At 44.2% G+C, this 57671-nt stretch carries 49 protein-coding genes (2 of these 49 running past the window's edge); 36 read left to right on the top strand and 13 right to left on the bottom strand.

Features of this window, described 5'->3' with window-relative positions; all coding sequences use genetic code 11:
- Window positions 1-303 carry the 5' end (the start) of a pirin family protein gene (locus G7Y45_RS09610; RefSeq protein WP_165017581.1) on the bottom strand. It extends 402 nt beyond the left edge of the window, so 303 of the gene's 705 nt are visible here — the first part of the coding sequence; it begins with the start codon at window positions 301-303; its stop codon lies off the left edge, out of view.
- A gap of 250 nt (window positions 304-553) precedes the next feature.
- Here G7Y45_RS09610 and G7Y45_RS09615 point away from each other — a divergent pair, with 250 nt between their 5' ends.
- Together G7Y45_RS09615 and G7Y45_RS09620 are read left to right on the top strand one after the other, a co-directional pair.
- Window positions 554-2365, top strand: coding sequence for a helix-turn-helix domain-containing protein (locus G7Y45_RS09615; RefSeq protein ID WP_165017584.1), 1812 nt, complete (start codon window positions 554-556; stop codon window positions 2363-2365).
- A gap of 240 nt (window positions 2366-2605) precedes the next feature.
- On the top strand, window positions 2606-3148 hold the full coding sequence (locus tag G7Y45_RS09620) for a protease inhibitor I42 family protein (RefSeq protein ID WP_165017587.1): 543 nt from the start codon (window positions 2606-2608) through the stop codon (window positions 3146-3148).
- Window positions 3149-3315: 167 nt separating this feature from the next.
- Here G7Y45_RS09620 and G7Y45_RS09625 read toward each other — a convergent pair whose 3' ends face one another.
- A complete protein-coding gene (locus G7Y45_RS09625) occupies window positions 3316-4326 on the bottom strand; it encodes a 2-hydroxyacid dehydrogenase (RefSeq protein WP_005776126.1) in 1011 nt (336 codons plus the stop codon).
- 222 nt (window positions 4327-4548) lie between these two features.
- Here G7Y45_RS09625 and G7Y45_RS09630 point away from each other — a divergent pair, with 222 nt between their 5' ends.
- Both G7Y45_RS09630 and G7Y45_RS09635 read left to right on the top strand, forming a co-directional pair.
- Window positions 4549-6054 (top strand): OmpP1/FadL family transporter, encoded by a 1506-nt coding sequence (locus G7Y45_RS09630; RefSeq protein ID WP_022011298.1) that lies wholly within the window; start codon window positions 4549-4551, stop codon window positions 6052-6054.
- 125 nt (window positions 6055-6179) lie between these two features.
- Window positions 6180-7331 (top strand): 6-bladed beta-propeller, encoded by a 1152-nt coding sequence (locus G7Y45_RS09635; RefSeq protein WP_165017595.1) that lies wholly within the window; start codon window positions 6180-6182, stop codon window positions 7329-7331.
- 87 nt (window positions 7332-7418) lie between these two features.
- Here the strand turns inward: G7Y45_RS09635 and G7Y45_RS09640 are convergent, their stop codons facing one another.
- Entirely contained in the window at window positions 7419-8708 is a 1290-nt protein-coding gene (locus G7Y45_RS09640) for a DcaP family trimeric outer membrane transporter (protein ID WP_165017598.1), read from the bottom strand.
- A gap of 163 nt (window positions 8709-8871) precedes the next feature.
- Here G7Y45_RS09640 and G7Y45_RS09645 point away from each other — a divergent pair, with 163 nt between their 5' ends.
- The 4 genes from G7Y45_RS09645 to queF all read left to right on the top strand — a co-directional run bounded on the left by G7Y45_RS09645 (window position 8872) and on the right by queF (window position 11506).
- Entirely contained in the window at window positions 8872-9375 is a 504-nt protein-coding gene (locus tag G7Y45_RS09645) for an RNA polymerase sigma factor (RefSeq protein WP_005809512.1), read from the top strand.
- Window positions 9376-9655: 280 nt separating this feature from the next.
- A complete protein-coding gene (locus tag G7Y45_RS09650; RefSeq protein ID WP_005776226.1) occupies window positions 9656-10336 on the top strand; it encodes a queuosine precursor transporter in 681 nt (226 codons plus the stop codon).
- A gap of 40 nt (window positions 10337-10376) precedes the next feature.
- Window positions 10377-11036 carry a 7-cyano-7-deazaguanine synthase QueC gene (gene queC, locus G7Y45_RS09655; RefSeq protein ID WP_005809507.1) on the top strand — a complete coding sequence of 220 codons (660 nt, stop codon included), beginning with the start codon at window positions 10377-10379 and terminating at the stop codon, window positions 11034-11036.
- Window positions 11037-11050: 14 nt separating this feature from the next.
- On the top strand, window positions 11051-11506 hold the full coding sequence (gene queF, locus G7Y45_RS09660) for a preQ(1) synthase (protein ID WP_005776228.1): 456 nt from the start codon (window positions 11051-11053) through the stop codon (window positions 11504-11506).
- A 9-nt stretch (window positions 11507-11515) separates the two neighbouring features.
- Here queF and rlmH read toward each other — a convergent pair whose 3' ends face one another.
- Window positions 11516-11989: a 23S rRNA (pseudouridine(1915)-N(3))-methyltransferase RlmH gene (gene rlmH / locus G7Y45_RS09665; RefSeq protein WP_005776229.1), complete on the bottom strand. Its 474-nt coding sequence runs from the start codon at window positions 11987-11989 to the stop codon at window positions 11516-11518.
- 96 nt (window positions 11990-12085) lie between these two features.
- On the opposite strand from rlmH, the gene G7Y45_RS09670 reads away from it, so the two are divergent.
- The 7 genes from G7Y45_RS09670 to G7Y45_RS09700 all read left to right on the top strand — a co-directional run bounded on the left by G7Y45_RS09670 (window position 12086) and on the right by G7Y45_RS09700 (window position 17488).
- Complete coding sequence (locus tag G7Y45_RS09670; protein ID WP_022011300.1) at window positions 12086-12478, top strand: DUF4783 domain-containing protein; 393 nt, start codon at window positions 12086-12088, stop codon at window positions 12476-12478.
- The gene (gene nadC, locus G7Y45_RS09675) at window positions 12471-13310 is read left to right on the top strand and encodes a carboxylating nicotinate-nucleotide diphosphorylase (protein WP_005809499.1); all 840 of its coding nucleotides are present in this window, start codon (window positions 12471-12473) and stop codon (window positions 13308-13310) included. Before G7Y45_RS09670 ends, nadC begins: the two co-directional genes overlap by 8 nt.
- Before the next feature lie 194 nt (window positions 13311-13504).
- A complete protein-coding gene (locus G7Y45_RS09680; RefSeq protein ID WP_005809497.1) occupies window positions 13505-14056 on the top strand; it encodes an RNA polymerase sigma factor in 552 nt (183 codons plus the stop codon).
- Window positions 14040-15080 (top strand): outer membrane beta-barrel protein, encoded by a 1041-nt coding sequence (locus G7Y45_RS09685; protein WP_165017600.1) that lies wholly within the window; start codon window positions 14040-14042, stop codon window positions 15078-15080. The genes G7Y45_RS09680 and G7Y45_RS09685 overlap by 17 nt, the downstream gene beginning before the upstream one ends.
- A gap of 36 nt (window positions 15081-15116) precedes the next feature.
- Entirely contained in the window at window positions 15117-15629 is a 513-nt protein-coding gene (locus G7Y45_RS09690; protein ID WP_005819122.1) for a DUF4943 family protein, read from the top strand.
- A 151-nt stretch (window positions 15630-15780) separates the two neighbouring features.
- Entirely contained in the window at window positions 15781-16485 is a 705-nt protein-coding gene (locus G7Y45_RS09695; protein WP_005776237.1) for a DUF4858 domain-containing protein, read from the top strand.
- A 58-nt stretch (window positions 16486-16543) separates the two neighbouring features.
- A complete protein-coding gene (locus G7Y45_RS09700; RefSeq protein ID WP_032530194.1) occupies window positions 16544-17488 on the top strand; it encodes a nitronate monooxygenase family protein in 945 nt (314 codons plus the stop codon).
- A 98-nt stretch (window positions 17489-17586) separates the two neighbouring features.
- On the opposite strand, the gene ald is transcribed toward G7Y45_RS09700, so the two are convergent.
- Window positions 17587-18696, bottom strand: coding sequence for an alanine dehydrogenase (gene ald / locus G7Y45_RS09705; protein WP_165017603.1), 1110 nt, complete (start codon window positions 18694-18696; stop codon window positions 17587-17589).
- Window positions 18697-19448: 752 nt separating this feature from the next.
- On the opposite strand from ald, the gene G7Y45_RS09710 reads away from it, so the two are divergent.
- The 10 genes from G7Y45_RS09710 to G7Y45_RS09755 all read left to right on the top strand — a co-directional run bounded on the left by G7Y45_RS09710 (window position 19449) and on the right by G7Y45_RS09755 (window position 35798).
- Window positions 19449-21101, top strand: coding sequence for a M23 family metallopeptidase (locus G7Y45_RS09710; protein WP_165017606.1), 1653 nt, complete (start codon window positions 19449-19451; stop codon window positions 21099-21101).
- A 70-nt stretch (window positions 21102-21171) separates the two neighbouring features.
- A complete protein-coding gene (locus G7Y45_RS09715; protein WP_032530190.1) occupies window positions 21172-22809 on the top strand; it encodes a C69 family dipeptidase in 1638 nt (545 codons plus the stop codon).
- A gap of 106 nt (window positions 22810-22915) precedes the next feature.
- Entirely contained in the window at window positions 22916-24661 is a 1746-nt protein-coding gene (locus G7Y45_RS09720; protein ID WP_022012117.1) for a phospho-sugar mutase, read from the top strand.
- A gap of 760 nt (window positions 24662-25421) precedes the next feature.
- Window positions 25422-26000: an RNA polymerase sigma-70 factor gene (locus tag G7Y45_RS09725; protein ID WP_022012354.1), complete on the top strand. Its 579-nt coding sequence runs from the start codon at window positions 25422-25424 to the stop codon at window positions 25998-26000.
- A gap of 52 nt (window positions 26001-26052) precedes the next feature.
- Window positions 26053-26988: a FecR family protein gene (locus tag G7Y45_RS09730; RefSeq protein ID WP_137569048.1), complete on the top strand. Its 936-nt coding sequence runs from the start codon at window positions 26053-26055 to the stop codon at window positions 26986-26988.
- Between the two features lie 148 nt (window positions 26989-27136).
- On the top strand, window positions 27137-30529 hold the full coding sequence (locus G7Y45_RS09735) for a TonB-dependent receptor (RefSeq protein ID WP_165017609.1): 3393 nt from the start codon (window positions 27137-27139) through the stop codon (window positions 30527-30529).
- Between the two features lie 15 nt (window positions 30530-30544).
- The gene (locus tag G7Y45_RS09740; protein ID WP_165017612.1) at window positions 30545-32242 is read left to right on the top strand and encodes a RagB/SusD family nutrient uptake outer membrane protein; all 1698 of its coding nucleotides are present in this window, start codon (window positions 30545-30547) and stop codon (window positions 32240-32242) included.
- A 38-nt stretch (window positions 32243-32280) separates the two neighbouring features.
- A complete protein-coding gene (locus G7Y45_RS09745) occupies window positions 32281-32739 on the top strand; it encodes a hypothetical protein (protein WP_022012350.1) in 459 nt (152 codons plus the stop codon).
- 118 nt (window positions 32740-32857) lie between these two features.
- The gene (locus G7Y45_RS09750) at window positions 32858-34360 is read left to right on the top strand and encodes a putative Ig domain-containing protein (RefSeq protein ID WP_022012349.1); all 1503 of its coding nucleotides are present in this window, start codon (window positions 32858-32860) and stop codon (window positions 34358-34360) included.
- A gap of 541 nt (window positions 34361-34901) precedes the next feature.
- Window positions 34902-35798 (top strand): histidine decarboxylase, pyruvoyl type, encoded by an 897-nt coding sequence (locus G7Y45_RS09755; RefSeq protein ID WP_032543266.1) that lies wholly within the window; start codon window positions 34902-34904, stop codon window positions 35796-35798.
- A 127-nt stretch (window positions 35799-35925) separates the two neighbouring features.
- Here the strand turns inward: G7Y45_RS09755 and nudC are convergent, their stop codons facing one another.
- The 6 genes from nudC to cdd form a co-directional block, all read right to left on the bottom strand.
- Window positions 35926-36705 carry an NAD(+) diphosphatase gene (gene nudC, locus G7Y45_RS09760; protein ID WP_122330306.1) on the bottom strand — a complete coding sequence of 260 codons (780 nt, stop codon included), beginning with the start codon at window positions 36703-36705 and terminating at the stop codon, window positions 35926-35928.
- 31 nt (window positions 36706-36736) lie between these two features.
- Window positions 36737-38326 carry an ABC-F family ATP-binding cassette domain-containing protein gene (locus G7Y45_RS09765; RefSeq protein WP_032543264.1) on the bottom strand — a complete coding sequence of 530 codons (1590 nt, stop codon included), beginning with the start codon at window positions 38324-38326 and terminating at the stop codon, window positions 36737-36739.
- A gap of 273 nt (window positions 38327-38599) precedes the next feature.
- A complete protein-coding gene (locus tag G7Y45_RS09770) occupies window positions 38600-39976 on the bottom strand; it encodes an FAD-dependent oxidoreductase (RefSeq protein ID WP_005776257.1) in 1377 nt (458 codons plus the stop codon).
- A gap of 58 nt (window positions 39977-40034) precedes the next feature.
- Window positions 40035-40637, bottom strand: a complete 603-nt coding sequence (locus G7Y45_RS09775) for a DUF417 family protein (RefSeq protein WP_005809464.1) — start codon at window positions 40635-40637, stop codon at window positions 40035-40037.
- A gap of 87 nt (window positions 40638-40724) precedes the next feature.
- Window positions 40725-41564: an AraC family transcriptional regulator gene (locus tag G7Y45_RS09780; protein WP_005776259.1), complete on the bottom strand. Its 840-nt coding sequence runs from the start codon at window positions 41562-41564 to the stop codon at window positions 40725-40727.
- A 2-nt stretch (window positions 41565-41566) separates the two neighbouring features.
- Complete coding sequence (gene cdd, locus G7Y45_RS09785) at window positions 41567-42049, bottom strand: cytidine deaminase (protein ID WP_032536883.1); 483 nt, start codon at window positions 42047-42049, stop codon at window positions 41567-41569.
- Window positions 42050-42166: 117 nt separating this feature from the next.
- Between cdd and G7Y45_RS09790 the strand changes: the two genes are divergently transcribed.
- The 10 genes from G7Y45_RS09790 (at window position 42167) to G7Y45_RS09835 (ending at window position 55154) form a co-directional block, all read left to right on the top strand.
- Window positions 42167-43066 (top strand): glucosaminidase domain-containing protein, encoded by a 900-nt coding sequence (locus tag G7Y45_RS09790; RefSeq protein WP_005776261.1) that lies wholly within the window; start codon window positions 42167-42169, stop codon window positions 43064-43066.
- Window positions 43067-43364: 298 nt separating this feature from the next.
- A complete protein-coding gene (locus G7Y45_RS09795; protein WP_005776262.1) occupies window positions 43365-44612 on the top strand; it encodes an efflux RND transporter periplasmic adaptor subunit in 1248 nt (415 codons plus the stop codon).
- 120 nt (window positions 44613-44732) lie between these two features.
- On the top strand, window positions 44733-45998 hold the full coding sequence (locus G7Y45_RS09800) for an ABC transporter permease (RefSeq protein ID WP_005819143.1): 1266 nt from the start codon (window positions 44733-44735) through the stop codon (window positions 45996-45998).
- Between the two features lie 21 nt (window positions 45999-46019).
- Window positions 46020-47288 carry an ABC transporter permease gene (locus tag G7Y45_RS09805; protein ID WP_005776265.1) on the top strand — a complete coding sequence of 423 codons (1269 nt, stop codon included), beginning with the start codon at window positions 46020-46022 and terminating at the stop codon, window positions 47286-47288.
- A gap of 21 nt (window positions 47289-47309) precedes the next feature.
- Window positions 47310-48614 carry an ABC transporter permease gene (locus G7Y45_RS09810; RefSeq protein WP_022012343.1) on the top strand — a complete coding sequence of 435 codons (1305 nt, stop codon included), beginning with the start codon at window positions 47310-47312 and terminating at the stop codon, window positions 48612-48614.
- Between the two features lie 6 nt (window positions 48615-48620).
- Complete coding sequence (locus G7Y45_RS09815) at window positions 48621-49928, top strand: ABC transporter permease (protein WP_122142449.1); 1308 nt, start codon at window positions 48621-48623, stop codon at window positions 49926-49928.
- Window positions 49929-49946: 18 nt separating this feature from the next.
- Complete coding sequence (locus tag G7Y45_RS09820) at window positions 49947-51254, top strand: ABC transporter permease (RefSeq protein ID WP_165017615.1); 1308 nt, start codon at window positions 49947-49949, stop codon at window positions 51252-51254.
- Window positions 51255-51257: 3 nt separating this feature from the next.
- Complete coding sequence (locus G7Y45_RS09825) at window positions 51258-52547, top strand: ABC transporter permease (protein ID WP_005776269.1); 1290 nt, start codon at window positions 51258-51260, stop codon at window positions 52545-52547.
- Between the two features lie 22 nt (window positions 52548-52569).
- Complete coding sequence (locus G7Y45_RS09830) at window positions 52570-53877, top strand: ABC transporter permease (RefSeq protein ID WP_005809443.1); 1308 nt, start codon at window positions 52570-52572, stop codon at window positions 53875-53877.
- 5 nt (window positions 53878-53882) lie between these two features.
- Window positions 53883-55154: an ABC transporter permease gene (locus G7Y45_RS09835; protein WP_032543262.1), complete on the top strand. Its 1272-nt coding sequence runs from the start codon at window positions 53883-53885 to the stop codon at window positions 55152-55154.
- 167 nt (window positions 55155-55321) lie between these two features.
- On the opposite strand, the gene G7Y45_RS09840 is transcribed toward G7Y45_RS09835, so the two are convergent.
- Window positions 55322-56233, bottom strand: coding sequence for an AraC family transcriptional regulator (locus G7Y45_RS09840; RefSeq protein WP_032529881.1), 912 nt, complete (start codon window positions 56231-56233; stop codon window positions 55322-55324).
- On the bottom strand, window positions 56230-57129 hold the full coding sequence (locus tag G7Y45_RS09845; RefSeq protein ID WP_005809437.1) for an AraC family transcriptional regulator: 900 nt from the start codon (window positions 57127-57129) through the stop codon (window positions 56230-56232). Before G7Y45_RS09845 ends, G7Y45_RS09840 begins: the two co-directional genes overlap by 4 nt.
- A gap of 180 nt (window positions 57130-57309) precedes the next feature.
- Here G7Y45_RS09845 and G7Y45_RS09850 point away from each other — a divergent pair, with 180 nt between their 5' ends.
- Window positions 57310-57671 carry the beginning of a carboxymuconolactone decarboxylase family protein gene (locus G7Y45_RS09850; protein ID WP_005819154.1) on the top strand. 904 nt of this gene lie beyond the right edge of the window, so the window shows 362 of its 1266 coding nt (coding positions 1-362); it begins with the start codon at window positions 57310-57312; the stop codon falls past the right edge of the window.

Consider the following 57671-nt stretch of genomic DNA (forward strand, 5'->3'; position numbering starts at 1 on the left):
ATAGATGCCTGTTCCGGCACTCATCACCTGAATATCGCCAACAGTGATGGTACGGCTGTTCTTCTTACTGTCTCCGTGTGCCAGAAATCCCTTCAGGGGGATGGAGACGATTTCCATGTTCTTATGTGGGTGGGTCTGAAAACCTTCTCCCGGTGCGACACGATCGTCATTCAGCACCCGTAAAGCGCCGAAGTGGATGCGTTCGGGATTATAATATTCATCAAAGCTGAAACTGTGGTGGCTGTCAAGCCAGTCATATAAAGATCGTCCGCGGGTATCCGAGCGGTGAACTACCTTTTTCATAATGTATCCTTTCTTTTAAAATGTATTCTATAAGCCAAACAATTGGGAAGTATAAATGGTTTGAAGCGTTCACTTTTTTATTAGGAACAAGGGGAAGGAGGCGGTTCCAGAAGAGAAACAATCAGGCTCTTGAAATCCGGTAAACAGAAGAGATTTGAATGCGTTCGGTAAATATGAGCCGGAGAAAATTTTGTTGAAAATATTATTATCTTATTTTTGTGCTTCCAAAATCCGCCAATAGTAAGAAGATATGAGAAAGTTATTGTGTGTTATTCTGTTAGTACTGCTTCATTGTTTTATATCTCCGGTGTCTGTTTGCGCCGGAACGTTTTCTTTACCAGACAGTTTGATTACAGATGACAACGTATATAAGTATACATTCTCCGACTTTGAAAAAGCGCAGCAGATCATGGAGCAGTTGAGGAAACAGAAGTCGCTTCCTCCGTTCCGCTTGGATGTGGTGGAAGGCGATTTGTATTTCAATGTAGGGCAATACTACTGGGCGTTGAAATTCTATAAGCGTGCTTTGGAAAGTGACTCGGTGCTCAATAGTGATAAAAACTATATGGAACAGGTGCACCGTATGATTTCGTGTTATGACTGTTTGCACAATGAGAATAAAAAGGCACAGTATGTGGATTTGCTTTTGAAGAGGGCTGAACTGTGTGATGATAAAGCGATGCAGTCCGTTGCTCTGTTTAATATGGGGAAGATGCTCTATTATCAGGGTAATAAGGATAAGGGATATGAATTCATGGAGCAGGCGGTAGCGATGATGGAAAAAACAGACTACCCATATAAGTACGATAACCTGCGCTATAATTACAATACTTTGCTGATATTTCAGGAGTCGGACAGGCGTAGTGAAGAGGCCCTGAAAACACTGGCTGCATTAGAAAGGATCGTGACGGAAGAGACCGGCAGTGAGATACCGATGGAGGGATTGAGCGGAAAGGAGAAAAAGGCGATGTATGCCCATTATGCTGTGGTTCTTTTCCGGTTGGGGCGGTCGGAAGAGGCTGACCGCTATTACCGACTATTTTTGTCAGTAAGTAAGGAATACGATCGCGATGACTACCTGATTATGCCTTATCTGTTCGATCGGAAGATGTATGATCAGGTGATCCTCATGAACTCCGCCCGTGAAAAGGTATATGTCACGCGGAAAGATACGGTAAATTATTACATGGTCACCATTAAGAAGTCCCTCGGACGTGCCTATCAAGATAAAGGTGATTACCGGACTGCTGCAAGATATTTTGAGCAGCTGGCTGTGTTGCGTGATAGCATTAAGGCCAGAGAGCAGAAAAGTGCTGCATTGGAACTGGCAGCGGTTTATGAAACGAATGAAAAGGATATGTTCATTCAGCAGCAAGCCGCTGATATGCGGATGCGAAATGCCCTACTGATATTTGTGGTCTGTATTGTTTTTCTGTTAGGGATACTTTTATGGAGAACTTTCCGGCACAACCGTACCATACGCTGTAAGAATAAGGCGATGGTAGGAACCATTGAGGATTTGCTGATATACAAAGAAGAACTCTACCGGAAAAAAGAGGAGAACCATCTATTGAAAGAACAGTTACAGAAAGAGCGGGAAGTACGGACGTATATAGATGGAAATGCATTGCAGGCAGAAGAGCCCGGAAAGTTGGATGTTCCTGTCGATCCGGAGCCCGAGACGGAAGATAACAATGCGGTACACGATAAAATGCTGTTCGACAAACTGGAGCGTGAAATCATTAACCGGCAGTTATATCTTCAGCCGGACTTTTCGAGAGAGGAGTTAATCAAGACAATCTACATTCCCAAGAATAAGTTTGCGCCGCTTTTTAAGCAATATGCCGGAATGAGTTTTTCAAAATACATTAATAATCTTCGTTTGGAGTATGCTGCCAAGATGCTGAAAGATTACCCCGATTATACAGTAGACACGATAGCCCAGGAGTGTGGAATGTCTACCCAATCTTTTTATCGTCTCTTTTCCGGTAAATTTGGGGTGACTCCTACCGATTTTCAGGTAGGAGTACAACGTGTTAGTAATAAGGAAATTACTGAGTGAAAGTGAAAAAATGAGAGACTAAGAGTGAAAAAATGAGAGAATAACCCACTTCAAGTATTTTGATCTGTAAATCTTTCCCTTTACCTTTGAACCACATCAACGAATCTGGTTTAGGTGATGTACTGTACCCAAAATCTGCTGGGAGTTTTCTCCCGGCAGATTATTCTCAGCAAGGCCGGTCACTGCATCAGGCTATTAGAAAATTTCACAGAGTTAATCTTTTAAAAAACACGTATTGTTATGATTAGGAAAGCATTCAAAGTAGGTGATACAATCACCATCAAACGTACCTCACATGCAGGTACTGGTTATCGTTACGCTTTAGTACGCCTGACTGGTGGAGTTGCCCTTGTGGAGGAATTGTCAGAAGATGCCGATACCTTGGGTGGAATGTCTGTACAGTCTTTTACCTTCCAGTTTTTGCAGCCGGGACAGGTAGAGATTCAGTTTGCCTATTATCGTGATGTCACGGGAGTCCTTTACGAAGACGTATTCCCTTATACGGTGGTTACTTCCGAGAAAGCGAATATAATAATAGGAGGCTGGGGAGAATTTGAACCGTTGACGGATCAGGACAAAGAATTGTTCCAGACCTGCATGACTTTGAAAGGGGTGGATTACACTCCACTTCTGGTTGCCAAACAACTGGTAAGCGGCTATAACTACCGCTTCATCTGTATGACTAAAACAGTAACCCGCGAGCCCAAGTATGGTTTTGCTAAAGTAACTATTTATGCTCCGCTGAAGGGAGAACCTTTGTTAGAGAGCATTGTGGAATACTGATGAAAAAAGGGTGAACCGAAGGCACATAAATAGAGAATGCTAAATAGTAATCCCGGACATTATGTATTTCATCCGGGTCCCCCCCTTGGATTAAGCCTGCCGTTTCTTGAGAAAGAAGTGGCAGGCATTATTGTTTGTTACACATCACTTTTTCGTGTTGCTCTTTTCTAAGCATTGCCCAGTTTCACTTCATTCACTAAAGGTTTCCGGTTCTTGAAGTCCCGTATGTTCTCCAAAGTCGTTGCTGCAATATTAGCCAGAGCTTCGCGGGTAAAGAATGCTTGATGAGAAGTTACGATCACGTTATTGAATGACAGCAAACGTGCCAGCACATCGTCGTCGATGATACGGTCCGATTTATCTTCGTAGAAGTATTCGCTTTCTTCTTCATAAACATCCAGTCCGGCCGAACCGATCTTTTTATTTTTTAATCCTTCGATCAGCGCATTGGTATGAATCAGCTGTCCCCGTCCGGTATTGATGATCATTACTCCGTCTTTCATCTTGCTGATCGAGTAGTCATTGATCAGATACTTTGTCTGTTCAGTGAGCGGGCAGTGCAATGATATGATATCCGAGCTGTGGTATAATTCATCGAGTGTCGTATATACTATCTGGTTCTCCCGTGCAAAGTTATAATCCGGATATAGGTCATAGGCCAATATGTTCATGCCGAATCCTTTGAGGATGTGTATCAGTATTTTTGCAATCTTTCCAGTACCGATGATACCTGCTGTTTTTCCGTGCATATCGAAACCTAACAGTCCATGCAGAGAGAAGTTCCCATCCCGTGTACGCCACGAAGCTCTCGGAATCTTCCGGTTGAGTGAAAGCATCAGGGCAACCGTATATTCGGCTACGGCATACGGTGAATAGGCCGGGACGCGGACAACGGTTACTCCGTTTTCGGCAGCGGCTTTTAAGTCTACATTATTATATCCGGCACAGCGAAGAGCGAGTAATTTTACCCCGTTGGCGGCCATTGTTTTTATTACTTCAGCATCAGCTGTGTCGTTCACGAAAATGCAGACAGCATCCACTCCTTGGGTCAGCAGCACGTTGTGCCGGTTCAAGTGACCTTTGAAAAATCGGAGTTCGAATCCGAATTCTTTGTTTTTTTCATTGAAAGAAGCTTCATCGTAGGGTTTGGTACCAAAAAATGCGATTGTATATGCCATAGTTTTCTTATTTTATATTCTATAATATAAAAACGTTTAGCAATGGAGTAATGTTTGGCTTTCTGAGTGTCTTTTCTTATGATGTTTTCTTATTCGTTTCAATCGAAACAGTTTGTGTTTTCAATTAATTTGTTAGTGAAAACGTAATTAGATGCACAAAAATATTCGTCATGTGCAATATTATTGTACCTTTGCGCCCGAAATAACTTAAAAAAGATTTAGATGAGAAAATTATTCTTGATTAGCATCGGGTTGCTAATCGTTTCAACTTCAACTTTTGCGGGAGGTCTCCTGACAAATACCAATCAGCACGTATTGTTTTTGAGAATGTTGGCTCGTGATGCTTCTACACAAATTGACGCAGTATATTCCAATCCGGCAGGTGTCGCCTTCATGGAAGATGGTTTTCATCTGTCTCTCAACGGACAGAGTGCTTTCCAGACAAGAACCATCACTTCTACTTTCGCTCCGTTTGCAGGCTTTGGCGGAAACGCTACAAAAGTATATAAAGGTGAAGCTTCGGCTCCGTTCATCCCCAGTGTATTTGCAGTATATAAGAAGGATAAGTGGGCATTCTCCGGGAATTTTGCAGTAACCGGTGGTGGTGGTAAGGCTACCTTTAATGAGGGATTGGGTTCATTCGAGTCATTGGTATCTGTAGTGCCCGGAATGATGGTAGCTGCCGGTAAAGAAATGGTAGACGGAGGCATTCTGCCGATTAATATCTTTGAAGGTACCAATAAATACTCGGTTGACAGCTATATGCGTGGTAAGCAGATGATTTTTGGTCTTCAACTGGGAGCATCTTATAAAATCACCGATTACTTGTCTGCATTTGCCGGTGTACGTATGAATTACGTAAGCAATGGATATGAAGGACATATTCGTAACATTGAAGCTAATATCGGTGGAGGGGAAATGGTAAATGTAAACAAATATTTCAGTGATTATGCCAAGCAAGCCAGAACAGCTGCAGATGCTTATCTGGCAGCGAATGATATGGTTAATTATGCAAAATATGATGCTATCGCAAAGAAAGCGACCGGTGTTGCAGAATTGACGGCTGATAAAGAGTTGGACTGCGACCAGACAGGTTGGGGGGTAACTCCTATTTTGGGCTTGGACTTTAAGATGAATAAGTGGAACATTGGTGTAAAATATGAGTTCAACACCAAACTGAATGTAGAGAACAAGACTCGTATAGATAATACAGGGCTGTTTGCGAATGGAGTAAATACTCCGCACGATATTCCGGCTTTGTTGACAGTAGGTGTTTCTTATGAAATTCTTCCGGTACTTCGTGCTTCAGTTGGTTATCATCATTTCTTTGATACCAGTGCACGTATGGCCGATGCTAAAGATCCTGTGACCGGCCAGACTATGGGTAAACAGCATTTCATCAAACAAGGTACTAACGAATATTTGGGTGGTATCGAATGGGATGTTTGTAAATGGGCCCAGGTAAGTGCCGGTATGCAACGTACCAAATATGGTGTGGGTGATAATTACCAAAGCGATATGAGCTTTGCAGTTAGTTCTTATTCATACGGTTTTGGTGCCGGATTCGACATTGCGAAGAACCTGAAACTGAACGTTGCTTATTTCTGGACTGATTACGATAAATATACCAAAGAGACTCCTAATTATGGAGGTACAGGAATCTCCGGAAAGGATGTCTTTACTCGTACCAATAAAGTATTCGGTATCGGTCTCGACTATAAGTTCTGATACAAGGCTTCTACTAATCTTTATTAATATAACTCTCAAGAAGGATCGGATTACTCAAATAATCCGGTCCTTTTTCATTTAACCTCCTATATTAAGATTATCTTTGTGTTCTAATCCTGCAAGATATGAGAGACACATTTTTTCTTTTCTTTGCTGCGTTGAGCTTTGTATGCGTTTCTTGCAGCCGGACTAATCCCGTGAAAGAGCCCGATATTCTGAAAGTGGAGCTGAAAGAAACTCCTGTTTCCGTTTCCGAACTGTTTTCTAAAGTTGAAGTGATTCCGTTGGAAACCTCGGACAGTTGCCTGCTGGCCACAATTTTGAGAGTGCTTGTTTTCGGAGATACTACTTATATATTGACTCAGGATTATCCTACTTTCAGGCATATCACGTTGATGGCTTTTGATAAAAAAGGGAACTATCTCCGTTCTATCGGGAGAGTAGGGCAAGGTCCCGGTGAATATTCACAGATTTATGATGCAGTCATTAATGACCAACGAAAACTGGTGTATATGCTGTCTCCTTTCGGTTCGATGTATACCTATCGGCTGGACGGTTCGTTTATAGATAAAAAGATACTGCCGGAGAAGATAAACTTCCAGAAGATAAGATTGACTCCGGGCGGTGACCTGTTGACGTGGTCGGCACTGAACAAAGATGACGGGGCTTGCGTCATGCGGTTGAAGGCCGATTCGGCGAAGTTGATCAATGAGTTCTGGTCTGATCACTTCTGTCTGAACTGGGCTTGTTGGGATGTATTTTATTCTTATCAGGGTAAAGCCTACTTTTCTCCTACGTTTTATGAAGAAGTTTACGAAATCACACGGGATAGCCTTCGTGTAGCTTATCGCTGGGATATGGGAGAACAGAATATAAATATAGAGCAGTATCATTTTAATTCAGGGCCGGATACACGTAAGGAAGAGGAAGAACGGCTGAGGGAATACCGTAAAACGGGTAAGATAGCCTTTAATTTCACCAAGCAATATCAGACGGATAAATACTACTATGCGCAATTATTCAGTATGTCATCCTATCCCCAAAGGAAACTTACAAATCTTCTTTATCGCAAAAAGGATGGAGTTGTTTTTTATTTTGAGAAGACACGGGAGGGAATCCGGATCAGCCCGGAGGTGGTGACTGAGGACTTTATGCTTTGCATCGTTCCGACCGAGGAGTTGGAAAATTATAAGAGTATACTTCCCGAGGGAGAATATCGGGCATTAAGTAAAAGAGTGGAAGATGATAATCCCTGTGTGGTGAAATTTTATTTTTAGCCCCATCTCCGTAGGGTAATAACAGAGACGGGGCTGGGTTCGTCCTTGGACTTTTTTACGTTAGAGTTCAGAGAGATTTATAAAAAGTTAGAACGAATATTGTACCAATGCGTTCATGCGGTTGGCATGACGGGTATTGCTACTGAAGTCCGTACGCCATCCTCTCAGATATTCGGCGCCTACCTGTAAGTTGCTGGTTACGTTCCAGAACAGGTTAGCCACCAGATATTGGCCCTTCCGGTACATATCGGGTACATCGCTTGGATACGTGTGTTCCGAGTAGAGGCGTGACAAACTGTAAGTGCCCGATACAAATACATCTTTGCTGATGTTGTATTGCAATCCGGCGAACCATCCCAACATGGGGAGCGTCTGCATGCGCCCTTCTTTTTCCGGGTTAGGAACAATATCCACATTCAGGTTGCTCAAGTCGTTCAGATATTGTCCGATACCCCTTCCGTAATTCACCTGTCCGTATACTTGCCATTTCGGAGTTACGTTGAAGGAAGTCGAAGCTTGAAGTCCGTATCCGGCTTTTGAGTGCGCCTTATTGTCTACGGAACTTGAATAAGTCATGCTGCGAACGATGGCAGCTAACTTCAGGTGGCTGTTGGCATTCCAGTTATACTGTGCTGAGGCAGTGAAGTCGGGCATACGCTGGGTGTTGATGGTGAGATACTGATTCGTGGTACCGTCTACCGATGGCATTTCGACACCGACGCCGAATTTCCAGTTCTTCAGCTTGTCACACATATAGCTCAATTGAGTAGTTCGATAGAAAGCCGAGCCGTTAGGGCCTGCAAAGTCGATGGTAGGAGGCAGGGCGGCAAGGTCCATAAAGTTACCATAGTTGTATCCCAGAGTAAAGCCGAGGAAGGTAGCATAAGCATTCTGCAACTCGAAAGTCTTTCCGTCTCCACGGAAGTTTGCAGCAGTATAAACCACGAAGTCACCCAGACGTTTGGTATGTCCCACCAGTTTCAGGAAAAGAGTCGAAGTGCTGATATCCATCTGGAACTGATTGCGTGCACGGTCGGCAGATCCTTTATTAGGAATCAGCGCCGGATAGAAGTCTACATCTTTCACAATTCCCCCGAAGTCATATTCGGCGGTTGCCCGTACATATCCGCCGATACCCAGTGCGAACTTTCCTTGCCGGTCGGTCAGTACGAAGCGTGGAGCCTTCGGTTCCTGGAAACGCGGAAGACGCGTCTCGTTCATGATCCGGATAATCTCGTCTCCGGCTTTGTCGGTCGATACAAACATCACGGAGTTCGGTTCTTCATCTTCGATGATTACTTTTTTCTGGGCATGTGCCGCTACAGGCAAGAGTCCCAATCCGAGTAGCATAGCTACAGATCTAAAAAATGTTTTCATTATAAGTTAAGTTTTAGGTGAATTGCCCTATTGAACAACTTAAATGGGAAATGGTTGAAGGGCCGAGGGAAAAATCGCCAAATTATGCGGAAGAATTGCTATAGGACAGACCGTTTAAAATGCGAATCTTTGCATATTCGATAATCAGAAAGAAAGAAGAGCAATGGAAAAGATGAATATTACCCATAAGATAGTGGCTATGCAGCCCGAACTGGAACATTTTGCCTATAAACTGACTGCTGACCGGGAGTCGGCCAATGATCTGGTACAGGATTGTCTGTTGAAGGCATTGGACAACAAAGAGAAATTTGTGCATACCCAGAATTTCAAGGGATGGATGTATACCATCATGCGCAATATCTTTATCAATAATTACCGTAAGTCGTTACGTGAAGTGGATATGACCGATTCCACCTATAATCTCTATGCGCAAACCATGACGGAAGGTGAGGACGGCAACCGCTTTGAAACAATTTACGATCTGAAGGAACTCTATAAGGTGATTAATGCCGTTCCCGAAGAGTTGAAGAAGCCTTTCCTGATGTTTGTTGCCGGATTCAAGTATCGTGAGATAGCTGAGAAGATGGATTTGCCGGTAGGGACTATCAAGAGCCGTCTGTTCCTGATCCGCAAAAGATTACAGCAGGATTTGAAAGACTTCTCGTAAGAGCGCTTATTAAGATCGATGCCGGATTTTCCGGAAGTATGAATGGGCTTTTGCAACTCTGTGACAAGAGTAAAAAGAATAGTGTGTTAAGTGTTTGTTATGTTGTACCCGGACGGGGCATTACATTATATGTTATCGCGATAACAATATATGTAATGCCCCGTTACATATATTGTTATTTTGTCGATTAAAAAAGAATTGCTACCTTTGCTGCCCGTAAACGTATGATGCCGTGAATAGCGGTCGTGTATTCTAGAACACCACGTAAAAAACAGGAATTATGAAAGAAAAAGTATCTATACCCTTCATGTTGCTCGGCATTCTGTTCAACGTCTGCCTGATTGCAGCAAACCTTCTCGAAACCAAAGTGATTCAGGTTGGCAGTATCACTGTTACTGCCGGATTGCTGGTGTTTCCCATATCCTATATTATCAATGACTGTATAGCCGAAGTATGGGGATTTAAAAAGGCCCGTCTGATTATTTGGAGCGGATTTGCCATGAACTTCTTTGTGGTAGGCCTCGGGCTGATTGCCGTGGCGTTGCCCGCAGCACCTTTCTGGGAAGGCGAACAGCATTTTGATTTTGTGTTCGGCATGGCTCCCCGCATTGTTGTAGCCAGTCTGTTGGCCTTTCTGGTCGGTTCGTTTCTCAATGCCTATGTCATGAGTAAAATGAAAGTGGCCAGTGGCGGACGTAATTTTTCTGCCCGTGCCATCTGGTCTACGGTAGTGGGAGAAACGGCCGATTCACTGATCTTCTTTCCCATCGCATTCGGCGGACTGATTGCCTGGCCCGAGTTGTTGGTGATGATGGGCACTCAGATTGTGCTGAAGTCCCTTTACGAAGTGATTATCCTTCCGATCACCATCCGTGTCGTGAAAGCCGTTAAGAGAATTGACGGGAGCGATGTTTATGATACCGACATCTCCTATAATGTACTTAAGGTAAAGGATATATAATAAGGAGAACTTAAAAACACTTTTTTCAAGAAAATAAATGATGAAAAATGATTCAGCAGTAGTTCTGTTCAGTGGCGGACAGGACTCTACAACGTGTCTCTTCTGGGCGAAGAAACATTTCAGCAAAGTATATGCGCTTAGTTTCCTGTACGGACAGAAACATGCACACGAGGTAGAACTGGCCCGGGGAATAGCCGAAAGGGCAGGAGTGGAGTTTCATGTGATGGACACCTCTTTTATCGGGAGCCTTGGAAGCAATTCGTTGACGGATACCAGCATCTCGATGGACGAAGACAAGCCGGAAGATTCGTTCCCGAACACCTTTGTTCCGGGACGTAACCTGTTTTTTCTGAGTATTGCTGCTGTCTTTGCCCGTGAACAGGGAGCTTTCCACTTGGTTACCGGAGTTTCGCAGACCGATTATAGCGGTTATCCCGATTGCCGCGACTCGTTTATCAAGTCGTTGAATGTCACTCTGAATCTGGCGATGGACGAACAGTTTGTTATCCATACACCGTTGATGTGGATCGATAAAGCCGAAACCTGGGCATTGGCGGACGAACTCGGCGTATTCGATCTTGTACGGAACGAGACGCTGACCTGTTACAACGGGATTCCTGCCGACGGGTGCGGACACTGCCCGGCATGCAAATTGCGGAAACAGGGGCTGGAAGAGTATTTAAGTAAAAGAAACCGTTAAATGATTAATAGATTATGACTGAACTGAAAGACCAGCTTTCTTTACTGGGAAGAAAGACCGAATATAAGCAGGATTATGCTCCCGAAGTATTGGAATCCTTCGATAACAAGCATCCTGAGAACGATTATTGGGTACGTTTCAATTGTCCGGAGTTTACCAGCTTGTGCCCCATAACGGGACAACCGGATTTTGCCGAAATACGTATCAGTTACCTGCCCGATGTGAAGATGGTGGAGAGCAAGAGCCTTAAGCTATATCTGTTTAGTTTCCGCAATCACGGTGCTTTTCATGAAGATTGCGTGAATATCATAATGAAAGACCTGATCCGTTTGATGGATCCCAAATACATTGAAGTGACCGGTATCTTTACACCCCGCGGCGGTATTTCGATTTATCCGTATGCCAACTATGGTCGCCCCGGAACGAAATATGAAGAGATGGCTGCCCGGCGGTTGATGAATCATGAATAGGGGATAACCCTATTCATGGTGATAGGGCCCGCCGTTCAGTATGGTCATGGCCCTATACATCTGTTCTACAAAGATCAGGCGGATCATCTGGTGCGAAAAAGTCATTTTCGACATGGATATCTTTTCGTGTGCCGCATCATATACCTTTTGTGAAAATCCGTAAGGTCCTCCTATGATAAATACCAGGCGTTTGTTGACGTTTACCAGCTTCTTCTCCATCCAGCGTGCAAATTCCACCGAACGCATCTCTTTTCCGTGCTCGTCCAGCAACACTACCACGTCTCCCGGTTGGAGGGCTTTGCCTATCAGTTCGCCTTCCTTCTCCTTTTGTTGTTCCGGGGTGAGGCTTTTCGTGTTTTTCAGTTCGGGAATCACCTCCATATCGAAAGAAATGAAGTGTTTAGTACGCTCTATGTAATCGTTAATTGCAGTGATATAATGCTGCTCTACAGTCCGTCCTACGACGATAAGGGTTGTTTTCATTCAAGTGCAAACTCTTGTTTATTGCACAAAAATAAGAAAAAAATGTTGTTTTTAGCATTAAATACTTACCTTTGCGTATCGATAATACTTGTGATTATGAAAAAACGGGTACTTTTATGGATGGCCGGACTCGTATTCGCTGTAACTTCGCTCTTCGCACAGGACATACCGGTGGGCGTGGTCGTGGCGTTTAAGAAAGGAAACTCCCAAGAGCTGAACAAGTATTTGGGAGAGAAGGTGGATCTGGTAATTCAGAATCGCTCGACAAGCGTCGACAAACAGACTGCTGAAGCAACACTTGCTTCTTTCTTTAATAGCAACAAGGTGAGTGGTTTTAATGTAAATCACGAAGGTAAGCGAGAGGAGTCGAGTTTTATTATCGGTACCCTGACCACTGCTAACGGCAATTTCCGGGTGAACTGTTTTTTCCGCAGGGTACAGAACAAATATTTTATAAATCAAATAAGAATAGATAAAACCAATGAATGAGTTAATAGACAGACTGATTGATCTGGCCTTTGCCGAAGACATAGGTGATGGCGACCACACAACACTTTCCTGTATTCCCGCCACTGCAATGGGAAAATCGAAACTTTTGATTAAAGAAGCCGGTGTATTGGCCGGTATCGAAATTGCCAAAGAAATATTTCACCGTTTCGACCCGACTATGAAGGTTGAGGTGTTTATCAACGACGGTGCCGAAGTGAAGCCGGGTGATGTGGCAATGGTTGTGGAAGGTAAAATTCAGTCTCTGCTTCAGACAGAACGTCTGATGCTGAACGTGATGCAGCGTATGAGCGGCATTGCCACTATGACACGCAAATACGTGAAGCAGCTGGAAGGCACCAAAACACGTGTGTTGGATACCCGTAAGACTACTCCGGGACTCCGTATGCTTGAGAAAGCGGCGGTAAAGATTGGCGGGGGTGTCAACCACCGTATCGGACTTTTCGATATGATTCTTCTGAAAGATAATCACGTGGACTTTGCCGGTGGCATTGATAAGGCCATCAACCGCGCTAAAGAATATTGCAAGGAAAAAGGAAAAGACCTCAAGATTGAAATCGAAGTGCGCAATTTTGACGAACTTCAGCAGGTGTTGAATATCGGTGGGGTAGACCGCATCATGTTCGATAACTTCACTCCCGAAAATACAAAGATAGCTGTCGAGATGATCGGCGGAAAATATGAGACCGAATCGTCCGGTGGTATCACGTTCGATACACTCCGTGACTATGCCGAGTGTGGTGTAGACTTTATTTCGGTAGGTGCCCTTACCCATTCGGTAAAGGGACTCGATATGAGTTTCAAGGCATGCTGACATTTTGAACGGTCGGCGATAAACGTTCTTAAGCGATAAACGATGAACAGGCTACGCATTGATGCAAAGGCCTATTCATCGTTTATTGTTTCTTTAACTTCTTTTTGCACTATTGTTTGCAGCATTCGTTGCATCCTTGCGTCTAATAGACAAACGACGCAGACATACGTTCGATTTTAAAAAGACAATTGACATTGGAAAACGAGATAGAACTGATAAAGGGCTGTCGGGCAGGAAAGGATTCGGCCCGTAAGGAACTTTATACCCTATACTCGAGGCAATTGCTGGCGGTATGTTTCCGCTATACGGGCGATATGGAAGCGGCGCACGATGTACTGCATGACGGTTTCATCAAAATATTCACCAACTTCTCGTTTCGTGGTGAGTCTTCGCTCGGAACGTGGGTGACCCGGGTGATGGTGACTCAGGCACTGGATTACCTGCGAAGGCAAAAACGGATCAGTCAGTTGGTGATACACGAGGATCAGCTTCCTGATATTCCCGATCTTCCGGAAGGAGGGGAGGCAGGACCGATATCCGAAGAACAGTTGATGAAGTTTGTCGCAGACTTGCCCGATGGCTGCCGGACGGTTTTTAACCTTTACGTGTTTGAGGAAAAGTCTCACAAAGAGATAGCCGAAATGTTGGGTATCAAGGAGCATTCATCCACTTCGCAGTTGCACCGTGCAAAGTTTTTATTGGCAAAAAGGATTAAAGAATATAGAAATCATGAAGAGAGAAAATGATGAAATAACCGATCTGTTCCGTTCCCGTCTCGGCAATGCCGAGATGACTGTGCGGGACGGTTTCTGGGAAGAACTGAATTCTGATGTGATGGTGCGTTGCCATCGTCGGAAGGTGTTTTTCTTCCGCGTAGCGGCAGCCGCTTCCGTACTGCTGGTACTGGCTGCTTCATCGGCTGCTTTTTGGTTCTTCTCTCCGAAAGAGGAGATAGAAGAAGCCTTTACCCAGGTAGCGGTTGTCAGTGGAAATGCGACTCACCTGGATGGTGACGTGGTGAAACAGGATTTCACTCCCGTACATTCCGAGCCTGTTTTGAGTAAACCGACGCCTAAGCGTTTCGGTACTCTGGCCCAATATCAGGACGAAGATGATGATTCGGTTTCGGTTACGGTTTCCATGTCATTCAGCTTCTCTGCAACGACTACACGCAGGGGACAAAATAATCATCCGGATAAAAACTATTGGCAGGCTGGCGGAGATGGACAGACCTTAGTAAATTCTGCTGATGAATCCCCGTCTTCCGATTATACGGCTATGACCGCTAAAGCCCGGACATGGGCTGTAAAGGCGGCAGTCGGTACCGCATTGCCTGCCGGAGATGGTAAATATAAGATGCCTGTTATGGTCGGTCTGACGGTAGAGAAAAAAATAAATAAACATTTAGCCGTAGAAACCGGTTTATTATATTCCAGTTTGCGTGCCGGACAGAACTTGCATTATCTGGGAATTCCCGTAAAACTGAACGTGACACTTGCGGAAATGCCGAAGTTGGATATATATGCTTCTGTAGGTGGAGTTGCGGATAAGTGCATAGCGGGAGCACCCGATGACAGCTTCAAACAGGAGCCTGTGCAACTGGCCCTTACCGCAGGAGTGGGAGTGAACTATAAAATTAATGATAAACTGGCTTTATTTGCCGAACCGGGAGTGTCGCACCATTTCAAGACAGACTCCAAGCTGGAAACAGTACGTTCGGCACGGCCTACGAATTTTAACCTGATTTGCGGTCTGCGCATGACCTATTAACCATTTAGTACGGACGTTATGAAAAAAACATTTTTTATGCTGCTCACGGTTGTTTTATCATTGCTTACTTGTGTAAGTTGCAGCGAAGAGACATTAGATTACAATAACCCGGATGTAGACCTTTTCGTAAGGCAACTCAAAGCGGGGAACTATAATACCAAGAGCCCGAAGGGCTTTGTAGAAGTGCCTAAATTTACGGAGAAGGATATTCCGGCATTGCTGAATTATGCAGAAGACCTGACTCAGGTTGCTTCTTTTCCGCTTCCGCCGGTATCTGCTTACTATAGCGGTAAGGTCCGGTTGGGCGAGTGCATGTTGTGGATCGTAGAAACCATTCGGTTAGGGCATTATGCGTCGTTTGGCTGCAAAATGGTGAGAGCCAATGCCGAGAACTACGAGGGCATCTATTTCCTGACCGATGAAGAGTTACTTGATGCTGCTGCCCGGTATCGCCGCTGGTGGGAAAACAGGCAGTATCCTCGTACGGCATGGACCATTGACGCATGCTTTGACGAGCCCCTTTGCGGGAGTGGATACCGTTGGTGGTAAAAAACTAAATCAGATGAAACGTATCGACTTTCTGGTGCTGTCTTCAGGGGCGGCAGTGATCCTTTATGCCCGATGAACAGCCACGTAAAGGAATTCAAAGACAGGAGCATGCGAAGCAGGTACTTTCATCTTATTAAATAAGTGTAGAAGAATGAAGCGTTTGATATTGTTTATATGGTTATGTCCGATGGTCCTGATAGCCCGTGCCCAATGGACTGCGAAGGATTCATTGAATCTGCAACGCATCCTGAACGGCCAAGAGGATATCAAGCTGAATATGGATGCTGTGAAACAGATTGATTTCAACAGCTTGCCGGGTGCTCCCAAAATGTCGAAGGAGAAGCCCGGTCTGAAATTGGACGAGACGCTTCCACAAGTGCTTGATAGAAAGAAAATTGTGTTGACTCTCCGGCCTTATACGGCCAATACCAAATATAACTGGGACCCTATTTACCAAAAAAAGATACAGGTGGATGCCGATACGTGGCGGGGAGATCCGTTTGTCGAGTTTTATGAGACCGTTCCTTCCAACTGGGCTAAAAATGTATACGATAAAGGTATCCGCAGTTCATACGAGGAAATCCGTTCCAGTGGGTTGCGGCATAATCTGTTTGGCGAACGTGCCAATGGCAGGATGGTGACTACGCAGAGCATGGTGCATACCTCTGCCATGAAGCTTGGCAAAAGTGGAGTAACCGTGAGTGGAGGCACTATCGGAGGTCTTGACCTGATGACTATTTTCACAAAAGATTTCTGGGACAAAAAAGGACGTGAACGGAGGGCGCGTACACTGGAAGTTCTGAAAGCGTATGGTGATTCGACAACGGTGTTGCTTCCTGAACCGATTATACATTGAATTTGTTAAAAGATAAATAGGGGGATTCTTGCCTTCTTTTTTCAAAAACGATATGACTATGAACAGAATTTCTTCTCTTTTCGGTATTCAGTATCCCATTATTCAGGGCGGTATGGTGTGGTGTAGTGGCTGGAGGCTTGCTTCGGCTGTCAGTAATGCGGGTGGTTTGGGGTTGATAGGCTCCGGCTCGATGTATCCCGATATTTTGCGTGAACATATTCGTAAATGCCGTGCAGCCACAGACAGACCTTTTGGGGTAAATATTCCTTTGATGTATCCCCAGATAGAGGAGATCATGAATATCATTGTGGAAGAAGGGGTTAAAATCGTATTTACCTCTGCCGGAAACCCGAAGACATGGACCGGCTGGCTGAAAGAGCGTGACATCACGGTGGCACATGTCGTTTCTTCTTCTAAGTTTGCCATGAAATGCGAAGAGGCGGGAGTCGATGCCGTGGTAGCTGAGGGTTTTGAAGCCGGCGGGCATAATGGCCGGGAGGAGACAACGACGCTTTGTCTGATTCCTGCAGTACGTGAAGCCACTACTTTACCTTTGATTGCGGCTGGAGGGATTGGTACCGGTGAGGCCATCTTTGCCACGATGGCGTTAGGGGCCGAAGGAGTTCAGATAGGTACTCGTTTTGCTCTGACGGATGAAAGTTCGGCAAGTGATATTTTCAAGGAATATTGTTTGCGGTTGAACGAAGGCGATACCAAATTATTGCTGAAGAAACTGGCGCCTACCCGTCTTGTGACCAATTCGTTCCGTGATAAGGTGGAAGTGGCTGAGGCGCGGGGAGCTTCTGCCGAAGAACTTCGTGAACTTTTGGGCAGAGGACGCGCCAAGAAAGGCATCTTCGAAGGTGATCTGGAAGAAGGAGAGCTTGAGATAGGGCAGGTGGCTGCTCTGTTCCGCCGCAGGCAAAGTGTGGACGAGGTAATGAAAGAATTGTTGGAGGGATACCGCAGAGCTTCGGACAAGGTATCTTCTTTTTTGTTATAAACGGATCATTCCACCACAGGGTAACACAGAGTCTTACGGAGTTCTTCTTTTTATGATTCTGCTTCGTGAAACTCTGTGTTACTCCGTGGTATTACTTGTTATTCTAAATTCAATTGCTCGTATTTAAGCCCGAATACCTCAGCTATTGCTTTATATACCACTTTCCCTTCTACCACATTTAATCCCAAAGCCAGTGCCGGATCTTCTTTGCATGCCTGTTTCCACCCCTTTCCTGCCAGTGCTGTTACATAAGGCAGAGTGGCATTGGTCAGTGCCAATGTAGAAGTGTAAGGCACTGCTCCCGGAATATTGGCTACGGCATAATGTACGATTCCATCGACCACATACGTCGGCTCACTATGGGTAGTGGGGTGCGAAGTTTCGAAACATCCTCCCTGGTCGATAGCTACATCCACTAATACTGTACCCAGTTGCAGCATCTTCAGCATACTGCGGGTGATCAGGTGCGGAGCCTTGTCTCCCGGAATCAAGACCGAGCCTATTACAAGGTCTACGTCCGGCAACTCTTTCTTCAGCCTCAGTTCCGAAGCATATAAGGTTTTTACATTTTTTGGCAGTGTTTCACTCAAATAACGAAGACGGGCCAGGTTGATATCCGCAATTGTGACATCTGCTCCCAGGCCGGCTGCCATCTGGGCTGCATTGCTGCCTACGATGCCTCCGCCGAGAATTAATACTTTGGCAGGCTTCACACCCGGTACACCTCCCAGCAGAATACCTTTTCCACCTTGCGGCTTTTCCAGGAAACGGGCGCCTTCCTGTATAGCCATGCGTCCGGCTACCTCACTCATAGGAATCAATAAGGGTAAAGAATGGTCAGCTTTTTCTACCGTTTCGTAAGCAAGGCAAACCGAGCCGTTTTCTATCATGGCAAGAGTCAGTTCTTTATCGGAGGCAAAATGGAAGTAAGTGAACAGCAACTGTCCCTTGCGGATCAGCTTGTATTCCGGTGCGATAGGTTCTTTCACTTTCACTATCATCTGGGCTGCGGCATACGTCTTTTCCATAGTGGGCAGGATCTGCGCTCCTGCGGCTATATATGCCTCGTCCGGAAAACCACTGTTCTCTCCTGCGGTGTGCTGTATGTATACAGTATGTCCGCGTTTCACTAATTCGGCAACTCCCGAGGGCGTCATGCCCACCCGGTTCTCGTTGTTCTTAATCTCCTTAGGTACTCCGATAATCATAACGTTACTCTATTAAGGGTTAAACATGGCACAATGTAAGAAAATTCTGCTTATGTTGTTATCCTTATACGGATGTTTTACAGCAGAGTGATAGTAGAGGTGCAGGCACGGCTCTTTCATTTAACAACCGCCTTCCTCCCTTGTCCTCCCCCCCCACAAAACCTTCCATTCGCACATAGCGATGCGGAAGCAGTGCTTCGTTGTTTCTTTTTTAAGAAAGAATCCGGCCGGCTATTACCGGAGAAGTGTAGTAGATTAACCAATGTCATACAACTCTTTATCCCAGCCCGCATACCCGGGCTGATGAGCCCACATGCCCGGGCTGATGAGCCCGCATACCCGGGCCGATGAGCCCGCATGCCGGGGCTGAGATAAGGATCCGACCATTTGCACTAAAGAGAGTAAGGGAAATGAAATGCTTTTAGAGAGATTAACGGATAAGAAATTGGATATATCCATTTGTTTTCCAAATAGTTACTACTAAAATGCCCCCTAAAACAGCGGGTGGAAGATGGAAGATGGGGGTGGAAGATAAATGGCATAAAAACCGCATCTTCCACCAATCTATACATCTTACAATCAACGATATGCATTCTAAAAGGTGGAAGATGGAAGATCGAAACGTATTTTTTGTATGAGAGGAAGGCGGGGGATAAAGAGCCGTGGCAGGCAGGAATAAAATCCATCTTTCTGTTTTCTGATATGGCAGGAATAATGTATTTTTGCAAAGATTCCATTTTTAAGCAAACTACATGAAACAGTATATAGTTGCTCTGATGCTTGCCTGCAGCATTCAGGGACATTCACAAGATGTGAAGCAGGCTGCTTTTGTTCCTCCATTTGACTTTACACTGACTCTGAGCGGTAATTTCGGAGAAATTCGTGCCAATCATTTTCATGGCGGTCTTGACTTTAAGACTCAGGGAGTTGTCGGTAAACCGGTGCGCGCGCTGGCCGACGGATACATCTCACGTATTCGTGTCACCAATGGTTCGGGACATGTACTCGATGTGGTATATAATAACGGTTATACAACTATTAACCGGCACTTGAGCGGATTTATGCCGGACATTGCCCGAAGAGTGAAGAAGCTTCAATACGAAAAAGAAGATTGGGAAGTAGAGATTGTTCCCGAACCGGGGGAATATCCGGTAAAGGCGGGACAACAGATAGCCTGGAGCGGTAATACGGGTTATTCATTCGGACCGCACCTGCATCTGGACTTGCTGGAAACCGCTACCGGTGAATCTGTCGATCCGATGCCTTTTTTCAAATCAAAAATAAAAGATACCACTGCTCCCCGGGCTGAGGGCGTTATGTTGTTTCCACAGCCGGGAACCGGAATCGTGCAAGGCAGTTCGGAGCGGCAAACCTTCCAACCCAATGGGACGCGTCCCATCGAGGCATGGGGAGTGATCGGATCGGGTATCAAGGCTTATGATTACATGGACGGTGTTCACAACCGTTACGGTGTGCATACTGTTGTGCTCAAGGTAGATGGAACGGAAGTGTTTCGTAGTGTGGTCGATCGCTTTGTTCCGGACGAGAACCGGATGATAAACTCTTGGACCTACGGGCAATATATGAAATCATTTATTGATCCGGGCAATACGCTGCGTATGCTCCGGGCTTCGAATGATAACCGTGGATTGGTGACCATCAATGAAGAACGGGATTACAAGTTCGAATATGAATTGAAAGACGCTTTTGGCAACACTTCCCGCTATCACTTTACGGTGCGTGGAAAAAAACAGCCGATAAAGCCGTCTGAACATCGGGAGAAGTACTTCTTTGCCTGGGACAAAACGAACTTTTTGCAAGAACCCGGTTTGACCCTTACCGTCCCCCGGGGGATGTTATACGACAATGTGGCTCTCAATTATGAAGTACGTTCCGACAGCGGGGCAATTGCTTACACCTATCAGCTCAATGATGAGAAAGTGCCGTTGCACGGTGGCTGTGAGTTGCGTATCGGGCTTCGTCATCAGCCGGTTGCCGATACAACGAAATATTACGTGGCTCGTGTTACTCCCAAAGGTGGTATGTATAGTGCCGGAGGAACTTACGAGGGTGGATTTATGAAAACCCGTATCCGTGAATTGGGCACTTATACGGTAGGAGTAGATACAGTGCCTCCCGAAATTATTCCGGTGGGCAAGAATGTCTGGGGACGTAATGGGAAAATTGTTTATCGGCTGAAGGACAAAGAAACCGGCATCCGGTCTTATCGTGGCACGATTGATGGAAAATTCGCTCTGTTCGGACGTCCTAACCTGACAAAATCGTATTGGGAGTGTAAACTCGATCCTGAATATGTAAAGAAAGGTGGACGCCATACGGTAGAGATGACCGCTACGGACGATTGCGGGAACGAGACAACGGTTCGTGAAACCTTCGTCTGGTAGCTTTCAAAACCAAATAACCGGAGATTATCCGGGTAAAACAGAATAAGATATTGTATTAATAATTTATTATATGAAAAGAATCTTTCTCTTTGCCGCTCTCTTGACTGCGGCAGTGGCGGAAACCTTCGCCTGTACTAACTTAATTGTCGGTAAGAATGCTTCTACCGACGGTTCGACCATTGTTTCCTATTCGGCTGACTCGTACGGACTCTTTGGCGAGTTATATCATTATCCCGCAGCTACCTATCCCAAGGGTACGATGATGGATATCCATGAATGGGATACCGGAAAATATCTGGGACAGATTGAGCAGGCGCGTCAGACTTATAATGTGATCGGCAATATGAACGAGTTTCAGGTAACCATTGGTGAAACTACCTTTGGCGGCCGTCCTGAATTGGTAGATACACTGGGCATTATCGATTACGGAAGTTTGATTTACGTAGGACTGCAACGTTCGCGCACTGCCCGTGAAGCCATTAAGGTGATGACTGAGCTGGTTCAGGAATATGGATATTATAGCAGTGGTGAGTCATTTACCATTGCCGATCCTAATGAAATATGGATTATGGAAATGATAGGGAAAGGGCCCGGCATACGGGGAGCCGTCTGGGTAGCTGTTCGTGTGCCCGATGACTGCATCTCGGCACATGCCAACCAGTCTCGTATCCATCAGTTTGATATGAATGACAAGGCAAACTGTATGTACTCCAACGATGTCATTTCCTTTGCCCGTGAAAAAGGATATTTCAACGGAGTGAATAAAGATTTCAGTTTTGCCGATGCTTATGCGCCGCTTGATTTCGGTGCCCGCCGTTTTTGCGAGGCCCGTGTATGGAGCTATTTCAATATGTTTACCGATCAGGGTGAGGCTTATCTGCCTTATATCCAGGGAAAGACCAACGAACCGATGCCTTTGTTCGTGAAACCGAAACGCAAACTTTCAGTTCAGGACGTAAAGAATGCCATGCGTGACCATTATGAAGGAACTGCTCTTGATATCAGCAATGACTTTGGTGCCGGACCTTATAAAACACCTTACCGCCTCTCTCCGCTGACTTTTAAAGTGGGCGATCAGGAATACTTCAACGAACGTCCTATTTCTACACAGCAGAGTGGGTTCGTTTTTGTGGCCCAGATGCGTGCCAATCTGCCTGATGCAGTAGGCGGTGTACTCTGGTTCGGTACGGATGATGCCAACATGACCGTTTTCACTCCCGTATATTGCTGTACTACCAAAGTTCCGGTATGCTATACCCGTGTGGATGGTGCCGATTATATCACTTTCTCATGGAATTCTGCTTTCTGGATTTTCAACTGGGTGGCTAATATGGTATATCCCCGTTACGATTTGATGATCGGTGATGTACGTTCCACACAGAATGAACTTGAAACCACCTTCAACGAGGCGCAGGAGGGGATTGAGTCTGCTGCCGTTAAACTGTACGAGAAAAATCCGGAAGCAGCTGTGGCGCTTCTGACCAATTATACCAACATGACGGCGCAAAGCACTTTCGACACCTGGAAACGTCTGGGAGAATTTATCATTGTGAAGTATAATGACGGTGTCATCCGCAAGATGAAGGACGGTAAGTTCGAGCGCAACGCTATCGGCCAACCCGCCGGTGTGGTACGTCCGGGCTATTCAAAAGAATTCCTTGAGGAATATGTGAAGCAAACCGGCGAACGTTATAAAGTGACTGAATAAACGCTTCCGGAGAGTTTTCTCGCTAAAAGATAGGAATTTCAAACTTATTCTTTTACATTTGTATTTTGAATAGAATAATTATTAATCTCTAAAAATAGATATAACCATGGGGAATGAAGAACTAATCAAACAGGTGACTGAGAAAGCCGAGAAGTGGCTGACCCCGGCGTATGATGCCGAAACTCAGGCTGAAGTGAAACGCATGTTGGAGAACGAAGATAAGACAGAATTGATTGAAGCCTTTTACAAAGACCTTGAATTTGGTACGGGCGGACTCCGTGGTATCATGGGAGTAGGTACCAACCGTATGAATATTTATACTGTTGGAGCCGCAACTCAGGGACTTTCTAACTATCTGAACGCAAACTTTAAGAATCTGAAACAGATTTCTGTTGTGGTAGGATACGATTGCCGTAACAATAGTTCTCTGTTCGCTAAGATTTCTGCGGATATTTTCTCTGCCAATGGCATTAAAGTATATCTGTTCGAGGAGATGCGTCCTACTCCGGAGATGTCTTTTGCCATCCGTCACCTTGGTTGCCAGAGCGGTATCATTCTGACTGCTTCACACAACCCGAAAGAATATAACGGCTATAAAGCTTACTGGGATGATGGTGCACAGGTACTGGCTCCGCACGATAAAGGTATTATCGACGAAGTGAACAAGATTGCTTCTGCTGCCGACATTAAGTTCCAGGGTAATCCGGAGCTGATTCAGATTATCGGGGAAGATGTCGATAAAATATACCTGGATATGGTGAAAACCGTTTCTATCGATCCTGAAGCTATTGCTCGTCATAAAGATATGAAGATTGTCTACACTCCGATTCATGGTACGGGTATGATGCTGATTCCCCGTGCACTGAAGATGTGGGGATTTGAAAATGTATACACTGTTCCCGAGCAGATGATTAAGGATGGTAACTTTCCGACGGTTGTTTCTCCCAATCCGGAGAATGCGGAAGCCCTGACAATGGCTCTCAATCTGGCTAAAGAAATCGATGCCGACCTTGTAATGGCTTCCGATCCGGATGCCGACCGTGTAGGTATCGCTTGCAAGGACGATAAGGGTGAATGGGTATTGATCAACGGTAACCAGACTTGCCTGATGTATCTGTATTATATCATCACTCAATACAATAAACTGGGTAAGATGACCGGTAATGAATTCTGTGTGAAGACCATTGTTACTACCGAACTGATCAAGAAGATTGCCGACAAAAATCAAATTGAGATGCTCGACTGTTATACCGGCTTTAAATGGATCGCCCGTGAAATTCGTTTACGTGAGGGTAAGAAGAAATACATCGGTGGTGGTGAAGAAAGCTACGGTTTTCTGGCCGAAGACTTTGTTCGTGACAAAGATGCTGTTTCTGCTTGCTGCCTGATTGCCGAAGTGGCTGCTTGGGCTAAAGACAATGGAAAGACTCTGTATCAGTTGCTGATGGACATTTACGTTGAATATGGATTCTCTAAAGAATTTACTGTAAACGTAGTGAAACCGGGTAAGAGCGGTGCCGAAGAGATTAAAGCCATGATGGAAAACTTCCGTGCTAATCCTCCGAAAGAGTTGGGTGGCTCGAAAGTGATTCTGTCAAAAGACTATAAAACTCTGAAGCAGACAGATGCAGAAGGTCATGTAAGTGACATCGATATGCCGGAACCATCGAATGTGCTGCAATATTTCACCGCAGATGGTGGTAAAGTGTCTGTTCGTCCGTCAGGAACGGAACCGAAGATCAAATTCTACATCGAAGTGAAAGGCCAGATGGGATGCCGCAACTGCTTTGCCACTGCCGATGCAGAAGCTACTGAAAAAGTGGAAGCTGTGAAGAAATCGTTGGGTATTTAAGGAACTTCTTTAAGCACTCTTTTAACAGATACTTTGGGTAATATAAATGTGTTCATAGTATTATAGTATTATCGAAATGCCCTGTCCTGAATTGGATGGGGCATTTCTTTTTCTATCGAATGCAAGCCGACAGTTAAGCACTTGTGTTCTGGCGTATCGGGCTGTGTTGTGAATTGTTTTTTAATCACGCTTTTTTCATTGGGCTTTGTTTATTCGGCTGAAGTGTAGTTATTATATTTTTACGGTACTTTTGGTAGTAGTCCAAAAATTTTTAGCTTGGAGGTGCTGCCTGAGACACTTATAGAACTGCTATGTATGTCAATCTTACGACTATAAATGATGGTATATCCATGGTATTACTTAGAATACAAACTCTTGCGTTTGTTCTTCATCTTACTACCGAACTAATGGAGATTTAAAAGAGTTATTGAGATATGGCTAATAGAGATATAGTCTTTTCTGCCAGTGAATTTACTTTAGAGGGAAGTTGTGTGTAAATCTGTTTTTTCAGGAGTATGCATTCTTTATCGTAAAAAGTGATTGATGTGTTAATAATATATAAGCAAAGTTTTTTGTAAATTATAAATAATAATTAGTAAATTTATTATTATAATATATGATATTATATATTAAAATGTTTTTAAATGTTCTTTGTTTTATAATTAATTTGTGACCTTCGCACATCAAAGATACACAACGAAATGAAGAAGTCTTGTGCGATGTTAATGAAAATATTTTTAGAACCTTTTAATTCTATGTAATGCATATTAAGACCAATCCGAATGATAAAATGTCTTTTAATCAGCTATATAATGATTATCAGACAAGGTTTGTGAATTTTGCTAATACCTATGTCAGAGATTGGGATGTAGCGGAAGATATAACGACAGAAGCGTTAATTTACTATTGGGAAAACAGAAATACTTTATCTGAAGTATCCAATATTCCTGCATATATACTTACCATCATAAAAAATAAAAGTCTTAATTATCTTCGTCATTTGCAGATACGGGAAGAACATTCTGAAAATATTAGAAAATATATTGAGTGGGAACTCAATGCACGTATCGTTTCTTTAGATGCTTGTGAACCCTATGAACTTTTAGTCAAGGAGATGCAAGAGTTGATTCAGCAAACTTTGGATAAATTGCCGGAACGTACACGCAAAATATTTATTTTAAGCCGTTATGAAAACAAATCTTATAAGGAGATTGCTGCTTTAATGAATATGACCACCAAAGGTGTAGACTTTCATATTTGTAAGGCTTTAAAGGCATTACAGATTAACCTAAAAGATTACTTTCCATTATTTCTTTATTTTTTGATGAGATTTCACTAGGATACCTTTTCCATGAAGTGCCTTATACATAAAGGGACATTAATACATTGTCATGGATAAAGATTTACTATATAATTTTTATAAAGGAAAGGTTTCCATAGAGGAAGGACAAAGGGTCAAGGCTTGGGTAGAAGCATCAGACGAAAACGAGCGTACCTTCTATAGGGAGCGCAAAATTTTTGATGCCTTGATGCTTAATAATCCGCTTCCGGTAAAGAAAATCTCTTTTTTCAATTTTACACATAATAAAAGAATAGAGTGGCTGAAAATTGCCATTGCTGTAATATTGACACTTCTGCTTAGTTATTTCTATCAGGAGCATAAAGCCGATCTGGATTCAATGGCAATGAACACGATTTCTGTTCCTGAAGGACAAAGGACCAATGTCACATTACCCGATGGTAGTAATGTTTGGTTAAATGCATGTACAACGATACAATATCCGACTTCTTTTAACAGTCGGGAGCGTTTCGTTATATTAAAAGGAGAAGCTTATTTTGATGTGAAAAAGAATAAAAGCAAACCGTTTATTGTGCACACAGATGCCTATAGCATTGAAGTATTAGGTACGAAGTTTAATGTAGATGCATATCCGGGAACAGAAAAATTTGAAACTACATTGATGCATGGTAGTGTTAAGGTTACTTTGAAAGCAGATTCATCGCAAACAGTAATATTAAAGCCTGATCATAAATTGTCATTAGAAAAAGGACGGTTCGTAATGACTAAAGTGGAAGATTATAATCCTTATCGTTGGAAAGAAGGGCTTATCTGTTTCTCTGATGAATCCTTTCCTAATATTATGAAAGACTTTGAAAAGTATTACGGAGTGAAAATAGTGATAGAGAATAAAAATGTATTGCAGATTAATTTTACGGGGAAATTCAGACAAACCGACGGAATAGATTATGCACTTCGTATCTTACAGAAAAATATAGATTTCCAATATGAGAAAGATAATGAAAAACAAATTATCTATATAAAATAAAGTATTAATTCTTAAAAGCGAAATGCCTATGAAAAATGATCTAAGTTAACCTATTGAAAATGCCGATAGGTGTTCCCGCACCTACCGGCATAAGAAATCAACACAATTTTTTATTAAAAATGTATCAATTTAAAATCTATACAAAGGTATGAAAAATAACACTTTGTCAGGGTCATATTACCCTAAAAATCCCCAAATAAAACATTTTTTTAGAATTATGAGAATTACATTATTCCTATTGATGGCATGTGTTTTTTCTTTGTATGCCGGAAATTCCTATTCTCAAAATACAAAAGTTAGTCTTGCCATGGATAATGTAGGACTAAATAAGGTCTTAGAGGCGATAGAGAGTCAGACTGATTATCTTTTTATTTATAATAGTCAGATAAATGTCAATAAGATAGTTACTATTAAGGCAAATAAGCAGGCCGTTTCAAAGGTATTAGATCAAATATTACAGAATACTGGCATTGAATATAAATTGGAAGGCTCGCATATTATATTAGAGAAAAAAACAGAAGAAGTGCACAATAATTCATCTGTTGTTCAACAACAAACTAAAAAGATAGCCGGAACAGTGGTAGATAAGACAGGAGAGGCCATTATTGGAGCGAATGTCAAAATACAAGGTACAGATAAAGGAACTATTACTGACCTCGATGGTAATTTCACCTTGGAGGTTGCTCCAAAGGATGTACTTATTATCAGTTATATAGGTTATTTGGATGTAAAAGTTCCCATAGCCGGACAAAAACATATCCATGTGGCGTTGTCTGAGGATAATAAAATGTTGGACGAGGTTGTTGTAATTGGTTATGGAACTACTTCTACACGCAAGATGGCATCTGCAGTTACAGCCGTGAAAGGTGAGAAATTGCAGGACCTGCCATTTAGTAGCGTAACAGCTTCACTGGCCGGACGTGCAACAGGTGTTATTGTACAATCATCAGGTGGTGAACCGGGATCTACCCCTTCTATCTCGATCCGCGGTGGTGGTGCACCTGTCTATGTCATAGATGGTGTTATTTCCGATGCATGGGATTTCAATACGCTGAATCCGAATGATATTGAAAGCCTTTCAATTCTTAAGGATGCAGCATCTCTGGCTGTTTACGGTTCACGGGCTGCCAATGGTATTGTGATGGTGAAAACCAAGCAGGGAGGTAAAGGAAAGACAGCGGTAACATATACGTTCAATGCTGAATTTAGCCAACCCACCAAATTACTGGAGAAAACCCGTGGTTACGACTATGCTTACAACCAGATGCTTGCCGGCATCAATGATGGTTTGAATGAGGCAGACCTGCCATTTAACCAGGAAGTGCTGAACATTATTAAGAATCAGTCTGATCCTTACACAGCCGGACATGCCGACACTGACTGGTTGGGAGAAGGACTAAAAACTTTTGCCCCTCAATACAAGCATACTGTGTCCTTGAGCGGAAGCGGCAATAAAGTGAATTATTACCTTTCTTTGGGCATGCTCAACCAAGGTAGTATCTACACTTCGGATGCATTGAATTATGACCGCTACACCGTTCGCAGTAATGTTAACACAACTTTTGACAAGATCGGCCTAAAAATCAGTCTGAACTTGAACGGAGCTTATGAAAAGAAGGAATATCCTTCCTTCTCGGCGCAGAAGATATGGGAAGATCTTTATAACCAGTCTCCATTGAATCCGGCTTATAACGAGGATGGCACTTATACGGCAGTCACCGACCACCCACTCGCAGAAATGGATAAGCGCTCAGGATATAACAGGAACTATGGCAAGTTCATCAATACACAAGTAGCGGCAGACTGGACTTTACCCTGGATGAAAGAGCTGACTCTTGGTGCCATGTTCAACTATCGTTTGAATGACTCGCATGTGAAAAATTTCAGCACTAAAGCACCTCTGTATTATCCAGATGGTTCTGTATATCCAATAGGCAAACCAACATTGAAAGAGGAAGGTTATTGGGGCGAATCATACAATTTTGAAGTAAGTGCCGCCTATACAAAAACTTTTGCTGAAAAGCACACGATTGATGCCAAATTCGTTTATACAATTGCCGAAAACAATGGATGGAACTTCAATGCGTATCGTGGTGAATACTTGTCAACAGTTGTTGACCAGTTATTTGCCGGTGCGGCAGATACACAACAGAATGGCGGTAACTCGGATGAAGGCGGACGTATGGGATTTGTAGGTCGTTTGAAATATGACTTTATGAACCGTTATATAGTGGAAGGCAGTTTCCGTTACGATGGTTCGGACAATTTTGCGCCGGGACACCGTTGGGGATTTTTCCCTTCGGGAGCAGTGGCATGGGCCATCAGTGAAGAGCCTTTCTTCAAGGAATGGGATCAACATGTGGTCGATTTACTCAAGTTACGCGCTTCTTACGGACAGACAGGTACCGAAAGCGGAGTAAACCGTTTTGGATATCTTTCCACTTACAATTTGGATGAGAAGAAAATAGTAATCGGAGGAAAATTGCAATCCGGATTCAGTGAAGGGGCTTTGGTCTCTCCGGAATTGCTGAGCTGGTACGAGGTAAACTCCTTTAACCTGGGATTGGATATGGCTTTCTTCAACAGCCGCCTGAAAGGTACTTTCGATTATTTCTATTATGTAACTAAAGGTGGTTTGATGAGTCCGGGCGACCGTTATACTACTCCTTTAGGAAAAGCTTTGCCGCAAATAAAATCGAATAGCGAACAGCGTCGCGAAGGCGTGGAATTGACCATGCGCTGGTCGGATACGACTCCGCGTAAATTCGCTTATGAAGTAGGATTCAATATGACGTATTTCAATAGCCTGTGGAAGGTGAAAGCGGATGAAGCCCTGTCTGACCTGATGAATCCGTATAAACGCCAGACGCATCAAGCCGATTATTATGGAGTGGGATATATAGATACGGGATTTTATCAAAACAAGGAAGATATCCTGAACTCTCCCCGAAGACTGGGATCTACCCAAACCAAGTTGGGAGACATCGGCTATACGGATATAAATGGTGACGGTAAGATAGACGGTGAAGACCAGGTACGTGTTGGAAAGCCGACACTGCCTCACTTCACTTATGCTCTCGACTTCTCTTTTGGCTATGAGGGATTCACTTTGTCGGGCTTATTCTATGGTACTGGCGAACGCTACATGACTCTTGGTGACCGCTATCAGAAGGGTGAAGGTAAATATCTCTATTACGAAAACCAGTTGAACTATTGGAGACCGGATAATACAGATGCTGATTTTCCAAGACTTTCAATCAGTTCCGGTGTGAATGGAAACAATAATCAGGTAAGTTCTACTTTCTGGATGCGGAATGCATCTTATCTTCGTCTGAAGAATTTGCAGTTGAGCTACGATTTCAAATACAAGTATCTGAAAAGATGTGACTGGTTGCAGATGTGCCGTGTGAATCTGAGCGGCAGTAATCTTTTTACCATTTCAAGTATCGGCAAGTTTTTTGATCCGGAAACATCGAGTACCAGTGGCGACGGATATCCTGTACAGCGAGTTTATTCAATTGGTGTAACAATAGGTTTTTAATAGGGAGGAATAAATATGAATAAGATAAAGAATTTATTTGTAATTATGCTATTTGCCTTGGTCGCCTTTTCCTGCAGTGATATATTGGACAAGGGACCACTTGACAAATATTCGGAGAATGATGTGTGGAAAAGTACTGACTTGACACAAGCATTCATTTATACTGCGTTGGCCAATGCTACAAATATGATGGTTTGGAAAGACAATTGGACTGATAATGAAGCTATTTTGGAAGATGGGCGAGATGTGAATGCAGAATTGATAGACCGTTATTATGATGCGGGATGGAATAAGTATGAAGATATCCGTCGTTGCAACATGGTGTTGGCACGTGTTCCGGAAGCTCCCTTTACGAATGCGGAAAAAGCTAATTTTATAGCACAGGCTAAGACGATACGTGCTATGATCTATTTTACGCGTGCTCGCTTGTTCGGTAAATTGATGTTAGTAAAAGAACTTATTGATCCGGAAGCGGATATGAAGTTTCCTCGTACGGCTACAGTGAAAGAAACTTATGATTTCATACTGAACGACCTCAAGGAGGCTGCTCCTGATCTACCTGTAGATGCTCCATCCGGTGGACTGTCACGCGGTGTTGCCTATGCGTTATTGGGAGAAGCTGCTTTGCATGGAGCTGCATACATTGAAAATGGGCAGGAAGAGTATTACCGGATAGCAGCAAAGGCCTGTGAAGATCTGTTTGCATTGGACAAATACTCTTTGGATGGTGACTACGCCGGTATGTTCAATGATTATGATCATTCATTGGTCTCAAGCGAGATAATTCTGGCACAATGGAGAAGTGCTGAAAATACAAATTTTTCAGATACTTGGATGCAGAGACTGGTTCCTAATATTGATCCCTCTAAGTTGATTGCCGATGTACAGGCAAAGTATCCTTTGGTAGAGGAGATGGCTGGTTGGCCGCAAAGATTTCCTTCTGTTGATTTAGTGAATGATTATCTTGTAGTTGATGAGGATGGAAAAGCCAAAGAGTGGGACCAGACTTCTTATTATCAGAAATTCCTGGCTGACGGAGGGACGGTTGAAGATGCTATTTACAAGAATCGCGATAAACGATTCAAGGCTTCTATCGTTTACGACGGATGTTCTTATTTCGCTAATAGGGTGTGGCTTCGTGAGGGAGGTAATCTTTATTATACTTCCAAAACGACTGAATTCTGGGGGATGCCGGTATCAGGATATGTTTATCGGAAATGTGTTTATGAAGCCAAGCGTTTGTTGAACTCGGAGAAAACGAATTATCATTATACTTTGTTACGTTTGGGACGTTCTTATCTGAACTATGCGGAAATCAAGTTGCGGCAGGGTGATAAGGAAACGGCTATTGACTATATCAATAAGACGAGGGTAACCCATGGTGGTTTGCCAGAATTGCAAAAATCCTTATCACTGGAAGAAACTTGGAAAGAGTATAAACGTGAACGCCGTATAGAACTCGTCAATGAAGGTGATCGATACTGGAGCGTACTTCGTTGGGGCAAGGCTGACGGTCTGGAGGTTGTTCCGGAGCTGACTGTTGAACAGAAGTTCATGAAAATAGCTCCTGATGGAAAATCTTTTGAGATAATTCCGCTACCCATTTACCAAAGCGATAATGAGCGTACTTTCACCAAGAAACATTATTTATTCCCTGTGCCGCAAGGACAACGTGATCTGAATCCGAATTTGGACCAGAACGAGGGATGGTAGAAAAATGCTGGATGTCTAATTATTAAAGTATTACGAATATGAAGAAACTTATAAATACTGTTTTGTTAATATTTCTAATAGGTACGGTTTCATCTTGCCTGAAATCAGGATTGGATGATTTGGAGACCTATAATGAAGCTGAAATTACTAATTTGAACTTTGAATATCGTTGGTGGGATGAGGCTAAGAATCAGATGGCTGTTAAAACACTCAACATTGAAAAACAAATTTCGAAAGACGATAATCTGATTACCTGCAAGCTAACGGTTCCAACGGTTAGTGGCAGCTTTACAGATGCTGTCAGGCAAAATGTATCATTAAGTAATCTTATTGCCTATATGGATCTTTCTACTGCTGCTAAGATTGCGCCTTTGAACGGAGCCCCTAAATTGGGTACTCCTGGCGATTTCTCAGCTAAGGAGTTTAAATATCAGGTGACTGCTGCCGACGGTACGACAAGAGAATGGACAATAAAGATTACAGATTTTGTGAAATAAGAATAACTATTGAAGTTATTCGGATAACTAATTGAAATGAAGAAGGAAGACATTTGAAAAAATATCTTCCTTCATCTGTTATTTTATTTTTTTAGTGAAATTAATAAAAAGAAGAATTATGAATAAACCCTATTTCATTGCATTTCTACTCTCTTTTGCTTTATGGACAGTCATTCCTTCTGCTTTTGCCGGAGATGTTATTTTGAAAGTATTTGAAGGGAGACCACATATCAATTCTCCTCAGATTACGGGTAATTACCCTTCAACTCCATTTATCTTTTATATTCCGACTTCCGGTCAGCGACCGATGCGATGGAGTGTCGAAAAACTTCCCGAAGGATTGGAACTGGATTCGAAGACTGGCATTATTAGTGGAGTTGTGACCTCCAAAGGAGATTATACTGTGACTCTGAAGGCTGAGAATGCGTTAGGCGTAAGTGTGAAACAATTGGTCATCCGCATTGGTGATGAATTATTATTAACTCCTCCAATGGGCTGGAACAGTTGGAATACTTTTGGACAGCACCTGACTGAAGAACTGGTCCTGCAAACGGCAGATGCGATGATAGCGAACGGAATGCGTGATTTGGGATATTCCTATATTAACATAGATGACTTTTGGCAGTTGCCGGAACGGGGGGCTGACGGACATTTGCAGATTGATAAAACTAAGTTTCCACGTGGGATAAAATATGTAGCTGATTATCTGCACGAACGCGGATTTAAATTGGGAATTTATTCGGATGCGGCCGAAAAAACTTGTGGTGGTGTTTGTGGTAGCTACGGATATGAAGAAACAGATGCAAAAGATTTTGCCTCTTGGGGAGTTGATTTGTTGAAATATGACTATTGTAATGCTCCTGTAGGTAGGGTAGAAGCTATGGAACGATATGTGAAGATGGGAAGAGCTCTGAGGGCTACTAATCGTTCGATTGTCTATTCAGTTTGTGAGTGGGGACAGCGCGAACCTTGGAAGTGGGCGAAGCAAGTGGGTGGACATTTATGGAGAGTATCAGGAGATATCGGTGATATCTGGTATCGAGATGCAAACCATGTTGGGGGATTACGTGGTATATTGAATATCCTTGAAATCAATGCTCCTCTGAGTGAATATGCCGGTCCATCCGGTTGGAATGATCCAGACATGTTAGTGGTTGGAATAGATGGAAAGAGTATGAGTATTGGTTATGAGTCGGAAGGATGTACCCAGGAACAATATAAATCCCATTTTAGCCTGTGGTGCATGATGGCTTCTCCTTTATTTTCTGGAAACGATGTGCGCAATATGAATGATAGTACATTAAAAATATTGTTGGATGCTGATTTAATAGCCATTAATCAGGATGTATTAGGCAGACAGGCAGAACGCAGCATCCGCTCGGATCATTATGATATTTGGGTCAAGCCGTTGGCAGATGGACGTAAAGCTGTGGCTTGTTTTAACCGGGCAAGTTCTCCGCAAACTGTAATATTGAATGAAAATACGATTGCCGATTTGTCATTTGGACAGATATACTGTTTAGACAACCATTTGACAAAGAGTGGTAGTGATTCAAAGGAACTGATAATAAAACTGGCCCCTTATCAATGCAAGGTCTATATTTTCGGTAAAACGAATTGAAATTATTTTTCTTTTTATAATAGTTTGTTAAATACTTAATTGGCACTTATGCCGCAAATTGAATTCTTGCTTTTCATTGCTTTCGATTTATTTCCTAAACTGGGTTAAATATCCAACACGGAAATAAATCGTTGCATGGGAAAGCAGTTGTGCTAAAGTACTTTTATGGAAGTAATTTAATTTCGTGTCAGTTGAGAAATACAACTTGCGCATTTTCTTATTTTTACCTTCCCCTAATTCATAGTGATAAAGAATAATTTGAACTGAATGCTTCAAGTTTATTTAATTTTTTAATTAACTCCAATCTTAATATGATATTATCTATAAGATAAACAGTTGATATAAACTTGATAATTGCTTGAAACGAACTCTTTGAATGATAAGCAGATTGCTGGAATATCTGTTTGAACTTAGCAAATTGATAGCTTCACATTTTTTAGTATTTTGTCTTCTTCGTCTTCTTTTGCTTTCTTTATGGAGCAGAGGCTAATCATTCTTGGCAATATATTGTTCTTACTGCAACATCTAAACTTAAAAACGTATGAAAGATCTTGTGTCCGGCATCCGTTATGATGCCTCTAATGTGATTAGTCAGGCTATAGGGCCAAGTAAAGAATTTTGCATGGGATATTTGAATCCCGGAGTTGCAAGTGGTGAAGGATATATTTCGACAATGAAATTGTCAGTCGGTACAGTCGACGTGAAAGACCTTGATGCAATAACTGAAAAGATTGTAGCAAAGGACCGCTGTGAGAAAAACGACGCATATCTCGGACAAGTCAATCTAATGAAGGCTTCTTCATTTTGTGGACAAAATGGAGCTATCTGGGGATTTGACCTGGCAATGCACGATGACATTGCCAAAAGAAAGGAGATGCCTATCTATATGCAGGCACAGCCTGAAGGGGTAGACGTTCCTGTTTATAATATCCGTCCGTTGCTGGAGGCAACCGAACGTTTGTTCGGCCGTGCCAAAGAGCGTCGTTTTCCCATACTCCCCGGAGCTTATGTGCCGGGAGGAAGCCGAAAGGTTGTAGCATGCGGTCCCACATGGGTGTGGTCTGTGATCGGACTGGCTATTTTGAAAAACCGTAGTAAAGGAGCCTGCCTGTTTGTGAAAGACGCCGGAATTTACGGGGATGATTCGACAACGGAAGGCGAAGCAATTGGTTTTTTGGAAGGGATACTCCGGAAAGCTACCAACAGCATTGTACTTTGCGGACAGGATCAGGATGTAATTTACGACCGTATTTATATTGGTTATAAATATACGTTTGTAGAACCCGATCAGGTTGGTTGTGCTTTGTCGTGCACTCCTGCTGTCTATTTGGCCCAGAATGCTGTCCCTGCCGATATGAAACCGGCTGATCTTTGCCAGATGACCATCAGTGACTGGGAAGAGAAGTTAGGGCTGGAAGAGCTGACTATTTTTGAATAGAAGTTTAACTGTAAAACACAGGCTACGAATAGGTACACAGGTTTATGATGCTGAGAACGGATTTCTTTTCTATCCGTTCCTGGTTGTTCGTTTGTGGTGGGTGTACCTTTCGTAGCTTGTCTTTTTTTCACTGTTGTGCTATCCACCAGTCAATCATCTTACGTGCCAGACTTAGCTTCCGCGGAAGTTCCGGCAGATTATTTTTTGTATAGAAATTCCCGGAACTGAGTTCGTCATCCTGCAAGCGAATGCTGCCCCCGGCATAATCGGCAATAAAACCTACCATGAGTCCGCTCGGATAGGGCCAGGGCTGATTTCCAAAATACTGAATGTTCTTCACATCCAGTCCGGTTTCTTCTTTAACTTCCCTTTCCACACATTCCTCCAAGGTTTCTCCGGTTTCAAGGAAGCCGGCCACCAAGCTATTGAATGTACCTTTAAAGTTGCGGGCATGTACCAGTAACAAAGAATCCTCTTTGCGTACCAATACCAGAATTGCCGTTGAAATGGCGGGATAGACTTCTTTACCGCAATCCGGACACTTTTTCATAATAGGCTCTTTCTGTACCAGTGGAGTTCCACATGTGGGGCAAAAGCGGTTGCTACGGTCCCAGTACAGGATTTCGTGAGCTTTACCTGCTGCTTGATAGTGTTCGAGCGGCAGGTAATCATAAGAAGCGCGCAACCCCATTTGTACATATTCCGGTGTTTCTGTGATCGGAGAATCTATGTAGAAACTTTTGCCGGATATGCCATCGGGCGTAGTTAGGGTGTGTACGGTTGTTCCTTCCGGTATGGCGATGGGGGCGCTTTCTCCTGAAGGGATGGAGAAAGCGTTGTTTGTCTTTTCCAGTAATAACTGATCTTGGTAGAAGATGAACCATCGGTTGTTTTTTGTATGTGTCATTTTGGATAATTCTTTTTTAACCGGTGCAAAATTATAAAAAGATACTCTCTTTCATGCCGGTCTCCTTTATAAAATATTCATCATGTGATACCAACAGTACACTACCCGTATAATTCCGGATGGTGGCGGTGATGATTTCGATGCTGTGTATGTCCAGATTATTGGTGGGTTCATCCAGGATAAAGAGGTCAGGAGTGTTATTGCTGATCATCAGGCAACAGAAAGCGAGCCGCATTTTTTCACCTCCACTAAGCTGTTTGCAAGGTTTGTCCCAACTTGCCACCGGGAAGAGAAAGCGATTCAATATGATCTTTATTTCGTGTTCCGGCAGGTTCCGGAGGTTGAATGACTCTGCTTGCTGGAGCACTGTCAGCCCGTCGGAAATGATGGAATACTCCTGATTGAGATAGACGTAACTGAACCCGGTGCGCTCCAGTGTACCCGAAGCAGGCAATAGTTCTCCGGTGACCAGTTTCAATAGGGTGGTTTTACCACTCCCGTTGTCTCCTTCGATACGTATCCGGTCGCCGCTTTTCAGTTGGAAATTTAGGGGAACCTTCCATAAAAACGAATCTTCATAAGTGAAGTTTATATCACGGGCAGTCAGTAATATTTTTCCCGGATGTAAAGCAGAAGCATTGAAATCGGTTTTAAGCAGTGACACTTCGCCCAACCTGTTGCGTATCTGACTTCGTTCGGCGACAAGTTTTTCCGATTTGTCCCGGTGGATGTCCGCCAGTTTGGTGGTACTTTTTTCTGCCCGGTCTTTCAGGGTATTGATGGCCATACGGGAAATGCCTTTTTGAGGAGCCGCTTTTTCGCTCCGTACATTCTGCTTGTCTTTCCGCTCGGCAACCTCACGTGCAAGCTTCCGTACTTGCCGGAGTTCTTTCTCCTTTTCATTCAGTTGTTGTTGCAAAGCACTTAGCAGAAGCTCTTTCTGCTGTTTGTAGAATTCATAGTTCCCTCCGTAAAACACAAGTGCGCTACGGCTCAGTTCGCAGGTTTCGGGAAGCAGATTGAGCAGAGTGCGGTCGTGGCTGACTACAATCAGCGTAGAACGGCATTTCTTCACCCATTCATACAGTTTGTTGCGTCCTTGGCTGTCGAGGTGATTGGTAGGTTCATCCATCAATATCACGGAAGTTTCCTGCAGTTCGATGCCTGCCAGGAATACGCGTGTCTTTTCTCCACCACTCAGTGTATGCATGGGCTGGTCAAGAGACATTGTTCCGAGCCCCCATCCATTGAGAGCTGCTGTGGCTTTTTCTTCGATGTTCCAGTCGTCATCGAGGATATTGAAGTTGACGATGGAAGTATCTCCATCCAAAATGGCATGGAGGGCTTTTCGTTTTCCGTCTATCCCGAGGGCTTCGGCAATGCTCATTTTATCATATTGTCCGAAGTGCTGGGGCACATAATAAAGAGCGAATGGACGGAGTACTGTTCCCGAACACGGTTGCAGTTGTCCGGATATGATTTGCAGCAATGTTGACTTGCCACAACCATTATTGCCGATCAGAGCCAATTGCTGTCCTTTGCTGACAGAGAAACTGAGATTTTGGAAAAGAACTTCCTTATCGGGATGGATATAGGTGATTTGTTGTACTTGGATACACATACTTGTCTATTGGTTTGAAAGTAAATACTTGCTGTTGATGATAGCGGGTAGGGGAGAGACAAACACAATAGGGGTTAAACAACACGGATTCGTGATGCTTAACAATACATGAAAAGAAGCATATGTGAAAAGTGATGTTTACCGGAAAGTGTTGTCTTACTTAGATATTCTCATGGGTATACATATGAAATTAGACTGCAAAGATAGAAGATATTCCGGCAATTACAAAAAGAGAGGGGAGAAATCTGAAACTTCTCCCCTCTTCTTGTTAAACTAATCTATTGAAAACAATTCATTCAGTCCTTCGCCCATACTTGGATGTGTAAAGATGAAATCGCGAAGGAAGGTATAATGTTGTCCGGTCTTCATTGCCATGTTTACTATGTTAATGACTTCGGAAGATTCGGCACAGAACAGCGTGCAGCCCATGATGCGTCCCGAATGGCTGTCGATGATGGCTTTCAGTATACCGTCAGTCTGTTGTAAAGTACGTGCACGTGGTAGTGCTGAGGCCGGGAGACGTGATACTTTGAAGGAATATCCCCGTCTGATGGCTTCTTCTTCGGTCAGCCCGACATGTGAAAGCGGCGGATCTATAAATACCGAGTATGCCACCGGGTTACGGTCGTCGGCCGTACGTTCTTTATTTCCGAAAAGGTCGTCCCGGATAATCCGGTAATCGTCCAGTGAAATATAAGTAAACTGCAGCCCGCCTTTTACATCACCCATTGCCCAAATGTTTGGGGAGGTGGTATGCAGATAACCGTTTACAACAATAGCCCCGTGGCTATCCACTTCTACTCCGGCTGCCTGAAGATTCAGTCCCTCAATCATTGGCTTGCGTCCCGTAGCTACCAGGATGGCATCACCTTCTATGTCAGAAGATGTACCGCCGGCGGTATCCGTATAAGTCAGGATTACGCCGTCCGTTGTATCGCGGATGGATTGTGCACGGGCGTTGAGGCGGATTTCTATTCCTTTCTTTTCGAGTGCCTCTTTTACAGCGTTTGCTATATCGCGGTCTTCGCGGGCAATAAATTTGTCACCTCCTTCGAGTACGGTCACTTTGCTTCCGAAGCTTGCATACATGGAAGCAAACTCCAGTCCGATATAACCTCCGCCCACGATAATCAGATGTCGGGGCAATACATCCAGTTCCATCAATGATGTGCTGGTATATACCCGTTTGCTGTCTTTCAGCCCGTCTATTGCCGGTATAATGCTGGTTGATCCGGTATTGATGAAAATCTTTTTTCCCTGAAGTTCGATCACTTCGTCGGGAAGGGTTACTTTCACCACATCTTTTGAAACGAACGATGCCATTCCGGTGTAAATGGTTACATTGGGGAGACTGCTCAGTTTGTCGAACATATTAGCCCTTGAAGCTGCTGTCATTTCGTTTTTCCGTGCGATGGCGGCTTTATAAGCTTCGGCCTGCTTTTCGTAACTGGTTGGGTAGAGCCAACTCACCTTTTCAGCTTCGTGGATAAGGCGTTTGGTAGGCACACAGGCTATATTGGGGCAAGTACCTCCGTACATCATGGCAGAGCGTTCAATCAGTGCGACTTTCCAGCCGCGTTTGGCTAATTCGGCGGTCAGCGTCTTGCCGCCCTTGCCGAAACCGATAATAATGGCATCATATTGTTTCATAATTCTTATACTTTAGAAGGATGTATCTTTAATGTCAGTTTATAACATTCCGTAACCCTTATTTGTTCCGTTTTTCCCAGTCGGCTTTTTTGAGGGAGTTCAGTACACGCTGCGATGAATCGGAAAGCAGGGTAACGGCACTTGCCAGAATTACGATATCTTTAATTACCAGACGTCCGGCACCGGATAGGAGCGGGAAGCCATATTCTCCGCTTCCCAAGTTCGGAACCCAGACTTCGGGAGTGGTCACCAGGAAGGAGAGTGTACCGAGTGTCATGATGATGGCCAGTGTGTCGCCGATAAGCGCCACTTTGGGGAAGAAGATGCCTAAGAATACCAGGATACCGATGGACATAATCAAAGCTCCCAGTCCATAAGAGAACGTGTAGGTTCTGTTCGCTTCGTGCCATTCGCGGTTGGCCGGAACATAAGCACCTTCCGGATTTTTGTGTTCCTTATATTCGGGGGCATCTTTGGCGTAGAAGAAACTCATAAACGGACTGTTAGCTACAAATGGTACAATGCCGTCGGCCTCGTAATGAAAATACTTCAGTCCTCCGATCCAAACGAAAACAACGAGGATGGCTACGCGGATAAATTTCAGTCCGAAACCTTTCAGACCGGATGCTACTGTGAGCAGAGTGATAAATTTCTCTTTCATGCTATTTCTTTTTATGGGTTTAACTTTCTGATGCAAAGATCCGGTTTTTCCCATCGGCGGGAAATAGCAATATCGCCGGATGAATTGTCAATTCTTCCCTTCTACCGAATTTCGGTATTGCACAGGGCTTTCTCCGGTCATGTTTTTGAAGAAACGGCTGAAAGAGGACTGGTCCTCAAATCCCAGAATATCAGCAATCTCTTTCGAACTTTTGTTACTGTATAAAAGGAGTCGTTTGGCTTCTGCTTCCACCCGTTCATGGATGACGCGCAGGGGCGAAGGCAGTTTACAGGAAGAAAAGATGTTCGAGAGTGTTTTGGGTGATTTATGCAGCATGTCGGCATAATCCTGCACTTGCTTTTTAGTCCGGAAGTGTTCGTCTACCAGATTATAGTATTGGCGGATAATCTCGAAGCTGTACTCCTTCTCCTGGGTGATATTCAGTCTTTGCCGGGCGATGCGTGTACTCTGAATGATGAAACGTTTAAGCAGGATGCGGAGCATCTCTTCCTGTAGATTGTCCGATACGGTGAACTCGCGGTCCAGCAAACCCACTACATCTTCCATCGACCGCCGTTCCGATTCGTTGAGCATAAATCTCACCACGTGCGAAGAACCGTTGAACAGAAATCCACTGCACGACACTTCATGGTCGTTGCCGTAAATACAATAGAAGTTGCTGTTGAACAGCACCGTCAGATACTCTCCATCGATGGACAGGAACTCCAGATGCTGGAGATTGGAGAGGGAGATCACTTCGTTTTCGGCCAGTGTCACTTCCTGATGGTCTATCTCCAGGGTAATGCTTCCTTGGCGTACCCATATGAATTTATACAAACTCTTTTCTTTCTGCAAGTTCTTTTCGGTATGATAGCTTGTGGTCAATGCAAGCATACCTTTCAGTTTTGTCTGGTAAGTTCTTATCATAATCAATCCTCCATGGCTGATGCGTCAAATGACAGGGGTAATAAATGTCCCACACTCTGTATTTCGTAAATACACTTTTTGCCGTAAAGCAATATACGTATGGGTTGTTTATATCTTTTTTCCGTTTCCAGAATCACCTGGCGACAGGCGCCGCAAGGAGGAATCGGAGTGTCGATAAAGTCTTTTTCCGTACGTGCGGCGATGGCAAGAGTCTTCACTGCCTGGTCCGGATACTGCGAATTGGCATAGAACAACGTAGTTCGTTCGGCGCAAAGTCCGGACGGGTAGGCTGCGTTTTCCTGATTGGTTCCTGTCACTATCACTCCGTTGGCCAGCAGTGCTGCCGCTCCTACCGAGAAGTGCGAGTAAGGTGCATAGCTACGCTGGGTTGCCTCGATGGCATCATCCAATAAGGCACGGTCTGCGTCATTGAGTTCGTCATATTCATATACTTTAATTACAGAGGTAATAGTCAGGTCTTTCATGTGGGTAGGTGGTTTATAGTTCTACAAATCATGTTACAAAGTTAGAAAAGAGATTGATAATCCCAATTATTTTTATGATTTTTGTGCCGCATAACCTAACATACACAAATTATATAGATGAATAGCAAACTTCTCAGGCTGATTGCCGTAGTTACAGTTCTTGCTTTTTCTGTCGGTGCCCAGGCGCAGCGCAGGAATTCCCGTTACGTAGATTATATAAATAAGTATAGTGCCCTGGCTGTAGAGCAAATGAAGGAGCACAAGATACCCGCCAGTATCACATTGGCGCAGGGGCTGCTTGAAAGTGGTGCCGGTATGAGCACGCTGGCGCGTAAAAGTAATAACCACTTCGGCATCAAATGCGGTAGTAGCTGGAATGGACGTACCGTACGCCATGACGACGATGCCCGTAACGAATGCTTCCGTGCTTATCGCAATCCCCGTGATTCGTACGAGGACCATTCGGCATTTCTGAAACGCGGTGCCCGCTATGCTTTCTTGTTTAAACTGAAGATAACGGATTATAAAGGCTGGGCCCGTGGGTTGAAAAAGGCGGGATATGCCACCGATCCTTCGTATGCCAACCGTCTGATTACGATTATTGAAGACTACGACCTTTATAAATATGACCGTAAGGGAGGATGGAGTTCGTCAAAGAGTGAACCGACGGTACTCAATCCGCATCAGGTCTACATAGCAAACGGTATCGCTTATATTGTAGCCCGTGACGGAGATACGTTTAAGTCATTGGGTAAAGAGTTCGATATCCGTTGGAAGAAGTTGGTGAAGTATAACGACTTGCAACGTGATTATACCTTGATGGATGGTGATATCATTTATCTGAAAGAGAAGAAAAAGAGAGCGTCGAAACCTTATACGGTTTATATCGTCAAAGACGGAGACTCCATGCATACCATTTCTCAGAAATATGCCATCCGGTTGAAGAACCTGTATAAGATGAACCGTAAGGACGGGGATTATGTTCCCGAAGTGGGAGACAGGTTGAGGCTGAGGTAGACTTTGCCGCTGCGGTATATAAGAAATGTATTAATAGCAAAAGGGTGTAGCCATGCATAAAGTATGGCTACACCCTTTTGCTATTAGGGCTACACCCTTTCTGCCGGATGGCTACACCCAAACGTGTGTTTTTCACCGCAGAGAACACAGTTACGTTTTGTTACGAAACTGTACAGGGTGTTCATTATCGGACACCTTGTTTCTCTTCTTCCTGCTGAAACACAGTACTTTCCTTTTTTGGCATAAGGTTTGATCATAGAAATACAAAGAATATTTGTAAATCTATAATTGACTATATATGGACAGAGAAATTCCAAAAGAGGTGCGCAATAAAGAGCGTAATAAAAAGATTATTCGTTTTTCGGCCATCGGTATTATCGGGATAGTAGGCATTAGCTTACTGATTTCGTTGTTGCGTACGGGAGTACAGAAGAAGGATCTCGTGTTGTCTACCGTTGACAAGGGGACGATCGAGGTCAGTGTCAGTGCTTCGGGCAAAGTGGTTCCGGCTTTTGAAGAGATCATCAATTCACCGATCAACACCCGCATCGTGGAAGTATATAGAAAGGGCGGTGACAGTGTAGATGTAGGTACTCCCATCCTGAAACTCGACTTACAAAGTACGGAAACCGACTATAAAAAACTACTGGATGAAGAGCAAATGAAACGTTATAAGCTCGATCAGGCGCAGGTGAACAGCCAGACCAAATTGAGCGATATGGCCATGCAGATCAAAGTGTCGGAAATGAAACTGGCGCGGATGAAGGTGGAGCTTCGCAACGAACAATACCTCGACAGTCTTGGAGCCGGTACGACCGATAAGGTACGCCAGGCCGAATTGAGCTACAATACGTCCCGCCTCGAATTGGAACAACTCAAACAACAATATGCCAACGAGAAACAGGTAGCAGCCGCCGACCTGAAAGTGCTTGAACTCGACCTCAACATGTTCCGTAAGGGACTTGCCGAAATGAAGCGTACGTTGGACGATGCACAGATACGTTCGCCGCGCAAAGCCATCCTTACTTATATCAACAACCAGATCGGTGCGCAGATTCCTCAAGGAGGGCAGGTGGCTATCATTTCGGATCTGAGTCATTTCAAAGTGGATGGCGAGATTGCCGATACTTATGGCGACCGTGTGGCAGCGGGCGGAAAGGCTATCGTGAAAGTGGGCAGTGAGAAACTCGAGGGGACCGTAAGCAGTGTCACTCCGCTTTCAAAGAACGGAGTTATCTCTTTCTCCGTGCAACTGAAAGAAGATAATAACAAGCGGTTGCGTTCGGGACTCAAGACCGATGTATATGTGATGAATGCCGTGAAAGAAGATGTGTTGCGTATAGCCAATGCCTCTTATTATGTAGGCCGCGGCGAATACGATCTGTTCGTGATGACTTCGGACGATGAAATCGTAAAACGGAAAGTTCAGCTGGGCGATTCGAACTTTGAGTTTGTAGAAGTGGTGAGCGGACTCAATCCGGGAGACAAGGTGGTGGTCAGCGACATGACCAACTACAAAAATAAGAACAAACTCAAAGTGAAATAATACGCCGAAAAAACTTTTTAAATCAAGGCACCTTAGGGTTTAAACCAAAGGCTTGTTGGTTTTAAGTCAACGGAATTTTGGTTTAAAAGGTGGATTGTGTGCCTTTTAAGATGTGAAACTATGATAACAATTTATCTCAAACAATCTTATAATTTGCTGAAAGAGAACCGTTTCGTAAATGGAATCTCTGTAGCGGGTACCGCTTTGTCGGTGGCAGCAGTGATGCTTGTTTACCTCGTCTATCAAGTAAATTTCTCTGCGTATGCGCCGGAGTCTAACCGATACCGCATCCTTTTTGTCAACAGTCTGCAAGCATGCGGGAGTGACGGGAATCCCATCAATAATGGGGGTATGAGTCACAAGGTAGTACGCGAATGTCTTTATCCTTTGCAGACGCCCGAGGCAGTGACTGCTTTTACCGACAGACAACTTCCGGTCAATATACGCGGACAGCAGTTTTATGATAAATATACGATTAAGTTTACCGATGACGGCTTCTGGAAAGTATTCGATTTCACCTTTCTTTCCGGTGTCCCCTTTACACATGCCGATTGGGAATCGGGTATACGGCAAGCGGTTATTTCTGATAAACTGGCACGTAAGTTATTTGGTACGGTTGAAGCAACAGGGCAGACTTTACGCATGAATTATGCCGATTATCAGATATGCGGTGTGGTGAAAGAGGTGAGTCAAGCTGCCGAAAACGCCTATGGAGATGTATGGGTGCCCTATACGGTCAACTCCTCCTTATTAAAGGAAAATGTTAACTATTGCGAAGGAACTACGGGGGAGTTTACCTCCTGCATCCTGGCACGTTCTTCATCCGATTTCGAACCGATCCGCAAAGAGATGCTGAAGTTGCAGGCGGCTTTCAATGCTTCGCTTACCAACACAAAACTTGACTATATGTATTCTCCCTATACCCAGTGGCAGGCCGTGCTGGGTACAAATGGTTTCGATCGGGGTACAGTGGGCGAATGGTTTAAAACTACCGGTGCGACGGTTCTTTTCCTTTTGCTCCTGCCTGCCTTGAATATAATAGGTATAACGCTGACACAGTTTCGCAAACGTCGCAGTGAGATTGGGGTTCGTAAAGCGTTCGGTGCTCGTTCGTTTTCGCTGGTAGAGCAAGTGATGACCGAGAACCTGTTGATCTCCTGCATAGGTGGGCTGATCGGACTGGTGTTGTCATACGCCTTGTTATCTCTTTGCAGGTCGTTTTTCTTTTCGGGAACTATTGCTCTGACACACGATATGCTGATACAGCCCTTCACTTTTGTTGCGGCTTTCTTTTTCACGCTGTTACTGAATTTGCTGAGTGCCGCGATCCCCGCCTGGCGGGCCTCACGGATGCCTATTACAGAGGCGTTGCATGATATGGAATAATTTTAAAAACAAAGACCCGTTATGATAAAGCAAATATTTAAGATAATATGGAACCAACGCCGCTCTAACGGTTGGATATGGATGGAACTTCTGGTCGTATTCGTTGCGCTGTGGTATCTGGTAGATATGTTTGTGGTACAGTTCTATTCCTATTCCCGTCCGTTGGGCTATGATATCACGAATTGCTGGCGGCTTTCGTTTGATGTTTATCCCGAAGATGCCGCCGAGTATGTCAGCGACACTACTCAGGCTCCTACCGAAGGCGAAGCATTGGCCCGGATCCTTGAACGCCTGCGTCGTGCCCCGGAAGTGGATAATGCTTGTGTTGCTTTCTATTCCTCACCCTATTCCGGAGGTAATTCATGGACACAGATCATGCCTTGTACGGCCGATAGCGGTAAGTTCAAAGAGCAATCCTATCACCAATATACCGTTTCTCCCGAATTTTATGATGTATTTCGTATCCGGAGCCGCGAGGGGCAGCTTCTGAGTGAATTATTGAACAAAAAACAGTTGGAATATTTTATTACTCCGGATCTGGAAAAAGATTTCTTCGGTGAGGAGTCGGCAGTAGGACAGAAAGTATGTTATCCCGGCAGTAGTATGCGGGAGATACGCATTGCGGCAGTGACCGTCCCGGTTCGTATGACCGAGTTTGTGAAGCCGGAGCCCGAACTTTTCTTTACTATGAGACCGAAAGAACTGGAACGTCAGGTGAATGCTTCCGGGGTAGCTAATATGGAGATAACCGTGCGGATGAAAGAAGATTTGACTCCGGAACAGATGGGGACTTTCCTAAACCGGATGAAGAGCCAGTTGACGGAGAATAATCTCTACGTTGCCAGCATGAAGGATATGAAGCAACAACGCAGTGAACGATTGCGGTCTGAATGGCGGAAAATCAGCATTAACCTTCTGTTGTCCGTTTTCATCTTGCTGAACGTGCTTTTCGGCATTACGGGAACTTTTTGGCTACGCATCGAGCAACGGCGTAGTGAAACCGGTCTGCGGATGGCACTGGGCAGTACACGCAGGCGGGTAGGATGGTTCTTCACTGCCGAGGGGTGGTTATTGCTGACCACCGTAACTCCGCTGGTGCTGTTTGTTATGTTCAATATGATACACATGGAAATTCCCGATTTGTACAATCTTCCTTTCTCCTGGTGGCGTTTTGCTGTCGGTTTTGGTGGGGTACTGTTGCTGATGGGGCTGATCATTGCGTTGGGCACGTGGTTGCCTGCCCGTCGGGCCATGAAGTTGCAGCCGGCGGAAGCGCTGCATTATGAATAATAAATTTAGTACCGAACAGACATGATAAAACTCTATTTCAAACAATCGTGGGCGTTGATCCGCCAGAATAAACTGTTCAGCAGTCTCTATGTGCTGGGCACAGGGCTGGCCATTGCCATGACAATGATTATTGTCATTGTGTATTATGTAAAGATCGCCCCTATCTATCCCGAAACGAACCGGTCTCAGACGATGGTGTTGACGTCGGTAGCCGTAAAAAACACCGAGCAACATTCTATGACCAAGTCCTCCTGTTCTTATCATATGCTGAAAGAATGGATCTATCCGTTGAAAAACGCGGAAGAAGTGACGGCCGTTTTGGGACGTATGTTATTGGGAAATTATGTACAGCCCGAAGATGGTGGGAATGTAATTCCCGTAATGGTGAAACAGACCGATCCTGCATTCTTCCGGGTGTTCCCGTTTGAATTCCTGGGCGGACAGGCTTTCTCACAGGCCGATTTTGAAAGCGGAATCCACAATGTAGTGCTTTCGGAGAGTGGTGCCCGCAGGATATTGGGTGACACAGAAGTGGTGGGACGTACGTTCTCGCTGAATTTTGAAGACTATCGGGTAGTGGGCGTGGTGCGTAGCGGCAGTTATATGCTCAGCGACTCTTATGCCGACGTGTATATGCCCTATACTTGTATAACCGGTTATGATCGGGGGGATAAAATGGCCAATATGGTAGGTCCTTATCAGGTGTTTATCAAACTGCCTGGGGCGGATGATGCCCCGAAGCTACGTGCTGAAATACAGGAGTTGGTTCATAAATTCAACCACTCTCAGCCCGATCTGGAAATAGACTTGAACAATCAGCCTCTTCCTTATTGGCAGTATCCTCTTAAACAAATGGGGTATTCGGAGATTGACTGGGCGAACGTATTCAAAATACATGGTTGGCTGTTGCTTGCTTTCCTGTTTGTTCCGGCCATCAACCTGGGCGGGATGATTTCCAGCCGGATGGAACAACGTCTTTCCGAGATGGGGATACGCAAAGCCTTCGGAGCCAATCGTTCGGTATTGTTAGGACAGGTGCTTTGGGAGAATCTGGCGCTCACCTGTGTAGGCGGTTTTATCGGTCTGCTGTTGTCATGGGGAGGTCTGGTGTTGGGGCGTAATTGGATTTTCGGTTTGTTCAATTCGTGGCCGGTACCCATCCCCGAAGGAGTGGAGGTTAATCTAAGTCCGGATATGTTGTTCAGTCCGTTTGTGTTTGTCCTTGCGTTCGGTACGTGTGTATTGCTCAACCTGCTTTCGGCTTTTTGTCCCGCATGGTATTCACTGCGTAAAAACATCATATATTCCATCAACGAAAAGATATAAATAGCCATGAATCAATTAATACTGAAAAACTTGTGGGCGCGCCGCAGTCGCAACCTGTGGCTATTGGCCGAGATTGTATTGGTTTGTATTGTCTCTTGGAAAATAGCGGACCCTTTGGTCGTGCTTACCCATGACCGTACATTACCTGAGGGCTTTCGTTCCGATCATTTGTTTGTTCTTGAACTGGCGACTTTGCCGGAGAAATCCGGGAAGTTTCGTCCCGAAGAAGACGACAGCCTGTCCCGCAGGGAAAACCTGGGCCGCATTTTTCAACAGGTGAAGAATTATGAAGGTGTGGAGTCTGCTACGTTCTTTTTCAATCGTATAATGCCTTATTCCGGTAGCAGTACCACTTCTCCCCAGACGTTTAAGGGAGATTCTACCTATATGCCGGCATGGCAGATCTCTTTCCTGAACCGTTCGGACTTCTTCCGGACCATGGGGTTTGAAGGAGCTGAGGGGATGACGGCCGAAGAACTGGACGAACGTATCTTTGATAAAGATGAATATGTGCTGACAGCCAATACGTCGGAGTTCTTTTTGCATCCGGAGAGTCCTCTCACCGGGCGGACGACATGGAACAACGACAGCACTGCCGAATATCGGGTGGCGGGTGTGATAAAACCTTTTCGCTATCGAAGCTATATGCAACCTCAGCCGGTCCGTCTGAATCCCCTGTCGGTTATGCCCGAACGGTATTATTCGGATTTACCCCAGATTGTTTTCCGAATCGGAGATCGTCTTTCCGAAGAGGTGTTTTTGCATCACTTCATCCCTTGGACGGGGAAGGAGTTGAAAGCCGGAAATATATATGTGAATTCGGTGCAGTCGTATACCGATTTGCGTAAACAGTCGGAGTTCAGTGCCGGTACTACCGATACATACCGTAAAAATATAACTTTGGGCTTGTTCTTTCTGATCAATCTCTGTCTGGGGGTGGCCGGAACGTTCTGGCTGCAAACCCGTACACGGCGGGAGGAAGTCGGCATTATGCTTTCATTCGGAGCCCGGCCGCAAAACATTGTTCGGATGCTGCTGGGTGAAGGATGGGTACTGACAACAATCGGAACGCTGTTGGGATGCCTTGTTTATTTGCAATATGCCTTGAAAGAAGGACTATACTCCACAAATTGGGGATCATGGTCACCCGAAGTGGCTTCGCCTGCTTATTGGATCAATCATTTCGGTTGGCACTTTCTGGCAACTTCCCTGATGGTGTACATCTTGTTGCTGATTGTCGTTTCAGTCGGCATTTGGATACCTGCCCGGAAGATTAGCCGCATCAATCCGGTAGATGCTTTGCGTGATGAATAACTATTAAAATTACATACTATGATAAAACTTTATTTAAAACAATCGTGGATGTTGATCCGTCAGAACAAGTTGTTCAGCAGTCTGTATGTACTGGGTACGGGGCTTGCCATTGCCATGACGATGATTATTGCCATTGTGTATTATATTAAAATAGCTCCTATTTATCCGGAAGTGAACCGTTCGGTGACGATGCGGATGAAAGGGGTGAGTGCCATGCATGTGAAAGGAGGCGGAAATTCATATCTCTGTTCTTATGAAATGCTGAAAGAGTGGTTCTACCCACTGAAATCAGCGGAGCTGGTTACCGCTGTAAACGAACACTTTCTGAACCGGGAGGGGGCTTATATACAACCGGCCGGGGGAGGTGAGCAGATACCGGCTTTGGTAAAGTATACCGATCCTAATTTTTTTCGGTTATTTGAGTTTGAATTTTTGGGCGGGAGGCCTTTTTCGGAGGCGGATTTAGCCAGTGGAATCCGTAATGTAGTACTTTCTGACCGGATGGCCCGCCGCATTTTTGGCAGGACCGATGTGGTTGGGCAAACGTTTAAACTGGATTTCAAAGAGTCTAAAGTCGTCGGAGTGGTACGTGAGGGCAGTTATCTGTTGCCGGCATCTTACGGGCAAATCTATATGCCCTATTCTTGCTTGCCGGGATATGACAGTAACAATGATGGCAGTCATAAAGTCGGTACCTATGTCGTTTATTTTAAGGTTCGCCAGAAAGAAGATATGCCGAAACTGTATGCGGAGATCAATGAAATGGTGCATAAATACAATATTTCCCAGAAAGAATATACAGTTGATATTTTTCATCAGCCGGATCCGTATTGGCAGACTTGGTTCAGAGAGGGCAATACGAACGAGATTGATTGGATGTCGGTCATTAAACTGTATGGAGGAGCTCTTTTGGCTTTGTTGTTAGTGCCTGCTATTAATTTGAGTGGGATGATATCCAGTCGCATGGACGATCGTCTGGCGGAAATGGGGATACGAAAAGCGTTCGGGGCCAATCGGAAACAATTATTGAATCAAGTGTTATGGGAAAATCTGCTTCTTACTTGCATCGGCGGGCTGATGGGACTTATTGTTTCATGGGGGCTGCTTGTGTTAGGGCGTAATTGGGTATTTAGCCTGTTCGACAAATATCCGACAGTTGTGTCCGACGGAGTCGATGTGGCTATCAATCCGCAAATGCTGTTCAGTCCTTTAATGTTTTGCGTAACATTTGCTTTTTGTTTGATACTGAACCTGCTCTCTGCCTGGTGGCCCACATGGCGCTCGTTGCACAACGATATTATTGACTCACTTAACACTAAGAAATAAATCATGATACGACTTATAATAAAGAACCTCTGGGCCCGTCGTCGGAAAAACGGATGGCTGTTGGCCGAATTGATATTGGTATCGATCGTCACGTGGGTGATTGTCGATCCGTTGGTAGTGTTGACACACGATCGGAATCTGCCGGAGGGCTATCGTCCCGATCATCTTTTCTTGCTTCAGTTGGCATCGTTCCCTGCCGAATCGGAGCAATTCCATATCGAAGAGAATGATACATTGGCGCGTAAAGCCAATTTTGAGCGGTTGCTCGACAAGTTGAAACATTATGAAGGAGTAAAGTATACTACTTTCATCTTGAATGGCCAATATCCTTCATCGAATTCCACGAGTAACGGTAATACGATGTTCGATACCATTCCGGTCCGCACTCTCCGTCTTACTTTCATGCCCCACACCGATTATTTCCGGACCATGGGGATGGAGGGAGCCGAAGGTATGACGGCCGAACAATTGGATAACCGTGACTTCCGTTGGACCGAATCGGTATTGACTGCGGACGTAGCGTATCGGCTGAAGGATGGAAAACCGCTTTACGGACGTCGTTTGGGGGAAAATGGAGATGATGAAGACTATCGGGTGGGAGGAGTGATCGCCCCTCTTCGTTACCGGAGTTATATGCAACCCATGCCCATAGAGTTATGCGTGTTTGAAGAGTTTCCTGATTATATGTACTATTATCTTCCGTTAATCGCTTTTCGTATAGACGACAATCTGTCGGAGAAGGCTTTTCTGCATCACTTCCGTGAGTGGATGGATAAAGGACTGACGGTAGGCAACTATTATGTGAAGTCTGTACGGCCCTTCAGCAGCATTCAGGATCAACATGAGTTTTCTGAAGGTATCACTAACCAGTATCGCCTGAACCTGGCTTTAGGTATATTCTTTTTAGTGAACCTTTGTTTGGGAGTGGCCGGAACTTTCTGGATGCAGACCCGTTCGCGCCGTGAAGAGGTGGGCATCATGCTTTCTTTTGGCGGTAATCCTTCACATATCACCCGCCTGCTTTTATACGAAGGTTGGGTGCTGACCACATTGGGGACGTTGATAGGCTGCTTGCTCTATTTGCAATATGCGTTGAAGGATGGTCTCTATACTACCTGTATCGGTTCGGAAGAGACGATGCCTGTTTATTGGATTAACCATTTCGGTCTGCATTTTGCGGCTGTTTCCCTGATTGTATACCTTTTGCTGTTGATTGTTGTTTCTATCGGAATCTGGATGCCGGCACACAAACTCAGCCGCATCAATCCGGTGGATGCTTTGCGGGACGAATAACCAATAAATAAAATAAATTGCTATGATGGTATTATACTTCAAACAGGCCTGGCAACTCCTGAAACAGAATCCTTTATTCAGCAGTGTGTACATACTCGGTACAGGACTGGGGATTGCCATGACCATGAGCCTGGTGATCATCTGTTACATCAAGATGGCTCCGGTCTATCCCGAAGAGAACCGGAACCGTATCCTGGTCAGTAAAGGAATGACTGTTGTAGAGCAGAAAAACCAGGAGAATTGGTTCAGTTCGCACGTATCCTTTCAGGCAGTGAAGCGTTTTTATTATCCGCTGAAGAGTACCGAGGCTGTAGGGGCATCTATGGATGGGCGCAGTACATCATTACTTGAACTGCCTGGTGACGGAGATTTGAAAGAGGTACAGGTGAAGCTGGTAGATGCCGGGTTCTGGAAGGTGTTTCAATTTGCCTTTGTAGACGGCAAGCCGTTTAGTCAGGCCGATTTTGATTCCGGATTACGAAAAGCTGTCATTTCGCGTACAATGGCTCGCCAGCTTTTTGGAGAGACTCCACCGGTAGGTCGTACTTTTGTTCTTGATTCCGATGAATATAGAGTATGTGGAGTTGTAAAAGATGTTTCCTTCATTACCCCTGCTACGTATGCGGATATTTGGTTACCACTGACGGTTGATTCCGATATTATAAAGGATAATAAGGGTGGCTATGAGTTGGTAGGTGATCTGAATGTCTATATGTTGGCTCCTTCTGTCGATGCTAAAGATAAGGTAATTACAGAGGTACGTGACGTGTTCCGCAAATATAATTATTCTCAGAAAAAATACAGTGTCGATTTACATGGGCAACCGGTATCTTACTGGAAAAGTATTTTTTATGAATATTCTAATTCGGCACCCGACTGGGGAGAGCTGTTACGAGTGTATGGCACTATCCTGTTAGCTTTATTATTTGTTCCGGCACTGAATCTGGCAGGAATGATTGCTTCACGTATGAAGCGCCAGCTTTCCGAATTGGGCATACGTAAGGCTTTCGGTGCTTCCAAAACTTCGCTTCTGTTGCAGGTATTTTGGGAAAATCTGTTTCTTACTGGCATCGGAGGTCTGTTCGGTTTGTTACTTTCGTATCTGATTGTCTATTGTGGTCGGAACTGGCTTCCGGACCTGTTGTCTTTCTCGGTAGATGTGATGCCCGAGGGAGTCGATAGCTTCTTGACTCCCGGTATGTTGCTGAATCCGGTGGTGATAGGTATTACCTTCATGGTCAGCTTGGTGCTGAATGTATTGTCGGCTCTGATTCCGGCTTTACATGCTTTGAAGAAAGATATTGTATATTCGCTTAACGAAAAAAGATAAAAGATATGAACCTGATGATGATACTCCGCCAGTTGTGGAACCAGCGTGCTGCCAATGGATGGATTCTGGGAGAACTGGTGGTTGTGACTTATTTTTTATGGGGAGTAGTCGACCCTGTGTACGTATTATTATCCGATAAGGCATTGCCCGATCATTATGATCTTACCGATACTTACCTGCTCAGTATAGGTGAATATTCAACTAACCATACCAAATATAAACCGGAGATGGCTTCCGATTCGCTGAAACGTATTGACTTTATGCGCATCGTAGATCAGATACGCCGCTATCCGGGTGTTTCTAATGTGACTGTCAGCCTTTTTAATTCTTATCCGCAAAGCGGGGGCTGGAACGGAGGACAGGTTTTCAATGATACGATCCTTGCATATTCACAGCAGATGACCTTCCTTTCCGGAACCGACTATTTTGGAGTTTTTCGTATACACGATGCACGGACAGGACAAATTCCTCCGGTACTTGCGGAAGGAGAACAGGGGATCTACCTGACTCCTGATCTCGCAGAGAAGTTGTTCGGCGAGAAATATCCGCAAAATAAATGGGTGCATTGGGGAGATACGACCCGTAAGTTTCCGTTGACCGCTATAATCGACCCCGTACAGATAAGAAGTAATAACCAACCCGGTCCTCTGATATTCAAGACTACTTCTGAATTGAAACATCTTCCGGGCAGAGTGCGGATTTGTTTCCGGGTGCGTGATGGACTCGCTTCACCTGTTTTCACTGAGACATTTAAACGTGAAATGCGTCCCCGAATGCAGATCGGGAACTATTATCTGGCATCGCTTACGGATTTCAGGACGGAAAGTAAAAATTTTGAGTATTATATGGGAACTACGGGGACTATCCGGTTGCAGACCATTCTCGCTTTATTTTTTCTGTTGTGTGTCTTTTTGGGGATGGGGGGTACCTTTTGGCTGCGTTGCAATGCCCGCCGGGAGGAAATAGGGCTCTATATGGCAATGGGGTCTAACCGTCACCGGTTGATCCGGCAGTTTCTTTTTGAAGCTTGGTGGATGGTGACTATCGCATTTGTAGTAGGAGCATTGGTACAACTTCAAATAGTATATTTGAATGGCTTTGCTTTCCCGCCGGATAATCCGAACCCGGATTATATACAGAATCGTCCGGTGTTGCACTTCCTTATTGTATCGGTTATTTCGTATGTTCTGATTCTGGGAGTTTCGTTTGTGGCAACTTATATTCCGGTTTCAAAAGCAGCACGGATGAATCCTGCGGATGCTTTGCGGGACGAGTAACCGGATTGGTCGGCAAATACCTCCACCACAGAGGAGACATGAAGTAACACAGATTATTTATATTGATCAGCAGTGACTTAAATTTTCCTCTGTGTTCTCTGTGGTGAGTTTTGACACATTTACATGATTTTCAAAAAACTTTGGACGGTATATAACTTTTTTAAATATCAGTTCTGCGAATATCTGTATTCGTTGGGCGTTACTCCCGTGATTTTCTTGAAAAACAAGCAGAATAACTGCGTGTTAGAAAATCCCAGTTGACCGGCTATTGCTTTGATTGTATTCTCTTTATCAAGTAGCATTCTCTTTGCGGTTTCCATTCTTTTTAACTGGAAGAACTCCAGTAAGGTTTTACCGGTTTCAAACGTGAGTAAATCTTTAAAATAGGCAACGGAGAGCTTTAAATTTTCAGCACAATATGCGGAGGTAGGCGGACCTTCCCACTTTAGCTTACCGGAATAAATATAATCATCCAATAAACGGTCCGTTTTGTCGAGCAGCACTTTATTCTTGTTCTCCCTGGTGATAAACTGCCGTTCGTAGAACCGGGTACAATAATCCAACAATAGTTCGATGTATCGTGAAATCAGTGTTTGGCTATGGCGGTCTATCGGGTGATGTAATTCCTCGTCCATTTCCCGTAGGCATTCTATAATCTTATCCTTTTCGCGTTGGGACAGATGTAAAGCCTCTTCTTTCCGGTAGAAAAAGAAAGTATATTCTTGAATGTTTTTTTCAAGTGTGGTACCATAAAGCAGATCGGGATGGAAAGCCAGTAACCATCCCTGCTGTGGGAGTACTCTGTTTTTGTGGATGTCGAAGGTTTGTTCCGGAGGGAGGAAAACCATTGTCGCATTGGAATAGTCATAAGCTTTGCGTCCGCAACAACAGCAATCCTCTATGTCGTTCTCCATCAACAGTATTGTGTAAAAATCGAATTTAATGCTGTGCTGTTCCACATTCGTATGGTCCAGACGGATAATGCTTGCCTGTGGATGCAGCGTCTTGCATCCCAGGCAGCGGTTGCATTGATGCACCGTTTTGATATCTAATGTTTCTTTACCGGAAGAGGCCATCATACTTGAATTATCCTGTATTCTGTCGGGGTACAGCCAACATTCTTTTTAAATATGCGTGTGAAATGTTGTGGGTATTGGAATCCCAGTTCATATGCAATCTCACTGACTGTTTTTTCTGAAGCCAATATCTTTTCTTTGGCTACATTTATTATTTTACCCTGGATGTATTCCTGAGCAGTCTTACCCGTTTCTTTTTTAACCAGGTCGCCGAAATAGTTGGAAGACAAGTTTACCTTATCTGCAAAATATTTCACTGTGGGTAATCCTTCGGTTTGCGACTGCTCACTTTGGAAGTAGAGATCCAATAGTTCTTCGAACTTCACCAGTACGTCCTTGTTCACTTTTGAACGTGTGACGAACTGCCGTTCATAGAAACGCATGCAATAGTCCAATAATAATTCGATATTTCTTGAAATCAGGCGTTTGCTGTGCTTGTCTATCGGACGTGATAATTCTAACTGGACTTTATCCAGGCAATCCTGAAAGATCTTTTTCTCTTCGTCCGAAAGATGAAGGGCTTCATTTGAAGCGTATGAAAAGAATGAATACTGTTTGATTTCCTGTCCCAGAGATGTGCCGCGTATCAGGTCGGGATGAAATAATATACCGTGTGACTTCGGACGTATCCCGTCAGTCACCTTTACCTCTACTACCTGTCCGGGGGCAAAACTTGTTACTGTGCCTTCCTGATAGTCATACATCTGCCGTCCGTAGCGTAGATCGCCGCACTTTGTTTGTTTCAGAAACAAAGCGTACAGTCCGTAATTGAGGGTGAAGTGTGTGGGAAACAACGTGGCTTTCGACAAGTCGACTACTGTCACCAAAGGGTGCAATGTTTCGAGACCGTACATCTGGTTATACTGGTCTACCGAATTGAGCTTAATTACTTCTTCCATAGGGCATATTGTTATTTATCTGTGACAAATGTAGGGATTTTCATCATATGTAGTATGGGTTGGAGGAATAAAACCGGAATAGGGGTAAGAATATCCGTAATTGAGGTAATTACATCCGTAATCCGGGTATACGATGAGAACGGAAAGGTGCCTAAATTTGCATCATAAATTTATAATCTTATGAAAATGAAACATTTTATATGGGCATCGGCAATGATAACGTTGCTGTGCTATACCACAAATTCTTTAAATGCACAGAATATGAAAAAAGAAGAAGTTCTACAAAATCCGAGTGTGTTTCCCATAGGAGATGCAAACGTGCAATATGCGAAGTTTTTTATAGGGCAGTCCTATCTGGCGCGCTTGACACAGAATGATGAATTGAATTGTCCTGTCAGCAATGTGACTTTCGAACCCGGATGCCGTAACAATTGGCACAGCCATACGGGCGGACAAATCCTGATAGCTGTCGGAGGAAGAGGGTATTATCAGGAAAAAGGGAAAAATGCCCGTCTGTTACTGCCCGGAGATGTAGTGGAGAT

This window comes from Bacteroides sp. ZJ-18, from assembly GCF_011038705.2.
Taxonomy (GTDB): domain Bacteria; phylum Bacteroidota; class Bacteroidia; order Bacteroidales; family Bacteroidaceae; genus Bacteroides; species Bacteroides hominis.

Coding starts and splice junctions, on each gene's coding strand:
- G7Y45_RS09615 (WP_165017584.1), top strand. CDS start 554: ATGAGAAAGTTATTGTGTGTTATTCTGTTAGTACTGCTTCATTGTTTT.
- G7Y45_RS09620 (WP_165017587.1), top strand. CDS start 2,606: ATGATTAGGAAAGCATTCAAAGTAGGTGATACAATCACCATCAAACGT.
- G7Y45_RS09625 (WP_005776126.1), bottom strand. CDS start 4,326: ATGGCATATACAATCGCATTTTTTGGTACCAAACCCTACGATGAAGCT.
- G7Y45_RS09630 (WP_022011298.1), top strand. CDS start 4,549: ATGAGAAAATTATTCTTGATTAGCATCGGGTTGCTAATCGTTTCAACT.
- G7Y45_RS09635 (WP_165017595.1), top strand. CDS start 6,180: ATGAGAGACACATTTTTTCTTTTCTTTGCTGCGTTGAGCTTTGTATGC.
- G7Y45_RS09640 (WP_165017598.1), bottom strand. CDS start 8,708: ATGAAAACATTTTTTAGATCTGTAGCTATGCTACTCGGATTGGGACTC.
- G7Y45_RS09645 (WP_005809512.1), top strand. CDS start 8,872: ATGGAAAAGATGAATATTACCCATAAGATAGTGGCTATGCAGCCCGAA.
- G7Y45_RS09650 (WP_005776226.1), top strand. CDS start 9,656: ATGAAAGAAAAAGTATCTATACCCTTCATGTTGCTCGGCATTCTGTTC.
- queC (WP_005809507.1), top strand. CDS start 10,377: ATGAAAAATGATTCAGCAGTAGTTCTGTTCAGTGGCGGACAGGACTCT.
- queF (WP_005776228.1), top strand. CDS start 11,051: ATGACTGAACTGAAAGACCAGCTTTCTTTACTGGGAAGAAAGACCGAA.
- rlmH (WP_005776229.1), bottom strand. CDS start 11,989: ATGAAAACAACCCTTATCGTCGTAGGACGGACTGTAGAGCAGCATTAT.
- G7Y45_RS09670 (WP_022011300.1), top strand. CDS start 12,086: ATGAAAAAACGGGTACTTTTATGGATGGCCGGACTCGTATTCGCTGTA.
- nadC (WP_005809499.1), top strand. CDS start 12,471: ATGAATGAGTTAATAGACAGACTGATTGATCTGGCCTTTGCCGAAGAC.
- G7Y45_RS09685 (WP_165017600.1), top strand. CDS start 14,040: ATGAAGAGAGAAAATGATGAAATAACCGATCTGTTCCGTTCCCGTCTC.
- G7Y45_RS09690 (WP_005819122.1), top strand. CDS start 15,117: ATGCTGCTCACGGTTGTTTTATCATTGCTTACTTGTGTAAGTTGCAGC.
- G7Y45_RS09695 (WP_005776237.1), top strand. CDS start 15,781: ATGAAGCGTTTGATATTGTTTATATGGTTATGTCCGATGGTCCTGATA.
- G7Y45_RS09700 (WP_032530194.1), top strand. CDS start 16,544: ATGAACAGAATTTCTTCTCTTTTCGGTATTCAGTATCCCATTATTCAG.
- ald (WP_165017603.1), bottom strand. CDS start 18,696: ATGATTATCGGAGTACCTAAGGAGATTAAGAACAACGAGAACCGGGTG.
- G7Y45_RS09710 (WP_165017606.1), top strand. CDS start 19,449: ATGAAACAGTATATAGTTGCTCTGATGCTTGCCTGCAGCATTCAGGGA.
- G7Y45_RS09715 (WP_032530190.1), top strand. CDS start 21,172: ATGAAAAGAATCTTTCTCTTTGCCGCTCTCTTGACTGCGGCAGTGGCG.
- G7Y45_RS09720 (WP_022012117.1), top strand. CDS start 22,916: ATGGGGAATGAAGAACTAATCAAACAGGTGACTGAGAAAGCCGAGAAG.
- G7Y45_RS09725 (WP_022012354.1), top strand. CDS start 25,422: ATGCATATTAAGACCAATCCGAATGATAAAATGTCTTTTAATCAGCTA.
- G7Y45_RS09730 (WP_137569048.1), top strand. CDS start 26,053: ATGGATAAAGATTTACTATATAATTTTTATAAAGGAAAGGTTTCCATA.
- G7Y45_RS09735 (WP_165017609.1), top strand. CDS start 27,137: ATGAAAAATAACACTTTGTCAGGGTCATATTACCCTAAAAATCCCCAA.
- G7Y45_RS09740 (WP_165017612.1), top strand. CDS start 30,545: ATGAATAAGATAAAGAATTTATTTGTAATTATGCTATTTGCCTTGGTC.
- G7Y45_RS09745 (WP_022012350.1), top strand. CDS start 32,281: ATGAAGAAACTTATAAATACTGTTTTGTTAATATTTCTAATAGGTACG.
- G7Y45_RS09750 (WP_022012349.1), top strand. CDS start 32,858: ATGAATAAACCCTATTTCATTGCATTTCTACTCTCTTTTGCTTTATGG.
- G7Y45_RS09755 (WP_032543266.1), top strand. CDS start 34,902: ATGAAAGATCTTGTGTCCGGCATCCGTTATGATGCCTCTAATGTGATT.
- nudC (WP_122330306.1), bottom strand. CDS start 36,705: ATGACACATACAAAAAACAACCGATGGTTCATCTTCTACCAAGATCAG.
- G7Y45_RS09765 (WP_032543264.1), bottom strand. CDS start 38,326: ATGTGTATCCAAGTACAACAAATCACCTATATCCATCCCGATAAGGAA.
- G7Y45_RS09770 (WP_005776257.1), bottom strand. CDS start 39,976: ATGAAACAATATGATGCCATTATTATCGGTTTCGGCAAGGGCGGCAAG.
- G7Y45_RS09775 (WP_005809464.1), bottom strand. CDS start 40,637: ATGAAAGAGAAATTTATCACTCTGCTCACAGTAGCATCCGGTCTGAAA.
- G7Y45_RS09780 (WP_005776259.1), bottom strand. CDS start 41,564: ATGATAAGAACTTACCAGACAAAACTGAAAGGTATGCTTGCATTGACC.
- cdd (WP_032536883.1), bottom strand. CDS start 42,049: ATGAAAGACCTGACTATTACCTCTGTAATTAAAGTATATGAATATGAC.
- G7Y45_RS09790 (WP_005776261.1), top strand. CDS start 42,167: ATGAATAGCAAACTTCTCAGGCTGATTGCCGTAGTTACAGTTCTTGCT.
- G7Y45_RS09795 (WP_005776262.1), top strand. CDS start 43,365: ATGGACAGAGAAATTCCAAAAGAGGTGCGCAATAAAGAGCGTAATAAA.
- G7Y45_RS09800 (WP_005819143.1), top strand. CDS start 44,733: ATGATAACAATTTATCTCAAACAATCTTATAATTTGCTGAAAGAGAAC.
- G7Y45_RS09805 (WP_005776265.1), top strand. CDS start 46,020: ATGATAAAGCAAATATTTAAGATAATATGGAACCAACGCCGCTCTAAC.
- G7Y45_RS09810 (WP_022012343.1), top strand. CDS start 47,310: ATGATAAAACTCTATTTCAAACAATCGTGGGCGTTGATCCGCCAGAAT.
- G7Y45_RS09815 (WP_122142449.1), top strand. CDS start 48,621: ATGAATCAATTAATACTGAAAAACTTGTGGGCGCGCCGCAGTCGCAAC.
- G7Y45_RS09820 (WP_165017615.1), top strand. CDS start 49,947: ATGATAAAACTTTATTTAAAACAATCGTGGATGTTGATCCGTCAGAAC.
- G7Y45_RS09825 (WP_005776269.1), top strand. CDS start 51,258: ATGATACGACTTATAATAAAGAACCTCTGGGCCCGTCGTCGGAAAAAC.
- G7Y45_RS09830 (WP_005809443.1), top strand. CDS start 52,570: ATGATGGTATTATACTTCAAACAGGCCTGGCAACTCCTGAAACAGAAT.
- G7Y45_RS09835 (WP_032543262.1), top strand. CDS start 53,883: ATGAACCTGATGATGATACTCCGCCAGTTGTGGAACCAGCGTGCTGCC.
- G7Y45_RS09840 (WP_032529881.1), bottom strand. CDS start 56,233: ATGATGGCCTCTTCCGGTAAAGAAACATTAGATATCAAAACGGTGCAT.
- G7Y45_RS09845 (WP_005809437.1), bottom strand. CDS start 57,129: ATGGAAGAAGTAATTAAGCTCAATTCGGTAGACCAGTATAACCAGATG.